Origin of the sequence: Kineococcus sp. GCM10028916 (genome assembly GCF_042674865.1) — a bacterium.
GTDB lineage: Bacteria > Actinomycetota > Actinomycetes > Actinomycetales > Kineococcaceae > Kineococcus.
This window is the reverse complement of the sequence record NZ_JBHTFM010000003.1, coordinates 619808-676046: the sequence shown is the minus strand read 5'-3', so window position 1 is coordinate 676046 and position 56239 is coordinate 619808. Positions and strand designations below refer to the sequence as shown.

Sequence of the window (56239 nt, the reverse complement as noted above, 5' to 3'; positions counted from 1 at the left end):
AGTACGGCCGGAGGTCGACGAGGGGTTTCACCTCGTCGTCGGGGGCCGGGCCCGCGGCCCGGACCAGCCCGAGCCGTTCGGCCCCGGCGGTCCCGGTCCGCGGCAGCGCCGCGTCCAGGGCGGCCCGGGTCACGGCCCGCCCGAGGGTCGTGACCCGCAGCAGGACGGCCGCGGGATCGCTCGACCCCTCCGTCGCCCGCAGCGCGGGCAGGGACTGCTCCCGGTCCAGCGCCGCCGAGGCGACGTCGCCGACGAGCGCACCGACCCCGTCCACGGTGTAGTTCGCGGCCTGCAGGTCCGCCCGCAGGCCGGCGACGAGGACGCGGGGGTCGGTGCTGGGAGTGCTCACGTCGGGCGAGTCTGCCGCACCCGCCTCACGGCAGGCGTTCGACGTTCTCCTGGGTGCGCAGGTCCAGGTCCGCCGCGGAGCCCGTGGGAGCGGCCATGTCGACCTGCCGGAGCTTGCTGACGGCGACCGCGACGACGATGATCACCGTCGCCACGATCGCGATCCCGTAGCGCAGCCACGCGTTCGCGTCGGCCCCGATGGACAACGTCACGACGGCTGGGGCGATGAGCAGGGCGACGAGGTTCATCACCTTGATGAGCGGGTTGATCGAGGGCCCGGCGGTGTCCTTGAACGGGTCACCGACGGTGTCGCCGATGACGGTCGCCTCGTGCGCCGCGGACCCCTTCCCGCCGTGCAACCCGTCCTCGACGAGCTTCTTGGCGTTGTCCCAGGCCCCACCGGAGTTCGCGAGGAAGACCGCCATCAGCACGCCCGCCCCGATCGCGCCGCCGAGGAAACCGGCCAGCGGGGCGACCCCGAGCCCGAAGCCGACGGCGATCGGGGCGAAGGCGGCGAGCAGGCCTGGCGTCGCGAGCTCGCGCAGTGCGTCGCGGGTGCAGAGGTCCACGACCCGGCCGTGGTCGGGCTTCTCCGTCCCGTCCATGATCCCGGGGTGCTCGGCGAACTGCCGCCGGACCTCGAGGACGACCGCCCCGGCGGAGCGGCCGACGGCGTTGATGGCCAGACCCGCGAAGAGGAACACGACGGCCGCGCCGAGCAGGACCCCGACCAGCGTCGTCGGCGTCGAGACGCTGAAGTCGCCGATGGTGCGCTGCAGGTACTGCGACGGGGTCTCGATCGCGACCGCGACCTCGTTGATCCGGGTGAGGACGGCGTCCTGGTAAGAGCCGAACAGCGCCGTCGCGGCGAGCACCGCGGTCGCGATGGCGATCCCCTTGGTGACCGCCTTGGTGGTGTTGCCGACGGCGTCGAGCTCGGTGAGGACCGCGGCCCCCTCCTCATCGACGTCCCCGCTCATCTCGGCGATGCCCTGGGCGTTGTCGCTGACCGGCCCGAAGGTGTCCATCGCGACGATGACCCCCACGGTCGTCAGCAACCCGCACCCGGCCAGCGCCACCAGGAACATCGCCAGCGCGAGGACCCCGCCGGCGAGGACGAAGGCGAAGAACACCGCCCCGGCGATGACGAGGGTCGTGTAGACGGCGGACTCCAGTCCGAGACCGATCCCGGAGAGCAGGACGGTCGCCGCGCCCGTCGTCGACGCGTTCGCGACGTCGCGCGTGGGCTTCGACTCGGTGCCGGTGTAGTGACCGGTGAGGAAGAGGATGAGGACCGCGAGCAGGATCCCCAGCAGCACCGCCGCGGAGGCGATGAGCCGGGGGTCGCCGTTGAGGCCCGCGACGCTGGGGTCGGCGCCGGCGAACCCGGAGAAGCGGGAGGGGAGGTAGGCGTAGCACGCGACCGCGGAACCGAGCAGGGCGATGCCCGCGGAGAGGTAGAAGCCGTTCTGGATGGAGGTGAGCCCGCTGACCCCGGGCCGGGCCCGGACCAGGACGACCCCCAGCGCGGCCGTGATGGCCCCGATGGCCGGGATGAGCAGCGGCAGGACGAGTCCGTCCTCCCCGACGGCGGTGCTGCCGAGGATGACCGCGGCGACGATCGTGACGGCGTAGGACTCGAAGAGGTCGGCCGCCATGCCGGCGCAGTCGCCGACGTTGTCGCCGACGTTGTCGGCGATGGTGGCCGGGTTGCGCGGGTCGTCCTCGGGGATGCCCTTCTCGATCTTCCCGACGAGGTCGGCACCGACGTCGGCGGCCTTGGTGAAGATGCCGCCGCCGACGCGCATGAACATCGCCAGCAGCGCGGCGCCGAAACCGAAACCCTCCAGGACGGTGGGGGCGTCGGGACCGAAGGCGAGGACGGCGATCGACGCGCCCAGCAGACCCAGCCCGACCGTCGTCATCCCGACGACTCCACCGGTGCGGAACGCGATCCGCATGCCGGTCTCCCGGCCCCCGACGCCCTGGCGGGCCGCGGCCGCGACGCGCAGGTTGGCGCGCACCGCGAGCGACATCCCGAGGTAGCCGATGGCCGCCGAGAACACCGCGCCCAGCACGAAGGCGCCACTGCGGGCGATGCGCAGGTCCCAGCCGCCGGCGGGCAGCGCCAGCAGCAGGAGCAGCACGGCCACGGCGAACCAGACCAGCGTGCGGAACTGCCGCCGCAGGTAGGCCGCGGCGCCGTTCTGCACGGCACCGGCGATCTCCTGCATGCGTTCGGTGCCCTCGCCGGCCTCCAGCACCTGTCGTCGGAAGACCCAGGCGGCGACCAGCGACAGGACAGCGACGACCGCGACGGCGATCGCGATGCTCTGCGCGGAACTCGACAGGTTCACGGGCACGGTGGGGGGCATCCGTCCTCCTCGACGTGTGATGACCTTGACACGCAGCGTAGGGCCGCACCGCCGAGAGTGCTACACCGTGCGATCGCCGATGATCACGGCGTCGTCGGGAGGCGTGCGGTCCGGGCGTGAGGTCACCGCGCGCACGAGGGCACGGCGGAAGGGGCGACGCGCGTCAGTGCGCGTAGTGCCCGGGGCCCTCGACGGCCTGACGGGTCCAGCTGAGGGCGACGCCGTCCGCGGACGCCGTCTGCTCGGTGGTGTCGGCCATGCCGGCCATCAGCGCCAGCGAGAGGGAGTCCGTCTCGGAGAGGTCGGATCCCGTGTCGGGCAGCGGGTCGCCGTGCGCGTCGCACTGCACGACCGTCACGTCGAGGCGGTCCTGGTCGTCGCACAACCGCATGTCGACGAGACCGACGGGCGGGGCGGAGGTCCGGGTGCCACCGGCGACGGCGCGCGCGCACGCCTCGCCGATGGCGATCCGGATCTCGTCGAGCTGGTTCTCGCCGAACCCGGCCCGCCGGGCCACGGAGACCGCCACGAGCCGAGCGGTGCGAACGTGCTCGGCGAGCGGGGAGAACCGCAGGGTGACGGTGGGCACGGGTTCGACGATTCCTGTTGCTCGAGGGGATCCGGGGCTTGCTCGGTCAGGACGAGGCGTTGGCCTCGTCCGTCGCCGACGAGGCGGCGATCGCGTCGGCCACGGTGTCGTGGATCGGGAAGACCTTGGTCAGCCCCGTGATCCGGAACACCTTGAGGATCTTCTCGCGCTGGCACACGAGGTGCAGCGAGCCGTCGTGCGAACGGACCCGCTTGAGGCCTCCGACGAGGACACCGAGCCCGGTGGAGTCGAGGAACTCGACACCCTCCATGTCCACCACCAGGTGGTGGTGGCCGGCCCCGACGAGCTCGTTCAACCGCTCGCGCAAGGTCGGTGCCGTGTACACGTCGATCTCGCCGGACACCTCGACGACAGTCCGGCCGCTCTCCTCGCGACTGGTCACCGACAGGTCCACTGGGACCCCTCCTCGCTGCTGGTTGTTGCTCGCTGGTCGCGGAGCAGACGTGCGTGCTCTGGGCTGCCTTCCGAGGGCCGTCCTGCTCTGCCCTCCCTTGCATTCAACCATCGCGCTCCGTGAGCAGCTTGTCCAACTTCGGCCACGTCGTCCCCCCGGGGGTGCCTCGCCCTGGAACCGGGCCGATCGGGGGGACACTGGCGGCGTGGAATCCCGCTGGCAGCACCTGCTCGACGCCGGTGTCCGCAGCGACCGCGTCCGCCACGTCGAGAACCTCCCCGGGCGCGCCGGGGAGCGGCTGCCGTGGCCCGGGTGGGCCGACCCGGAGGTCGTGGCGGCCCTCGAACGCGGAACCGGGGGGTTGCCCTGGCGCCACCAGGTCGAGGCGGCCGACGCCGTCTGGGCCGGGCGCTCGACCGTGATCTCGGCGGGGACGGCGTCGGGGAAGTCGCTCGCCTTCCAGCTGCCGGTGCTGACCTCGCTGCGCGCCACCGCGGCCGCCGCCCCCAACGGCAAGGGCGCCACCGCGCTCTACCTCTCGCCCACCAAGGCGTTGGCCGCCGACCAGGACGCGAGGTTGCGCGCCCTCGGCCTGGACGCGCCGATCACCAGCACCTACGACGGCGACACCCCGCCGGAGGTGCGCCGCTGGATCCGCGAGCACGCGGGGGTGGTCCTGACCAACGTCGACATGCTGCACCGTTCGGTGCTGCCCGGGCACGAGCACTGGGCGAGCTTCCTGCGCAGGTTGCGCTTCGTCGTCGTCGACGAGCTGCACACCTACCGCGGGGTCTTCGGCGGGCACGCGGCCGCGGTGCTGCGTCGGCTGCGTCGGATCGCGGCGCGCTACGGCAGCGAACCGGTCTTCGTGCTGGCCTCGGCCACGGTCTCCGAACCGGCCACGACGGCCCGTCGGCTCACCGGGGTCGACGTCCACGTCGTGGCCGAGGACACCTCCGCCCGGCCGCCGGTCTCGGTCGCGCTGTGGGAGCCACCCCTGCGCGCCGCACCCGCGGGCCCCGACGGGTCGAAGCCCGCCGAGCCGTCGCGCCGGACCGCGACGGCCGAGACCTCCGACCTGCTGGGCGACCTCGTCGCCGACGGGGTCCGGACGCTGGCCTTCGTCCGCAGCCGGGCCGGGGCGGAGTCCGTCGCGGCGGGGGCCCGGCGTCGCCTCGCCGAGGTCGACCCGTCGCTGGGCGAGCGGGTTCTCGCCTACCGCGGCGGCTACCTCCCCGAGGACCGCCGGGTGCTGGAGGAGGGTCTGCGTTCCGGACGGGTCGTCGGCATGGCGACCACCAACGCCCTCGAACTCGGCGTCGACGTCGCCGGCCTCGACGCCGTCCTCGTCGCCGGGTGGCCGGGCACGCGGGCCTCGTTCTGGCAGCAGATCGGGCGTGCGGGACGTCGGGGGAACCCCGCGCTCGGGGTCCTCGTCTGCCGGGACGACCCCCTGGACACCTACCTCGCGCACCACCCGGAGGCGTTGTTCGGCGTCGGCGTCGAGGCGACGGTGCTCGACCCCGACAACGCCTACGTCCTGGCCCCCCACCTGGCCGCGGCGGCCCAGGAACTGCCGTTGACCGAGGCCGACCTGGAACTCTTCTCCCCCGTCGCCCGCGACGTCGTCGACCTGCTGGTGCGACGAGGTCTGTTGCGGCGCAGGGTGAACGGCTGGTACTGGACCCGGCGCGACCGCGCCTGCGACCTCACCGACCTGCGCGGGGCGGGTGGCAGCGTGCGCATCGTCGAGGAACGCACCGGTCGGGTCCTCGGCACGATCGAGGCGAGTTCGGCCGATTCCCAGGTCCACGACGGCGCCGTCCACGTGCACCAGGGACGGACCTACGTCGTCGACCACCTCGACCTCGAGGACGGCCTCGCGACCGTGCACCCGGAACCCGAACCCGGGTACACCACCCACGCCCGGTCGAGTTCCGACGTCCGGGTCCTCGCCGTCGACGGGACCCACCGCGCCGGGCCGGTCACGATCTCCTCCGGGGTGGTCGAGGTGTCCAGCCAGGTCACGGGTTTCCTGCGCCGGCTCGTCGGCTCCGGGACCGTCATCGGCGAACGTCCGCTGGAACTCCCGGAGCGCCGGCTGCGGACCCGGGCCGTCTGGTGGACCCTCGACGAGGACGTCGCCGAGGGGGTCCTCGGAGACGTCCTGCGCCTGCCCGGTGCGCTGCACGCCGCCGAGCACGCCTCGATCGGGATGCTGCCGCTGCTGGCGACCTGCGACCGCTGGGACCTCGGTGGACTCTCCACCGCGCTGCACGCCGACACCGGCCTGCCCACCGTCTTCGTGCACGACGCCGTCCCCGGCGGGGCGGGTTTCGCCGACCGCGGCCACGCCCGCGTCGAGGAATGGCTGACCGCCACCCGCGACGCCGTGGCCTCCTGCCGCTGCGCGCAGGGGTGCCCCGGCTGCGTGCAGTCGCCCAAGTGCGGCAACGGCAACGAACCCCTCGACAAGGCGGGCGCCGTCGCCGTGCTCGACGTGCTCGTCGCCGCGCTCGTGGCTCACCACGACGCCCTCGGGTCCGTCCCCGGGGCGGTCTCGGTCGCCTGACCCGCGCGGGCCCGGGCCCGGGCCGGACCGAGGACGCCGGCGAGACCCGACGGCCGGACGCTCGCACCCACGAGCACCGAACCGTCGCCCGCCACGACGCACCCCGCCGGGGCCGCGCCCTGCGCGAGCAGCACCTGCCGGGCCCGGGCGCACGGGTCACCCGCGGCCCGACCCACGACCACGTCGGCGCCCGCGAGCGCCGCGAGGTCGGCGGCGGCCTCGGCCCGGTGCCGGGCCAGCACCGCGCCGCAGAGCGCGAGCACCAGCAGGAGCAGCGAGATCAGCGCCGAGCAGATCCCCAGCACGAGGACGCTCCCGCTCCCCTCGTCGCGTCTCACCCCTCCACCGCCGCGGTCGCGCTCGCCCGGGCCGGCACCGAACCGCCGAGCGGCCCGACCAGACGCGCGGCGGAGCTCACCTCGACGACGACGTGACCGGGGGAACGGGTGACCGAGACGCCGGCGCCGTCCGGGGCGAGGGCCGCGGCGGCGGCGCGGACGACGTCCGGGTCCTCCCCGCGGGCGGCCACCCGGGCCCCGGCGCGGGCCGCGTCGACGCACTGCACCTGGGTGAGCACGACACGGACCGCACCGAGGGCCAGGGCCAGCAGGACGAGCACCGCCGGCAGCGCCAGCGCGAACTCGGAGGTGACCGAACCGGTGTCCCGTCCTGCTCCCCTCATCCCAGGCTCAAACCCTGCCGGACGATGCCCAGCAGCATCCCGCGCACCTCGTCGCTGCGCAGGATCGCGATGAGCAGCGCGGCGAAACCGCACGCCGCCAGCGTCGCCATCGCGTACTCCGCCGTCGCCATGCCCGCATCGCCTGGAATCTCCTCCACCGGTTCCTCGACGTCCTGGTTCAACTCGACCTCCTCTGGTTCCGCGCCGGATCCCCCGGCCCGCAACCACTCTCGACCCGGAGGACGGAGGTTTCCGCTGTGCGCCAGGCACCTGTGGACAGAGCCGCCACCGTCCGGCCCTGTGGAGACCGCGGCGTCACGAACCCGTCCCGAGGACCTGCCCGGCGAGGGTCAGCACGACGGGGACCACCCCGAGGAGGAGGAACGCCGGCAGGGTGCACAACCCCAGCGGCAGCACGAGGAACGCGGACAACCTGGCCGCGGCGGCCTCGGCGTTCCACCGTCGGGTGGCCCGGGCCGAGGACGCCGCCGACGCGAGCAGCGAGGCCGCGGGCGCACCCGTACGGGTGGAGAGCAGCAACGCCTCGGCCAGTTCGTCCCACCGGGCGGTCTGCGCGGTCAGGGAGTTCCAGGCCTCCTCGGGCGCAGAACCCCAGGACAACTGCACCGCGACCCGGCGCAGGGCCGGGTCCTCGGGCACCCCGGCGACCGAGAGCGCGTCGAGCGTCGCCTCCAGCGCCCGCCCCGGGGGCAGGCCGGCCCGCACGGCGGCGGCGACGAGGTCGAGGACGAGGGGGACGTCGGCCGGTTCGACGCTCCCCCGACGCACCCCGGGCGCCCGGGCCAGGCGGCCACGGAGGGCCCGCAGCCGGCCCCGGGGAAGCCGGGGTCGGGGGTGGCCCCCGCCCGTGGCGACCAGGACCGCGGCCCCGAGGACGAGCCCCACCAGCAGACCGCTCACCGGGCCGCTCGTTCGGCGGACGCCACCAGCCGGGCGCTCCAGGACCAGCCGAGCACGAGCAGGACCCCGCCGACGGCGCCGGCCAGCCGCCCCGGTCCGGAGCCGAGGGCCTCCCACGGGGGTGCGCCGAGGGCGGCACCGAGCGCGAGGCCGAGCAGGGGCAGGGCCGAGACCGTCCGTGCGCTCACCCGGGCCCCCGCCAGCGCCGTGCGGACCGCGGCCCGGGCGGCGGCGTCGGCCCGCAACCCCTCGGCGGCGGCCTCGAGCGCGTCGGCGGCCGGGGCACCGGTCGCCGTGACGAGTCGCCAGACGGCGCGCACCGCGACCGGGGAGGCCTCCGCCGGCCCCTCGACACCTCCCCCCGCGTGCTCCCAGACCAGGGCGGGGGCGATCCCGGCCCGCAGCAGGGCGGCGGCCCGCTCGGCCTGCCGGGCTCCGAGGAGGGCCTCGTCACCCGCCTCGGGGCGGTCCGCCCGCCGTGGTCGCGGGCTGCGGACGTCGGGGGAGCGCGGGGCCCGCCGTCCGGGTGCCACCAGGACCGCGGCCCCGAGCAGCCCGCCGACGAGGAGCCCGCTCACCCCCGCACCTCTCCGGGGAGGTCGAGCAGCCCGGCGAGGCGCTCCCAGCCCGGACCCGGCTCCTCCCGCCCGGCCACCAGCGCCGGGACCACGACCGCCCGTCCGCCCTCGGCGGCGACCACGCCGACCTCCACGAGCCCGCGGGCCCCCGCTCGGCGGGCCACGTGCAGCACGACGTCGATCCCCGCCAGCACCTGGGCGTCGACCGCCCCGGGGGTCAGCCCGGCCGTCGAGGCCAGCGCGTGCAGGCGCGCGGGGACGTCGGCGGCGGTGTTGGCGTGCACGGTCCCGGCCCCACCGGCGTGCCCGGTGTTCAGGGCGGCGAGCAGGTCGCGGACCTCCGCGCCGCGGCACTCCCCCACCACCAGGCGGTCCGGGCGCATCCGCAGGGCCTGCCGCACGAGGACGTCGAGGCCGACGGCGCCACGGCCCTCGACGTTGCCGTGCCGGGCCTCGAGACGGACGACGTGGGGGTGGTCGGGGCGCAGTTCGCCGGAGTCCTCGACGAGCACGATCCGTTCGTCGCTGCCGACGAGACCCAGCAGGGCCTGCAGCAGCGTCGTCTTGCCGCTGCCCGTCCCGCCGCTGACGAGGAACGACGTCCGGCGCGCGACGACGGCGCGCAGGACCGGCGCCCACCCGGCCGGGACCGCTGCGCGGGCGAGGAGTTCGGGGAGGCCGAAACGTCGCACGGCCGGTACCCGCAGGCTGAGGTGCGTCCCGTCGGGGGAGAGCGGCGGCAGCACCGCGTGCAGCCGGGTCCCGTCGGGCAACCGGGCGTCGACGAAGGGGCTCGCCTCGTCGAGGCGTCGTCCGGCGCCGGCGGCGAGCCGGACGGCCAGGGTGCGGACCTCCCCCTCACCGTCCAGGGTGACGTCGGCGCGGCGCAGACCGTCCCCGTCGTCGATCCAGGCCGCCCCACCGCCGTTGACCAGCACGTCGGTGACCCCGTCGAGCTCCAGCAGCGGCTGCAACCGCCCGGCACCGCGCACCGCGGCCCCGACCCCGTCCAGCAACCGCAGCAGGTCGGGCGCCGCGAGCACGACCCCCTCGGCCCGCGCGGCGGCGGCGACCGTCGGCGGATCGGGGGTCGACCCGTTGCGCGCCATGCGGTCCCGGACCCGTTGGACGAGGTGGAAGAACTCCTCCTCGGGCAGTCTCACGAGCTCTGGACCCAGTCGCGGGCGCAGGCCAGGGCGAAGCTGCGCAGTCCGCTGCGGCGGCCGCCGGGAACGCCCTCCCCCCGCTCCAGGCCGACGTCGAGGTCGCGGTCGGGGCGGACCACCCCGGCCAGCGGTGCCCCGGCGGCGTCGGCCACGTCCTCGGCGTCCGTCCCCGTCCCGACGTCGCGCACCACCAACCGCACCGGGGCGGTCGTCGCGGCCCGCAGCTCGTCGACGACGACGCAGGCCGCCGCCGCGGCCCGGGTCGTCCCCGGGACGACGACGAGCACTTCCGCGCACGCCCCCAGCACCGGTCCCAGCCCGTCCAACCCCGCTCGGGGCAGGTCGAGGACGGTCGCCGCGAACGCCCGGCGGGAGGCCTCGACGACGGCCCACAGCTGGTCCGGGGCGGGTCCCCGGCCTCCGCGGCGGTCGGTCGCCAGGACCTGCAGCCCGGCCCCGAGGCGAACGCTGGCGCGCAGCACGTCGGGGCTGATGCGCCCGTCGACGCCGGCCAGGTCGCCCCAGCGCAGCCCGGGCAGCGCGTCCGCGCCGAGCAGCAGGTCCAGGCCGCCGGAGCGGGGGTCGGCGTCGACGAGGAGGCAGCCGCCCAGGGTGTCCGCGAGCGCCCGGGCCAGTCCGGCGGCGAGGACGCTGGCCCCCGCACCGCCGACACCGCCGACGACCGCGAGCAGGGTGCCGGACCCGCCGGGTCCGGTGGCCGCGTCGGTGAGGAGTTCCAGCAGCCGGTTCTCGGCCTCGGGGAGCAGGACGGCGTGGTCGGCGTCCACCCCGGCCGCGCTCTGCCACCAGGCGGGCCCGACGGGGGCGCTGCCCACGACGACCACGGCGAGGCCGGGCCGTCGCAACGCGTCGAGTTCCGCGGGGTCGGTGCCCGCGTCGGCGAGCACGAGGGCCGGTTCCTCCGACGGTGCACAGGTGCGCCGGAGGACGCACCCAGCCGCGGCCGCCAACCTGACGACGGCGGCGGCGAGCTCGTCGTCGTCGGTGAGGAGCAGGACGGGACCGGTTCGGGAGGCGGTCGGTCGCGGGACGGGTCCGGGGGTTCGGGGACGGCTGCGGGGGCCGGGGACGGGCACGGGTCGCTCCTCACGGTGGTCGGGGGACCACCGTGCGGGTGCCGGGCAGCGACCCGGCGCCGCGGGAGGGTGGGCTGTGGACGGAGGGGCCCTGCCGGGGCCTGTGGAGACCGCGGTGACGTCACGCGGTACGGGTGGCTACGCCGGGAGATGAGGAGACGGCCCCCGCTGGGGGGGAGCGGGGGCCGTCCACGGTCCGGCTCGGGGGGGATGAGCCGGGCCGCACGTAGCCCACAGGGCGTACTGCAGCATCCTCACCCCATCCGGGGGCCCTTGGCAATTCCTTCGGAGGGTTTGGAGGGAGATTTCGTGGCGAACCCGGTCCGGGGAGTCCCGGGTCCTCACCGGACCTGCACAGGAAGGCTCTCCCGCGACCCGTCACAGGCCCCCGGCGGCGTCGAGGCGGCGCAGGAAGTCGGCCGCGATCGGTGCCGCCACGACCCCTCCGCTGGACCCGTCGGTGACGAACACCGCGAAGGCCAGCTGTCCCTGGAAACCGATGGTCCAGGCGTGCGTCGCGGGTGGTCGGGCCGTTCCGTACTCCGCGGTCCCCGTCTTGGCGTGCACCGGTTCGCCGGGGACCCCCGCCAGGACGGTCGCCGTCCCGGCGGTCACGACGTCGCGCATGAGGTCGGCGACGCTGCCCAGCAGGGCCGGGTCGGCCGCGGTGGCGGGCGCGGACGGGGCGGCGGGGGCCGGGTCGAGGACGACGGTGGGAACGCGCAGCTGCCCGGCCGCCACGGAGGCCGCGGCCACCGCCATCGCCAGCGGACTGACCAGCGTCCGGCCCTGCCCGAAGCTCGCGGCGGCCAGGTCCACGGCGGAGTTCGCGGTCGGCACGGAACCGGCGAACGCGTCGACCCCGGCCGACCACGGCGCCCCCACCCCGAGTTCGGCGGCCGCCGTGGGCAGCGAATCGTCGGCCAGCCGGGGGCTCAGGCTCGCGAAGGCGGTGTTGCAGGACTTGGCGAAGTCGGTGCGGAAGGGGACGTCCCCGAACGCCTCGTCCTCGAAGTTGGAGAACGTGCGGCCCTCGACCGTGTACGTCGGGGTGCAGGGCACGTTCTCCTCGACGTCCAACCCGTCGCCGAGCAGGGCCAGCGTCGTCACCACCTTGAACGTCGACCCCGGGGGGAACCGGCCGGTCAGCGCGCGGTCGCCGCCGTCGACGGGGAAGTTCGAGGCGGCGACGACGTCACCGGTCGCGACGTCGACGGCGACGAGGGCGGCGTCGGCCGGGCTGGCCGCCAACGCGGCGTCGGAGGCCAGCTGGACGGTGGCCACCAGGCTCGTCCGCACCGGCTGCCCGGGCAGGGGTTCCACCCGCACGAGCTGGCTGGAGCGGGCGTCGGTTCCGCCCTCGGCGCGCACGGTGATGCCGGCCCGCCCCGCGAGGCGTTCGTCGTAGGTGGCCTGCAACCCCGACAACCCGGCGAGGTCGCCGGCCGCGTAGCGACCCCCGGCGGCGGCGATGGTGTCCGCGGTCGCCTGCCCGACGCTCCCCAGCAACGCCCGCGCGAACCCGCGCGACGGTGCCAGCGGCAGCGTCGACTCCGCGAACACCGTGCCGGGCAACGGCTGCAGGACGGACTTCTGGGCGTCGTAGTCGCTGCGGCGCAACGTGATCACGTCGACGAACGCATCAGGGGCGGCCTGCTGGATGCGGGTCGTCAGAGCGGCCGCGTCGACCCCGAGGGCCGCGGCCAGGGCCGCCGCCGTGGCCGCCGGGTCGCTCGTCCGCGAGGGTTGCACCCCGACCCGGACGACCGGGGTCTCGGTCACCAGGGGCGAACCGTCGCGGGCCAGGACGTCGGCGCGCGGGGGCAGTTCCCGGTCCACCGCGAACGTGGCCCCGGACGCGAGTTCCGGGTGCACCAGCGCGGGTTCCCAGATCCCGCGCCACCTCGCCGCGTCCCCCTCGCCACTGCGGGCCAGGCGCAGGGTGGTCGAGTAGGCCAGCACGCTGCCCGCGGCCGCGCCGTGGCCGGCCGCGAGGTCGAACGAGACGGCCAGCGTCGCCGTCGCGCTGCCCTGCTCCGCACGGCCGGTGTCGACCCCGGTCACCGTCACCGTCGGTGGGGGGCTCGCGAGGGTGCCGGTGAGTCGGGCGTACTCGGCGCCCAGGTCGGCGGGCGGCGTCGCCCCGGCCGCGGCGACGAGGTCGAGGTCACCGAAGCGTCCCTGCGTCCACCCCGTCGCGACGGCCCGGGCGGCGTCCTCCGCCCCGGCCGCAGGGTCGGTTCGGGACCGAGACCACCACCAGGCACCGGCACCACCGGCGAGGAGGACGGCCCCGGCGGCCGAACCGGCCACCACCGTTCGGCGCCGCGGGCGTCCGCCCAGGTCAGCGGGTGGGCCGTCCCCGGGGGGTGGGGTGGACCGGCGGGGCTCCTCGGCGTTGTCGCTCATCGACACCGATGCTCGCACGCTACCCAGGCGGTGCTCCTGCTAACCTTCAGTGCGTTGGAGGTGTCGCCTAGTCCGGTCTATGGCGCCCGCCTGCTAAGCGGGTTGGGGGCTACAACCCCCTCGCGGGTTCAAATCCCGCCACCTCCGCCGGAGCGAAGGCCCCGGTCGCCACGAGCGACCGGGGCCTTCGTCGTCCCAGCCGGCGCAGCGGGGGCGCCCCGCGGCGGCGCTCGGAAGCGCTGCACCGCAGTCGATTGGTGACGAGGGCGGAAGCCCGCTACAGTAGTCCAGGACAGCGCGCCACGGCGGGCTGCCGGCGCCCGTAGCTCAACGGATAGAGCATCTGACTACGGATCAGAAGGTTAGGGGTTCGAATCCCTTCGGGCGCACACCTCAGCTCCACCCAGGGCCCCCTCCGCGGGGCCCTTCTCCATGTCCGGGCTCTTCCGCCCTCCTCCCGGTCACGGGTCCGCCCTCCGTCCGGGACCGGCCGGGCCACCCGCAGGACGCAGCCACTGCTCCCCCTCCCCGCCCGGCGCGACGTTCCCCGACTCCCCCGGGGCCGCGTTCCCGCGACCTTTCCCGGACCTCCGGGTTCCCGGTGACACCCCCGCTTCCTCCCGGATCCGGGATCCGGAGTTCGCCCGCGGCATTGTCGGCCGGGTTCCGGCGGCAGTTACCAGGCGCGTTCACACCGGGTTCGGACGGGTGGATACCGGAGGCGTCACAACACCCCGGAGAACCCCGGGAACCTCCTCTCCCGGGCCGGGAGGTTCGATCCCGCGCCCATCACGAGGAGCTCACGGACAACACCGCGGAGGTGAACCCCGACAACTCCCCCGTGAACCCGGGGAACTCCGTGAGAATTCGTCCTTCGATGCGCGAACTACCGCAGAACTGTGGTTTCATTGCTTCAGCATTGATCAACTACTTCCCCCAGGAGCTCAGCATGGCAAGTCACGACGTTGCACTGAAGGTGGCCACCGAACTGCCCGTCGGTGCCGTCGACCTCGAGATCCCCGTCAAGCGGAACGGTCGCAAGATCGGCACCTTCACGGTGAACGCGAACGGTGTCTCGTGGAACCCGGCGACGGCCAAGGCCGCCACCAACGTGGCGTGGGAAGACCTTCCCGCCGCGCTGGCCGGCACCCCGGCTGCTGCTCCGGCCGCTGCTGCTGCTCCGGCCAAGAAGGCCGCCCCGGCGAAGAAGGCCACCGCCAAGAAGGCCGCTCCGGCGAAGAAGGCCGCCCCGGCTCCGGTCGAGGAAACCCCCGCGCCCGTCGCCGAGACCCCGGCGCCCGCCGCCGCGACCCCGGCCAAGAAGTCCGCCAAGAAGGCGGCGAAGAAGTCCGCTCCCTCCACGGCTGCCGTCGACGCCCGCGCCGTGCGCGAGTGGGCTGCCACGCAGGGGATCGCCGTCGCCCCGCGCGGCCCGATCTCCTCGACGATCATCGACCAGTTCCGCGCCGCTCAGTGAGCTGACGCACCTGCACGAACGACAGGGGGCGGGGTCTTCGGACCCCGCCCCCTGTCGTGTGTCCGGGGTCGGCTGGACGGGCCCGCGGGAACGAGCCGGGGAACGGTCAGCGGAACCTGGCCGGCCACGCCCGGCGCGCCATCCGCCACACCTTCGACCCCACGGGTCGCGGCGCGTCCGCCGCGCCGACCTCACCGAACAACTGCTCGCAGATGCGCACGTACACCTGGTCGGGCATCGGCAGGCGGTCGACGTCGCTCAGGGCCTGGTCCTGGCCGGCGGATTCCATGACGAGCTCGCCGTAGCCCAGGAGCCGGCCCAGGATCGTCCGGTTGTAGCTCATGTCCGTCACCTTCGACAGCGGCATCATCGCCACCTGGCGCTTGATGACCCCGTAGGTCAGCAACAGCCGTTTGTCGGTCGCGATGAACCAGTCCCCGCGCCACTGCAGGTACTTCCAGTAGGCCCGGCCCAGCACCACGACCCAGGCCAGGAACAGCAGGTTCGGCAGGTGAGGGACGTCATCGACCCGCGGGACCAGCCACAGGACGGCCAGCAGGGCGAGGACGCAGGTGAGCACGGGTTCCGCCAGCACCACCAGGTGCCGTCGCAGGCACACCAGACGCTTCTCGGTGCCGAGGACGTAGCGGCGCACCGAACGGGGTGGCCTTTCCCACAGCGGGTCCGGTCCGGGCTCCTCGTCGAGCGGCGGGAGCGGGTCCTGCTCCACCACGGAATCCAGGGAATCCGCCGGCGAATCGTCGTCCTCCACCTCGAGGACCTCCCAGGTGCCGTCCTGACCGGTTTTCCGCAGTCGGGTGCCGGAAAGCATCACCAGTTCCCGGGCCTCGTCGCGAGGCTCCGGGTTCTGGCCTCGTCCCGAGCGGTTCAGCTGAGCAACCCGTCGAAGAAGTTCAGGATGCTGGTCACGACGGTCTTCAGCGCTTCGCCGACGGAACGGACGAAGTCCGCCGCCTGGTCCGGCGCCTTGTAGACCGCATAGAGGGCGAACACCACCACTACCCACCACAGAACTCGACGCCACTTCACCGGGTCGGCTCCTTCCCGCGTTCCCCCGAACGCCTGTTTTCGATCACGGATCGTGTACACGAATGTGCTGAACGGGGGACATCCTGCCGGAAAGCCGGGCGCAGCACGAAGCCCCGCGCCGCGACGTCCACGACACGGGGCTCCGGGGGTTCTCAGACGACGCCGTAGAGGCGGTCGCCGGCGTCCCCCAGCCCGGGGACGATGTAGCCGTTCGCGTCGAGGCGCTCGTCGACGGCGGCCGTGACGATGCTCACCTGGGCGTGGTCGTCGAACGCGGTCCGCACCACCTCGATCCCCTCCGGGGCGGCGAGCAGGCACAACGCGGTCACGTCCCGGGCACCGCGTTCCAGCAGGAAGTTGATGGCCGCCACGAGCGTTCCGCCGGTCGCGAGCATCGGGTCGAGCACGAACACCTGCCGGCCCGAGAGGTCGTCGGGCAGCCGGTTCGCGTACGTCGTGGCCTGCAGGGTGGTCTCGTCGCGGATCATCCCCAGGAACCCGACCTCGGCGGTGGGGAGCAACCGGACCATCCCGTCGAGCATGCCGAGCCCGGCCCGCAGGATCGGGACGACGATCGGCTTCGGGGAGCGGAGCCGGACACCGGTCGTCGTGGTGACCGGGGTGGTGATGGGGTGCGGTTCGACGGCGACGTCCCGCGTCGCCTCGTAGGCCAGCAGGGTGACCAGTTCGTCGGCGAGGCGACGGAACGTCGGGGAATCGGTCCGCTCGTCACGCAGAGCGGTGAGTTTGTGGGCCACCAGCGGGTGGTCGATGACGGACAGGCGCATGACGTCGAAAGTAAGGGGTCGGAGCCACGACGTGGGACCGCTGGTCGCTGCGGCCCCTCTCCTGCCACGATGGTGGCGTGGCGTACTTCACCGCAGTGCTCTCTCCCGAAGGCTCCGGCGACGACCGAGACTGGCGCTCCGTCGACATCGACCTGGAAGCCGGATCCCCCGACGAGCTCGGCGACGTCCTGCGCGGCGCCGTCGACGACGACGACGCGTCCGTGCTCGCCGTCCTCGAACGCGAGGACGAGTGGTTCGCGCTCGTCCGCACCGACGGAGGTGTCGACACGAAGGTGTTCGTCTCCGACGCCGTCGCGGCCGCCGACAGCTCCTTCGCCCCGCTCTTCGCCGAACTCCCACCGGCCACCCGGGCCGTCCTCGGCGACGACGGGGCAGCCGACGACGACGGTGACGCCGACGGGGACGACGACGGCGAGGAGGAGGACGACGAACCCACCGCCACCCGGTCCGAACCCGTGGTGGCGGAGGACGTCTGGGCCGGCGACCCCGAACTGCTGGCCGACCTCGGCCTCCCCGCGGAGGTCCTCGTCCGCATCGCCGCCTCCGGGGCCGACCCCTCGGGAGCCACCGTGGAGATCGGTGAGCTCCTCGGTTTCGCCGACGTCCTGGAATCGCTGCGCTGAACGGGCTCGCCGTCCCCCCCGAGTGGACGCGCTGGATGGGCCTGGCCCTCGAGCAGGCCCGGGCCTGCCTGGAGACCGGTGACGTCCCGGTCGGGGCGGTCGTCGTCGACGCGGCGGGGACCGTCCTCGGCGTGGGGCGCAACGAGCGGGAAGCCGTCGGTGACCCCACCGCCCACGCGGAGGTCCTCGCGCTGCGCGCGGCGGCCCGCACCCGCGGGGAGTGGCGGCTGTCCGGCTGCACCCTCGTCGTCACGCTGGAACCGTGCGTGATGTGCGCGGGGGCGACCGTGCTGGCCCGGGTCGACCGGCTGGTCCTCGGGGCCTGGGACGCCCGGTTCGGCGCCGCCGGGTCCCTGCGCGACGTCGTGCGCGACCGCCGGCTCAACCACGTCGTGGAGGTCGCGGGCGGTGTCCGCGGGACGGAGTGCGCGGCTCTGCTCGACGGGTTCTTCGCCGCCCGGCGGAGCTGAGCGGGGCACCGCCGGAGCCGTGTAAGGTTGGTGACGCAGGATCAAGGTGATGTGTCCGAGCGGCCTAAGGAGCACGCCTCGAAAGCGTGTGAAGGGGTAACTCTTCCGTGGGTTCAAATCCCACCGTCACCGCAGCACGTCGAAGGGCCCGGAACCACTGGTTCCGGGCCCTTCGTCGTCTCCCCGCTCAGCAGGCGGCGGCCGGGTCCACCGGGAGCGCTGGAGCGACCACCACGTCCTCGGCCAGGAGGTTCTGGTACCCGTCCCCCAGGGCCACCGTGATGACGGTCGCGGCCGGGTCCGGCACGAGCTTCGCCTCGGGGAAGCGGGCCCCCACCGTGACGGCCTGCGCCAGCGACGTCGCCGGGTAGGTCACCGCGGCCGTCACCGGGCCGGTCGCCGTCGGCGCGTTGCCGACGTTCACCACGACGAAACCGCGGGTGCGCAGCTCCCCCGCCACCGTGCCCGCCAGACCGCGGCGCGACGTGCCGTTCAGGACGTCGACGCTCACCTCGGCGGGGGGCAGCAGGGCCGGGGCCGAGGCCGGCACGCAGGTCGGGCTCGGGGCGGCGCTCGTGGGCGTCGCCGACGAGCCGGGCTGCCAGTGGTCGGTGTAGATCAGCGCGGCGACGCCACCGGCGCCCAGCACCACCAGGACCACCACCGCGAAGACGGCGCGCTGGCGGACCCGCCGGGCCCGTCGCCGTCCACTGAGGCGCCGGTAGGACTCCTCGTCGAGGTCGTCCTCGACCTCGGGGAGCACCCCCTCGTCCTGCGTCGCCCGGTCCTGCTCGTCCTCGTAGCGTCGTGCCACCGTTCCCCCTCGATCGCCCCGCACTCCCCCGAGCCGGGTGGTTCCTAGTCCGGCAGCGTCAGGACCCGTGCGTGCAGCACCTGCCGCTGGTGCAGGGCCGCTCGCACCGCCCGGTGCAACCCGTCCTCCAGGTACAGCCGCCCCCGCCAGGACACCACGTGGGCGAACAGGTCGCCGAAGAACGTCGAATCCTCCGCCAGCAGCGCGTCGAGGTCGAGCGTGCGCTTCGTCGTCGTCAGCTCCTCCAACCGCACCTGGCGCGGCGGGACCTTCGACCACTGGCTCGTCGTCTCGTAGCCGTGGTCGGGGTACGGGCGGCCGTCGCCCACGGCGTGGAAGATCACGGTGGTGGAGTCTAGGGGTGAAGGAGCGTCCACCTCGGGGAACCGCTCGGGATCGGTGCGCCCCGCCGGCGGGTGCTGCGCCGGGAGGACGCCGGGCCGGGAACGACGAAGGCCCGCCCCCGGATGTCCGGGAACGGGCCTCGTGCGGCGGAGGATAGGGGATTTGAACCCCTGAGGGCGTTAACCCAACACGCTTTCCAAGCGTGCGCCATAGGCCACTAGGCGAATCCTCCAGTGCCACCAGCGTAGCCGACGGTGACCCGTGCTTCCGACCGGGGCGGGCGGCGGAGGGCGGTTGGACCCCGTCGCGATCGTCTCGTACAGTGATCTGCAGACCCCTCGTGCGGCGTCATCCCGCTGAACCCCCCCAGGGCCGGAAGGCAGCAAGGGTAGGTGGGCCCTGGCGGGTGTGCGGGGGGTCCCTCATCTCCTCCGCCGGACCGGTCCCCCGTGTCCGGGCCGCGGGTTAGCCTCGTCCCCGTGACGACCGCGCTGTACCGCCGCTACCGGCCCGAGACGTTCGAGCAGGTCATCGGCCAGGAGCACGTCACCGCTCCGCTGATGCAGGCGTTGAGCAAGGGCCGGATCACGCACGCGTACCTCTTCTCGGGGCCGCGGGGGTGCGGCAAGACGACGAGCGCGCGGATCCTGGCGCGCTGCCTGAACTGCGCGCAGGGCCCCACGGCGACCCCCTGCGGCACCTGCGACTCCTGCCAGGACCTCGCCAACGGCGGGCCGGGCAGCATCGACGTCGTCGAGATCGACGCGGCCAGCCACAACGGGGTGGACGACGCCCGCGACCTGCGCGAACGGGTCTCCTTCGCCCCCGCCCGGGACCGGTTCAAGGTCTACATCCTCGACGAGGCCCACATGGTCACGGCGGCGGGCTTCAACGCGCTGCTGAAGACCGTCGAGGAACCCCCGCCGCACGTGAAGTTCATCTTCGCGACGACGGAACCGGACAAGGTCCTCACGACCATCCGCTCGCGCACCCACCACTACCCCTTCCGCCTCGTCCCCCCGGGCCGGTTGACGCCCTACCTGGGGGAACTCGCCGAGCGCGAGGGCGTCCAGATCGGCAAGGGCGTGCTGCCGCTCGTCGTCCGCGCGGGCGGCGGATCCGTGCGCGACACCCTGTCGGTGCTCGACCAGCTCATCGCCGGGGCCGGGGACGACGGCGTCACCTACGACATCGCGGTGAGCCTGCTGGGCTACACCCACGCCTCGTTGCTCGACGACGTCGTCGAGGCCATCGCCGCCGGCGACGGCGCGACGGTGTTCCGCGCCGTCGAGAAGGTCGTCGACACCGGCCAGGAACCCCGTCGCTTCGCCGACGACCTGCTGCAACGGCTGCGGGACCTGGTGATCGTCGCGGCCGTGGGTGATTCCGCGGCCGACGCGCTCGCCGTGCCCGAGGACGCCCTGGAGCGGTTGAAGGCGCAGGCCTCCCACCTCGGACGGGCCGAACTCTCCCGCGCGGCCGACGTCGTCGCCGCCGGGCTGGAACAGATGACGGGGGCGACCTCGCCCCGCCTGCAGCTGGAACTCCTGTGCGCGCGGCTGCTGCTGCCGGGGGTCGACGCCGACGGCGGGATCGGTGCGCGGATGGACCGGATGGAACGCCGCTTCAGCGCCGGGGTCCCGGTGGCGACCGCGCCGGCCCCCCGGGGCGAACCCGATCCCGTGCGCGCCCCCGAACCGGTCCGCGCGGAACCCGTGCGCGCGCCCGAGCCCGCCCGCTCCGAACCCGCCCGTCCCGAACCCGCCCGCCCCGAACCCGTCGCCGCCCCGGTGGAACCGGCGCGCGAACGCCCTGCCGCTCAGGAGCGGCCGCCCGCGGACGCGTGGCCCGCCGCCCGGACCCCCGGCGAGGCGCCGGCCCGCGCCGAGGCCCCGACCCCGGAACCCGCCGGTGCGCAGGCCCCCGTCGCCGACGCCGCCCCGAGCGGTGGCAGCGAGGTCGAGACGGTCCGGCGGTTGTGGACCGACGTCCTCGACAAGCTGAAGTCGATGAAGCGGGTCACCTGGGCGCTGGTCTCGGAGAGCGCCCGGGTCGAGGACCACCGCAACGGCGTCCTCGTCCTGCAGTTCAAGACGCCCGGCCTGGCCCAGACCTTCAGCAGCGGCAACCACGCCGGGTTCGTGGCCGAGGCCCTCATCCAGGTGACGGGGATCGAGGCCCGGGTGCAGGCCGCCGGGGCCACCGGTGGCGGTGGCGAGTCCGGTGGCGGTCGCGGTCAGGCCCGCCCGGCCCGCGGCGGCTGGTCGACGCCGAACCGTCAGCAGCAGGCCCCCGCCCAGCCCGCCCAGCGTCCGGCCCCGCAGCAGGCCCCCGCCCAGCCGGCTGCGCCGCAGCCCGTCGCCCGGGCGACCCCGGACCCGGTCAGCCCCCCGCCCGGGACCGCGGCTCCCGCGCCGAGCGGCGGCGGCAACGCCTACTACGACGACGTCCCCCCGCCCGAGGAACCCCTCGAGGACCCGGGCGAGGAGCAGCTCTCCCGTCCCAGCCGCCGCGCGATGGTCGCCGCCGCGGCGGCCGCCCCGCCGTCCGAGCCGACACCGCCCGCCCCGGTGGAGGAGGACACCCCCAGCCGCGACGACGAGGACGCCGAGGAGGACTCCCAGCTCGTCGGCACGGCGGTGGTCGAGCAGATCCTCGGCGGGAAGATCATCTCCACCGACGAGAAGTAGTCCTCCCGGGCGCGGGAGGTGTGGTGACCGGCGGTGTCGTCGCGGGCACGTAGTCTCGACGGGTGTACGAAGGAGTCGTCCAGGACCTGATCGACGAGCTCGGTCGCCTCCCCGGCGTGGGACCGAAGAGCGCGCAGCGCATCGCCTTCCACCTGCTCGCCGCCGACGCCGGTGACGTGAAGCGGCTGGCCGACGTCCTGACGGAGGTCAAGAGCAAGGTCCGGTTCTGCGAGGTCTGCGGGAACGTCGCGCAGGAACAGCTGTGCCGGGTCTGCCGCGACCCCCGTCGCGACCCGACGGTCATCTGCGTCGTCGAGGAGTCCAAGGACGTCGTCGCGATCGAGCGGACCCGGGAGTTCCGTGGTCGCTACCACGTGCTCGGCGGCGCGATCAGCCCCATGGAGGGCATCGGGCCTGACGACCTGCGCATGCGGGAGCTGCTGTCCCGCTTGTCCGACGGCACGGTCACCGAGACGATCATCGCGACCGACCCCAACCTGGAGGGGGAGGCGACCGCGACGTACCTGGCGCGGTTGCTGAAGCCGATGGGTCTGAGGGTCACGAGACTCGCCTCCGGCCTGCCGGTGGGCGGGGACCTGGAGTACGCAGACGAAGTGACCCTTGGACGAGCGTTCGCTGGACGGAGGTCCCTCGATGGCTGAGCAGCACCCCGCACCCGAGACCGTGAGCGACGAGCTCGCGGAACTCGCCGCCACCACGGCCGCGGACGCCCGCGCCTACCTCTCGACCGTCACCGAGGTCGCGACCGGGCGGATGGACTCGACCGCGCTCTCGGTCCTGCTCCTCGCCGTGAGCCAGGCGCTCGTGTCCGGCGCCCGCCTCGGCGCGGTCGCCGACGTCGTCCCGTCGCGGCGCTACGAACCCGACGCCGGCCCGGACCCGGACGTCGACCCCGTCCGCGCCGGGCTCGCGAACGTCCTCGAGGGCCTCGACGACTACGCCGACGTCGTGGACCCGCTGACCGACGCCAAGCTCGTCCGCGGGGCCCTGTCCGACGACCTCGCCAGCGTCGCTGCCGACCTCGAGCACGGCCTGCGCCACCACGAACGCGGTGACCTCACCGAGGCGCTGTGGTGGTGGCAGTTCTCCTACCTCTCCTCCTGGGGACTGCGGGCCACCGCGGCGCTGCGCGTCCTGCAGTCGCTGCTGGCCCACCTGCGCCTTGACGTGGACTCCGAGACGGTCTCCGACGCGGAGTTCGACGCACTCCACCCCTGAGGGCGTCCCCGGGTGGACACCGTGCACAGCTGCGGGACGGCGGGCTGGGCACGGCCTGGAGCACGGCACGACGTTCCGTAGAATCGTCCGTCGTGGCTCTCGTGGTGCAGAAGTACGGCGGTTCCTCGGTCGCTGACGCCGAGGGGATCAAGCGTGTCGCGAAGCGGATCGCCGCGACGAAGCGCGCCGGCCACGAGGTCGTCGTCGTGGTCTCGGCGATGGGTGACACCACCGACAACCTCATCGACCTCGCCGAGCAGGTCAGCCCCCGCCCGCCCGCGCGCGAGCTGGACATGCTGCTGACCTCGGGCGAGCGGATCTCGATGGCGGTCCTGGCCATGGCGATCTCCAACCTCGGGCTGGAGGCGCGCTCCTTCACCGGTTCCCAGGCCGGGGTCATCACCGACTCCTCGCACGGGCGGGCCCGGATCATCGACGTCACGCCCGGTCGCATCCGCGCCGCGCTCGACGAGGGTTCCATCGCGATCGTCGCCGGGTTCCAGGGCGTCAGCCAGGACACCAAGGACATCACCACCCTCGGTCGCGGCGGGTCCGACACCACCGCCGTCGCGCTCGCGGCGGCGTTGAAGGCCGACGTCTGCGAGATCTACACCGACGTCGACGGCGTCTACACCGCCGACCCGCGCATCGTCCCGACGGCCCGGAAGATCAACCGGATCGCGACGGAGGAGATGCTGGAGATGGCCGCCAACGGCGCCAAGATCCTCATGCTCCGCTGCGTGGAGTACGCGCGGAACTACGACCTCCCCATCCACGTGCGCAGCTCCTTCAGCCCGCACGAGGGGACCTGGGTCACCGACTCCCCCGTCCCCGCCGCCTTCAGCACCCACCGAACCGGGGAGGAACCCGTGGAACAGCCGATCATCTCCGGTGTCGCGCACGACCGCAGCGAAGCCAAGATCACCGTCGTGGGGGTCCCCGACAACCCGGGCACCGCCGCGGCGATCTTCAAGGCCGTCGCGCAGGCCGAGATCAACATCGACATGATCGTGCAGAACGTCGCCGCCGGGGCGTCGGGCCGCACGGACATCTCGTTCACGCTGCCCAAGGCCGAGGGCTCGACGGCGATCGCCGCGTTGGACAAGGCGCAGGCCGCGATCGGTTTCGAGCGGGTCGAGTACGACGACCAGATCGGGAAGGTCTCGCTGATCGGCGTCGGGATGCGGTCGCACCCGGGGGTCTCCGCGACGTTCTTCGAGGCGCTGGGCAGTGAGGCCATCAACATGGAGATGATCTCGACGTCGGAGATCCGCATCTCGGTGGTCACCCGCCTCGACCAGCTCGACGACGCCGTGCGCGCGATCCACACCGCGTTCGGCCTCGACGGGGAAGCAGAAGCCGTGGTCTACGGAGGTACCGGACGATGACATCCAACGAGAGCCGCAAACCCACCCTCGCCGTCGTCGGGGCCACCGGCGCCGTCGGCACCGTGATGCTCGGGATCCTCTCCGAGCGCCCCGACGTGTGGGGCGAGATCCGTCTCGTCGCCTCCGCCCGCTCGGCCGGCAAGGTCCTGCGGGTCCGCGGCGAGGACGTCGTCGTCCGTGAACTCACCCCCGAGGTCTTCGACGGGGTCGACGTCGCCATGTTCGACGTCCCCGACGAGGTCTCCGCGGTGTGGGCGCCGATCGCCGCCGAGCGCGGAGCCGTCGCCGTCGACAACTCCGGCGCGTTCCGGATGGACGACGAGGTCCCCCTCGTGGTCCCCGAGGTCAACGGCGCGGCCGCGCGGAACCGCCCCAAGGGCATCATCGCGAACCCGAACTGCACGACGCTCACGATGATGGACGCCCTCGGCGCCCTGCACGAGGAGTGGCAGCTCACCGAACTCGTCGTCGCCAGCTACCAGGCGGCCTCGGGCGCCGGACAGCCCGGCGTGGACCGCCTCTACGACGAGCTCGAGGTCGTCGCGGGCGGCCGCACCCTCGGCTCCACGGCCGGCGACACCGCCGCGGCGATCTCCGCCAAGCTCGGTGACGACTCCCCGTTCCCGGCCCACCTCGCCCTCAACGTGATCCCCGTCGCGGGCTCGCTCAAGGACGGCGGCTGGACGAGCGAGGAGCTCAAGGTCCGCAACGAGTCCCGGAAGATCCTCGGGATCCCCGACCTGAAGGTCTCCGCGACCTGCGTCCGGGTGCCGGTGCAGACCACGCACTCCCTCGCCGTGCACGCGACGTTCGCGAAGCCGGTGTCGGTGGCCGAGGCGACCGCGAAGCTCGGAGCCGCCCCGAGCGTCGAGGTGCAGGACGACCTCGCGAACGGGGTCTTCCCGACCCCGGCCAACACCGTGGGCGGCGACCCGACCGTCGTCGGCCGCATCCGCCAGGCGCTGGACTTCCCGAACACCCTCGACCTCTTCGTCTGCGGCGACAACCTCCGCAAGGGCGCCGCGCTGAACACCGCGCAGATCGCCGAGCTCATCGCGCGGGAACTCACCGCCTGACCCCGCACGACGAAGGGCCCGTCCGGATCACCGGACGGGCCCTTCGCGTTCGCGATCTTGCGGGGGGTCCCAGCAAGATCACGGATCGGGTAGGGGTCTGCCGTTGAGCACCCCGTCGGTGGCGGGATCGCGGTGATCCAGCAGACTCGGGACGTGGCCGAACGATCAGCGCGCCTGCGCCTGCCTGCCGGGCGCCCGGTGTCGCCGTTGCGCGCCATCGCGCTGCGCCTGGGGCTGGCCCTGCTGCTCGTCGTGGTCTGCTGGGTGGTCGTCTACCTCGAACGTGGCGGTTACCGCGACGGCGTCGACGGGTCGCTCTCGTCCCTGGACGCGCTGTACTACACGACCGTCACGCTCTCCACGACCGGCTACGGCGACATCGTCCCGGTGAGCGACAGCGCCCGGCTGGTCAACGCGCTGTTCGTCACCCCGGTCCGCATCCTGTTCGTCGTCATCCTCGTCGGCACCACGATCCAGGCGCTCACCGAGCGCTCCCGCAAGGAGATCCGCCTCGCGCGGTGGAGGGCCCGCATGCGCGACCACGTCATCGTCCTGGGCTACGGCACGAAGGGCCGCAACGCCGTCCGCGAGCTGCGGTTGAAGGGAGTGCCGGCCGACCGCGTCCTCGTCGTCGACCGCAGCCCCACCGCCACGGCCGACGCCGCCCGCGACGGCTACCTCAGCGTCACGGGCGACGTGACCCGCTCGGAGACGCTGGTGACGGCGCTCGCCGACCGCGCCCGCACCGTCGTCGTCGCCGTCGACCGCGACGACACCGCCATCCTGGCGACGCTCGCGCTGCGCCGGCGCAACCCGCACGCCACGGTCGTGGCGACGGCCCGCGAGGTCGAGCACGCCGACCTGCTGCGGCAGTCGGGCGCGAACTCCGTCGTGGTGACCTCGGAGACGACGGGGCGCCTGCTCGGGCTCGCGGCGGACAGCCCCGCCGCCGTCGAGGTCGTCGAGGACCTCGTCTCCTTCGGCACCGGCCTGGACCTGCACCAGCGTCCCGTGACCCCGGCCGAGGTGGGTCTGGCCCCGGACGCCCTCGGCGTGCCCGTCCTCGCCGTGCTGCGCGCGGGCCGGACCCTGCTCTTCCACGAGGTCGCCGCCCTGCAGGACGGCGACCTCGTGCTCTACGTCAGCGGGAAGTCCCGCACCTGATCACCGGGTCGGGTCACTGGGTCGGCGCGGTGCCGCGCACCCGCGCAACCGCCCGCATCAGGTGGTAGATCCCGATCGCGGCGACCGTGCCCAGCGCGATGCCCTGGAAGGAGAGCCCGCCGCTGGTGGTGATCGTGTAGTTCGCGATCCCGACGATCAGCGCGACGGCGGCGGTCGTGAGGTTCACCGGGTCGGAGAAGTCGACCTTGTTCTGCACCCAGATCCGGGCGCCGAGGACGCCGATCATCCCGTACAGCAGCGTCGCCGCCCCGCCGAGGACACCGGGCGGGATGGACCCGACGAGGGCGCCGAACTTCGGCGAGAACGACAGCACCAGCGCCGCCGCGGCGGCCACCCAGTAGGCCGCGGTCGAGTAGACCTTGGACGCGGCCATCACGCCGATGTTCTCCGCGTAGGTCGTCGTCCCGGACCCGCCGCCGAGACCGGCCAGGGTGGTGGCGAGACCGTCGGCGAGCAACGCCCGCCCGGCGAGGGGGTCCAGGTCCCGACCGGTCATCGCCGCGACGGACTTCAGGTGCCCGACGTTCTCGGCGACCAGGACGAACACCACCGGCAGGAACAGCGCGAGGTCGGAGGCGTCGACGCGCGGGGCGGTGAACGTCGGCAGGCCGACCCAGCCGGCCGCGTGCACCGCGTCCCAGGAGACCAGCCCGCGGGCCGCGGCGACGAGGTAGCCGACGACGACACCGACGAGGATCGCCAGGCGCCCCAGCAGCCCCCGGAACAGCACGCTGGTGAGCGCGATCACCAAGAGCGTGACGATCGCGGTGAACGGGTCGGCCCGGAAACCCGAGGTCTCCGTGGTCCCCCACGCCGCGGGCGCCAGGTTCAGCCCGATGAGCGCGACGATGGTGCCCGTCACGACGGGCGGCATCACGACGTCGATCCAGCCGGACCCCGCGACGTGGACGACGACCCCGACGACGGCCAGCAGCAGCCCGGTGACGAGGATCCCGCCGGTCGCCGACCCCTGGGAGCTGCCGAGGATCGGCGCGATGAACGCGAACGAGGACCCGAGGTAGCTGGGGAGGCGGTTGCGGGTGATCAGCAGGAAGAGGGCCGTGCCGATCGCGGAGAAGAACAGCGTGGTGGCGACGGGGAAACCCGTCAGCGCCGGCACCAGGACCGTCGAGCCGAACATCGCGACGACGTGCTGCAGCCCGATCCCGATGGTCCGCGGCCACGCGAGCCGCTCCTCGGGAGCGACGACCGCCCCGGGCCGGACGCTGCGCCCGTCGCCGTGCAACTGCCAACCGGGTCGCCCCGAACCGTTCGCCATGCCGAGTCCTCCGAATCCGTCCCGGCGCGCGCCGGACGGGCGGAAGACTAGGGGAATGCGAGCACCGCGCTGGACCGCCGTCGCCGTCGTGCTCGCCGCGACGGTGGTCCAGCTGCTCGTGGCAACGTTCGCGCGGGACCTGCCCCAGTTCGCGGGCAAGGGGTTCACGGCCCGGCTGGTGTTCTACCCGCTGATGATGCTGGTCGTCCCGCTGCTGTGGCGGGTGCTGGACCGGTCGGGACGGCGAGCGCCCTGGGCGGGGTTCACCCTGGTGATGCTGCCGTTCCTGGTCGACGTCAGCGGGAACACGCTGGACCTCTACGACTCGCTCGTCTGGTGGGACGACGCCCTGCACTTCCTCAACTGGTTCCTGCTCACCCTGGGTCTGGGGCTGGTCCTCGACGTCGTGGCGCTGCGACCGCGGTGGGCGCGGGCGGTCGCCGTCGTCGGCGGTGGGGCGCTGCTGGCGCTGCTGTGGGAGATCGGCGAGTGGTGGACGTTCATCCGCCACGGCACCGAGCTGGCCACGGCCTACGAGGACACCCTCGGGGACATGACGCTGGGCACGACCGGTTCGACGGTCGCACTGCTGGTGCTGGTGGGGCTCAGCCCCGGTCGGTCGGGTCCTTCGGGTCGTTCCCGGCGCGGAACTCGTCCCGCAGCCGTTCGCGGTTGACCCCGCCGTCCAGGTTCGAGCCCGACCCGCGGATGCGTCGGTAGGCGAGGAACGCGACGACGGCGAGGACGATGACGACCAGGAGGTACTTCACCCCCGGAGCCTAGGCGCTCCCCCGCGGAACGAACCCTCCCCGCGCCCACGAGGGCCGCTCGGGGGCGGGGAGCGTTCTTCCACGGGAGACCGGGGTCAGTGCAGCAGCGTCGTCCAGTTCCACGGGACGCGGCCGTGCGGGCCGGGGGCGGGCTGGTCCTCGGGGTGGTTCAGCGGCGGGGCGAGGTCCGGACCGGACTCGAAGGTCTCCTCGGTGCCGAAGTCGTAGAACCACTCCTCGCCCGGTTCGTAGGAGCGCACCACGGGGTGCCCGGAGGACGCCGCGTGGCCGCTGGCGTGCTGGCCGGGCGAGGAGTCGCAGCAGCCGACGTGCCCGCACGCGGCGCAGCGGCGCAGGTGGAACCACCAGCCCTGCGGGTCGGAGACCTCGCAGTCGGCGCAGCCGGGGCCGCTGGGGGCGGCGGTGGGGTCGATCGGTTCGGTCACTGTTCTCCTTCGGGAGCGGTGGCTTCGGAGGTGGGGGGTTCGGGGGTGAGCGGCAGCCACACCCGGAAGACGGTGTTGCCGGGTTCGCTGGTGACGCCGAGGCGCCCGTGGTGGCGGTGCACGACGATCCGCCAGGCGATGTCGAGGCCGAGACCGGTCCCCTGACCGACGTCCTTCGTGGTGACGAAGGGTTCGAAGATGCGGCCCAGGAGTTCCGGGGGGATCCCCGGTCCGTCGTCGGCGATCTCGACCACGACCCCGGGGTCACCGTCGCGGACCCGCACGGTGACCGTGCCCGGTCCCGGCGCCAGCGCGTCCAGGGCGTTGTCGAGGAGGTTGGTCCAGACCTGGCCGAGCTCGCCGGCCTGCCCGAGCAGCTTGGGCACGTCGGCGTAGTCCTTCACGACGTGGGCGTTGCCGACCGCGCGGCCGGCGCCCGCACCGAGCATCTCGATCGCCGCGTCGAGCAGTTCCCGGACGTCGACCCAGCCCTCGGCCGCGCGGTCGAGCTGGGCGTAGTTGCCCGCCGAGGCCAGCAGCGCGCTGATGCGGGCCGACGCCGAGGCGGCCTCGGCGACGAGGGAACGCACCGACAACCCCCGCGCGTACGTCTCGACGGCGGTCCTCCCGCCCAGCGACCCGAGGAACTCGGCGCTGACCCCGTGCTCGACGAGGACCGGGGCGAGGTCGTCGGGCTCGGCCACCCCCAGCTCGTCGAGGACGTCCAGCAGCCGGTCCTCCGCCTCGGCGCGCGCCAGCGGATCACGTGGCACCGCAACGGCTCCGGTCACGGGGACGGGAGGTGCGAGGACGTCCAGACCCTCCTGCAGCTGCCCGAGGGTCCGAGCCAGCGCCGCGGCGGGGTTGCCGAGTTCGTGGGTGAGTCCCGCGGTCAGCGAGCCGAGGGCCAGCAGGCGCTCGCGAGCGCCGATGAGTTCCTGGGCCTCGGTGATCCCGATCCGCAGGCCCTCCAGGAGGTGGACGGCCATCGGGAACCACTCGCGGACGACCTTGCCGAACTTCCAGGCCGGCAGGACGAAGAAGCGGGCGGGTTCGAGGACGCGGACGGAGGAGCCGTACCCCTCGGGTGCGTCGTCGCCGAGGTAGGCCTCCCACGCGCCGCAGTAGACGCCGCGCTGGCGGGTGCGGCCGACCTCGAGGTCGTCGGTGCCGCCGCCGCGGTGGGAGAGGGCGATGGCGCCGGAGAGCAGGACGTAGAAGCAGGTGGCCTTCTCGCCCTCGGCGTAGAGCGGGCCGGGCGCGACGTCGACGACCTCGCCGGCCGCCGACAGCATCCCCAGCTGCTCCTCCGACAGCTTCTCGAAGAGGAACAGGGTCCGCAGTTCCTCGGGGGCGAGCCGCACGGCGGGGTTCGCGTCGGGGTTCACGACTGGGCCAGGTAGCGGTGGACGAGCATGACGGCCATCGCTCCCTCACCCACGGCGGACGCGACCCGCTTCACGGAGTCCGCGCGAGCGTCGCCGGCGACGAAGACCCCCGGGACGGAGGTCTCGAGGTGGTACGGCGCGCGGTCCAGGGTCCAGCCGGGTGGGCGTCCGTCGACGAGGTGCAGGTCGGGGCCGGCGACGACGAACCCGTGGGCGTCGCGCTGCACGGTCCCCTCCAGCCACCCGGTGCGCGGGGAGGCGCCGATGAAGACGAAGACGTGGGTGGCGGGGAGTTCCTGTTCCTGGCCGGACTGCCTGTCCCGCACCACGATCGAGTGCAGGTGCCCGTCGCCGGCGGCGCGGACGACCTCGGTGCAGGTGCGCACGTGGACGTTGTCGAGGGCCCGGATCTGCTCGACCAGGTAGGACGACATAGACGCCTCGAGCGAGGGGCCGCGCACGAGCATCGTGACGCTGCGGGCCGAGCGGGCGAGGTTCACCGCGGACTGACCGGCGGAGTTCGCGGCGCCGACGACGAAGACGTCCTCCTCGGCACAGGCGTTCACCTCGCTCAACGCGGCCCCGTAGTAGACGCCGCGGCCGGTGAACTCGTCGAGGCCGGGTCCCTCCAGGGTCCGGTAGGACACCCCGGTCGCGAGCAGGACGGTGTGCGCCGCGACGCTGGTCCCGTCGGCGAAGCGGACGACGTGCGCGCCGCCGGAGGTCTCCAGGGCGGTGACGCTGCGCGCGGCGAGGGTCTCGGCGCCGAACTTCGCGACCTGTCGCCGTGCCCGGTCGGCGAGCTGCGCGCCGGAGAGGCCGTCGGGGAAGCCGAGGTAGTTCTCGATCCGGGAGCTCTGCCCGGCCTGCCCGCCGGTGGCGTGCTCCTCGACGAGGACCGTCCGCAACCCCTCGGAGGCGCCGTAGACCGCGGCCCCCAGCCCGGCGGGGCCGCCGCCGACGATGGCGAGGTCGTAGAAGTCCTGCTGCGGGCGGGTCGAGAGCCCGACGTGCTCGGCCAGGGCGGTGTCGTCGGGGTCGACGAGCACGACGGGGCCGTCGGAGCCCGGGGCGACCACGACGGGCAGGCGGGACGGGTCCACCACGCTCATCAGGCGCACGGCCTCGGGCTGCTCGGCCAGCAGCCACCGGTAGGGGACCTCGTTGCGCGCCAAGAAGTCCCGCACCGCGAAGGACCGCGCCGACCACCGGTCGCCGACGACGACGACCTCGTCGACGGGCCGCGCCGGGATCGCCCGCCAGCCTTCGAGGAGGGCGTCGAGGACGGGGTAGAGCTTCTCCTCCGGCGGGTTCCACGGTTTGAGCAGGTAGTGGTCGAGGTCGACGTCGTTGATGGCCCGGATCGCCGCGGAGGTGTCGGCGTAAGCGGTGAGCAGCACCCGGCGGGCGGTGGGGAAGAGGTCCATCGCCTGCTCGAGCAGTTCGACGCCGTCCATCTGCGGCATCCGGTAGTCGGCGAGGACCGCCGCGACGGGTTCCCCGCGCAGCTTCAGCTCGCGCAGGGCACCGAGCGCGTCGGCGCCGGACTCCGCGCGCACGATCCGGTACTCGCGGCCGTAGCGGCGGCGCAGGTCGCGGGCCACCGCCCGGGAGACGGCCGGGTCGTCGTCGACGGTCAGCAGGACGGGGCGCGGTGCCGCACCGGCACCGGGGGTGTCCTCGAGTTCTGCCACGCCCGGAAACTGTCATCCGCCCGGACGCGGGTCAAGTGGCCCGCCGGGAGTGCAGTCAGTCGACGGATGCCCGTGCGTCGCGCCGGGCCGTCCGTGCGGCGCTCCACGCGGAGCTGACCACCAGCAGCACCCACACCGGGGCCGTCACGCGCCAGAGGCCGGGCATGACCGAGAGCACCACGACGAGGACCTGGGCGATCACGAACGCGACGGCCGTCGACGTCCGTCCCAGGTACGCGTGCCCGAGGCCGGGCCAGAGCAGCGAGAGGCCCGCCGCGGCCAGGGCCCGGGTCCGGAGCGGGTCGCGGCGCACCTCGAGACCGCTCGTGCGGTGACTCGTGCGGTGACGCGTGCGGTGCCCCTGGGCACCTTCCATCCTCGTGACGGTCATGTCAGCCCCCCCGGCCGTTCGCTCGTCCGGGTGCCCCCCGGCACCCGAGGGGCAGTCTGCCGTCACGGGGCGTGATCCCGCTCGGGTTTCGCCCGGACGGCCCTCAGCGGAGCACGAACCGGGTGCAGTGCGTCCGGTAGGGGACGCGGACCTCGTCCCGGCCGCGCAGGTCGGGGTGGCCGTCGAGGACGTCCGCCACGGCGGCCAGGAGGTCACGGCGTTCGTCCTCGGGCAGCACGATGACGTAGCTGCGGGAGGCGACGAGGTCCAGGATCCCGGCCCGGTCGGTGACGTGCTCGAACCGGGTCCCGAAGCGGTGGGCGGGGCCGAACGGCGGGCCGACCTCGGTCGTGTCGGTGCGCATCTCCTGCTCCTGCCCGCGCTGGGCCAGGTCCCAGACCTGGCGGACCCAGTCGACGGTGTCGTCGCGCACGTTCCAGACCAGGCCGAGGCTCCCGCCGGGACGCAGGACCCGGGCCACCTCGGGCACGGCCCGCCCCGGGTCGACCCAGTGCCACGCCTGGGCCACCACCACCGCGTCGACGGACCCCGACGCCAGCCCCGTCGCCTCCGCCGAGCCCTCGTGCGCCTCGACCTCCGGCAGGGCCTCCCGCAGCTGCGCGAGCATCCGGGTCGAGGGTTCGACGGCGACGACCTCGTGCCCCGCCGCGACCAGGGCCTGGCTGAACTTGCCCGTCCCCGCGCCGAGGTCGAGCACCCGGGCCGCGTCCCCCACGAGGAAGTCGACCGCGTCGCGCGGGTAGCCGGGCCGGGCCCGGGCGTAGGAGTCGGCGGCCGCGCCGAAGGACCGGGCGTGCTGGGTGGCGTCCACGGTCGTCATCCTGCGCCCCGGGGAGAACGTGAGCGACGAGGGGTCATGCGACGGGCGAGAATGGTCCGGTGAGTGCAACCCTCGTCGCCAAGGACCTCAGCGCCGCCCACGGCACCCGCGCGCTGTTCTCCGGTCTGGACCTCGTCGTCGCGCCCGGGGACGTCGTCGGGCTGGTGGGGGCCAACGGCGCGGGGAAGTCGACGCTGCTGCGGCTGATGGCGGCCCAGGACACCCCCGAGACGGGCACGATCTCGTTGTCGCCGCCGAGCGCGACCGTCGGCTACCTGCCGCAGGAACCCGAACGCCGCCCGGGTGAGTCGGTCGCGCAGTTCCTCGGCCGGCGCACCGGCGTCGCCGAGGCCCAGCAGCAGATGGACGACGCCGCGAACGACCTGGCCGAGGGGAAGCCCGGCGCCGACGACCGCTACGCCGACTCCCTGGACCGCTGGCTGAACCTGGGCGGTGCGGACCTCGACGAACGCACCGACGAGGTCCTCGCCGACCTCGGCCTGACCGTCTCCGCGGACGCGGCGATGACGTCGCTCTCCGGCGGGCAGGCCGCCCGCGCCGGGCTGGCCGCGCTGCTGCTCTCGCGCTACGACGTGTTCCTGCTCGACGAACCCACCAACGACCTCGACCTGGACGGTCTGGCCCGGCTGGAGAAGTTCGTCACCGAACTGCGCTCCCCCGCCGTCGTCGTCAGCCACGACCGGGAGTTCCTGGCCCGCACCGTCGACCGGGTCGTGGAACTCGACCTGGCCCAGCAGGTCGTGCGGGTCGTCGGGGGCGGGTACGAGGCGTTCCTCGCCGAACGCGAGGTGCAGCGCCGCCACGCCCGCGAGGCCTACGACGACTTCGCCGACACCAAGGCCGGCCTCGAGGCGCGCGCCCGGATGCAGCGCGGCTGGATGGCGCAGGGCGTGAAGAACGCCGTCCGCAAGGGCGACCCGGACAAGAACATCCGGGCCAAGATGCGCGAGGGCAGCGAGAAGCAGGCCGCGAAGGCCAAGCAGACCGACAAGATGATCGAACGCCTCGACGTGGTCGAGGAACCCCGCAAGGAGTGGAAGCTCCAGATGGAGATCGCGGCCGCTCCCCGCTCCGGGACGGTCGTCGCGACGACCCGGGAGGCCGTCGTGCAGCGCGGGGGTTTCACCCTCGGGCCGGTGACGCTGCAGATCGACGTCGGCGACCGGGTCGCCGTCACGGGCCCCAACGGCGCGGGCAAGTCGACCCTGCTGAACCTGCTGCTGGGTCGTCTGGCGCCCGACTCCGGTTCCGCCGCACTGGGTTCCGGGGTGGCGGTCGGCGAGGTCGACCAGGCCCGCGGGTTGTTCCTCGGCGAGCAGCCGCTGGCCCGCGCGTTCTCCGACGCCGTCCCCGACTGGCCCGACGCGGAGGTCCGCACCCTGCTGGCCAAGTTCGGCCTCGGTCAGCACCACGTCGCCCGGACGGCGTCGAGCCTCTCGCCGGGCGAGCGCACCCGCGCGGCCCTGGCCCTGCTGCAGGCCCGCGGGGTGAACCTCCTCGTGCTCGACGAACCGACGAACCACCTCGACCTGCCGGCCATCGAGCAGCTGGAACAGGCACTGGAGAGCTACGCCGGGACCCTGCTGCTCGTCAGCCACGACCGCCGTCTGCTCGAGGCCGTCCACGTGACCCGTCGCTTCGCCGTCGAGGACGGGCGGGTCCGCGAACTCTGACGTCAGGCGATCGCGGAACCGCTGAAGTCGTCGCAGCAGACGAAGACCCGCGGCGCGCCACCGGGATCGGGGATCGTCCCGTCCTCCTCCTCGCGCACCCCGCGGGCCACGACCTCGCCCGTGGTCGGGTCGATGACCCGGTAGGGCCGCGGCACCTCCGCACCCCGGACCACCCGCACGTCACCGCCGTCGTGGGCGTAGACGAGGAGGAACCGGCCGGGGACGATCAGCCCGCGGGGCACGGTGCTGTGTTCCCAGCTGGGCCGGGCACCGGTGAAGGGCAGCCCCTGCAGGACCCGGGCGAGGACCCCGGGGTAGGTCGACCCCTCGAAGTCCAGGGCCTCCCGCCAGCCCGCGCCGGGCGCGCTGAAGAACGTGGACTGCCCGGTCTCGTCGGGACGCAGCTGCCACTGCCACAGGCTGCCCGCCCCGTAGACGACGCCCATGGTCGCGCCGGCGCAGAGGTTGCCCCACGCCTCGTGGCCCTGCCACCAGCCGGCGTTGAACCCGGAACGGCCGGTGTTCTCGTAGCTGGGTTCGCCGTTCGCGACGGCCTTCTCCGGCTGGTTGCGGGCCATGTCCGCGACCCGTTCAGGGACGTGGTCGCCGCGGTGACCGGTCTGGCACCACTGGAAGTCCAGCCAGTCCGCGTCCTGGTGGGCCCGGTTGTGCGCGAACGGGCGGTAGTGGATCCCCGTCGGGTGGCGGTGGTCGTCCCACGCCTGGACCTCCCGGCCCCCGGCCAGGGTCTGCGGTTCCTCCCCGCTCCCGTCGGCGCCGACCAGCCAGACGACCGGACCCGCGCCGTAGCGGGCCACGAGGTAGCGGCAGTAGCGCGCGTACTCCGCCGGCGGCACCGTCCCACCGGCCGCCCGCAACCCCTTCCAGCCGAACCCCTGGAACACCGGCTGCAGGACGGGGACGAGGTCGTGGGCGCGCAGGACGTCGAGGAGGCGGTCGAGGTCCTGGAAGTAGTCCGGCCGCAGCGCCCGCAAGGTGGCCTGCGGCAGGTCGTCGAAGGCGACGCCGAACCCCTCGTCCGCGCCGCGGTCCTCGGGTCCGCGGGCGTCGCTGTCCGGTTGCAGGCTCATGAGCAGGACGGCGTTGAACCCCTTCGCGGCGCGGTCGCGGGCGTAGACCTCGACCTGCTCGGGGGTGGCGCGCCAGGGCAGGGCCCAGGCGGTGTCGCCGACGAGCAGCGCGGAGGTGCCGTCGGCGTGGACGAGGTGACGTCCCTCCTCCGACATCCGCCAGAACCCGTGCCGCTCGAACCGTCCGCGGGGCGCGTCGGCGCCGATCGCGACGGTGCCGCTGACCCCGTGCAGGCCCGGGTCCGACGCGTTCGCGGAGCTGGTCCAGCTCCACTCCCCGACGGGGCCCGGGGAGGAGAAGCGCACCCGCCAGGTGCGTCCGCCGTCCCAGAACGCGGGACGGCGCAGCACGAGGCCGTCGGGGTGGCTGAACACGACGTGGACGTCGAGCCCGCCGTAGGGGTCGGGGTGGTCCTGCCGGGCGGTCAGGGTGAGCTCGACCGGACGCCAGGGTGCGGTCGGGAGTGTCGCCGTCGTCACGGGGTCAGTCTGTCTCCCGCCCGCCCGCGCGGCTCTGAGGGGTTCCTGAGGTCTTCCGGCCACGCCCGGGAGGGTCTGGGACGCAACGATTCCGGGACGGCGTCCCGCCGGGCTGGAACAGACCCGCGGCGGCGGGCGATGATCGAGGTGTCGACAGGCGACGGAGCACTGGTCGAACGCCCCTGTCCACCCCCGCACCAGAGGATCCCCACCCGTGCCCATCGCCATCCTGGCCCTCGCCGTCGGCGCCTTCGGGATCGGAACGACCGAGTTCGTCGCCATGGGGCTGCTGCCCCAGATGGCCGCGACGTTCGGCGTCTCCATCGCCGGCGCCGGCTGGCTCATCACCGCCTACGCCCTCGGCGTCGTCGTGGGTGCGCCCACGCTGACGGCGCTCACCCACTCCTGGCCCCGCAAACGCGTCCTCATGGGCCTGATGGGGATGTTCGTCCTCGGTCACGCCGCCACCGCGCTCGCGCCGACGTTCCACCTGCTGGTCGGGGCGCGCTTCCTGTCCGGCCTCTCGCACGGGGCCTTCTTCGGCGCCAGCGCCGTCGTGGCCCGCAAGCTCGCCCCGCCCGGACGCCAGGGTCAGGCCCTGGCCCTGGTCTTCACCGGGCTGACCGTCGCGAACGTCGTCGGGGTGCCGCTGGGCACCTACGTCGGCCAGCAGCTCGGCTGGCGGTTGACCTTCGCCCTCGTCGGGATCATCGGTCTGGTGACCATCGCCTCGATCCTGGCCCTCGTCCCCGAGGTCGAGACCCGCACCGGGTCGCTGCGCTCGGAGTTCGCCGCGTTCCGCCGCCGCCAGGTGTGGTGGACCCTGGCCATCACCACGGTCGGGTTCGCGAGCATGTTCACCGTCCTGAGCTACGTCTCGCCGCTGCTGACCGAGGTCGCCGGGTTCTCGGAGGGTTCGGTCAGCTGGGTGCTGATCCTCTTCGGGCTCGGGGCGACGTTCGGCAACGTCCTCGGCGGCCGGCTCGCCGACTGGCGGCCCTACCGGACCCTGGCCGTCGGCTTCGTCGCGCAGGTCGTGGTGTTCGGCGCGGTCTACCTGCTGGCGGAGAGCAGGGTGGCCGTCGCGGTGGGCGTGTTCCTCTTCGCCTTCACCGGGTTCACGATGTCCGCGCCGATCCAGACGCGCGGCATCACCGCCGCCGGCGGTGGCGCCTCGATGGCCTCGGCGGCGATGCAGGCCGCGTTCAACGTGGGCAACGCGATGGGCGCCTTCCTCGGTGGGCTCGCCATCGACGGCGGTTTCGGCTACGCCTCGACCGCCCTGGTGGCCCTCGTCCTGGCGCTGCTCGGCCTGGCGATCCTGGGTGAGGCGACCCGCGTGGACAAGAACGGTCGCGCCCCGCTCGACCCGGAGGTCGCCGCGATCCCCTCGCAGCGTCGTCGCGGGGTCCGTGACACCGTGGATTCGTGACCAGCTCGACCACCCTGCAGATCGAAGAACGCACCCTCGGCGACCCCGACCTCGACACCCTCGTCGTGGCGGCGGTCGCCGAGCTGAACCGCCGCTACCGGGTCCCCGGCGAACCCGACGACGACTACACCCTGGCGCAGGACGCCGTCTGCCTCGTCGCGTTCGTGGACGGCGTCCCCGCCGGCTGCATCGCCCGCGAGGCGGTGACCGAGGCCGGCTGGGACGCCACCGCGGAGATGAAGCGGGTCTTCGTGCACGACGACTTCCGCGGCCGGGGCGTGGCCACGGCCCTGGTCGCGGCCTACGAGGCCGCCGCCCGCCGCGACGGGTTCACCCGGGTGCGGTTGGAGACGGGCACCAAGCAGCCCGAGGCGATGGCCCTCTACGAACGCCTCGGCTACGAACGGTCCACGACGAACTTCGGCCCGTGGGCGGACAGCCCCCTGAGCGTCTGCTACACGAAAAACCTCTGAGCGCACCGAACTCCAGAGTTCGGTGCTCCGAACTTCTGCCATGATGCTGCGATGACGACGGACGCCCGCGCCGACGCGCCCGCCCGCACCGCCCGACGCCGGCCCCTGCTGCGACTGCTGGGGCCGGCGTTCGTCGCGGCCATCGCCTACGTCGACCCCGGCAACGTCGCCGCGAACCTCACGGCCGGCGCCGGGTACGGGTACCTGCTCCTCTGGGTGCTCGTCGTCGCCAACGCGATGGCCGTCCTCGTGCAGTACCTGTCGGCCAAACTGGCCGTCGTCACCGACCGGACCCTGCCGGAGGTGCTGCGGGACCGGCTGGGTCACAGGTCCCGGCTGGCCTTCTGGGCCCAGGCCGAGCTCGTCGCGGTGGCCACCGACCTCGCCGAGGTCATCGGCGGGGCCGTCGCCCTGCACCTGCTGTTCCAGATCCCGCTGCTGCTGGGCGGGGTCATCGTCGGCGTCGTCTCCGTCGCCATGCTGGCCCTGCACCACCGCAACGGGGTGCGGCGGTTCGAGACCGTGATCATGGGTCTGCTGCTGATCATCGCCATCGGTTTCGTCTCCGGGGTCTTCTACTCGCCCCCGGACGCGGGCGAGGCCGTGAAGGGGCTCGTCCCGCGCTTCGACGGGGCCGAGACGGTGCTGCTCGCGGCCAGCATGCTGGGCGCGACGGTCATGCCGCACGCGGTCTACCTGCACTCCGCGATGGCCCGCGACCACCACGGCACCGTCGCCCCGGAGCAGCGCCGGCGGGTGCTCGGCGCGACCCGGATCGACGTCGTCGCGGCCCTCGCCGTGGCCGGTCTGGTGAACATCTCGATGCTGCTGCTGGCGGCGTCCGCGCTGCGCGGGGTCCCCGGCACCGAGACCCTCGAGGGCGCGCACGCCGCCGTGGCCACCCACCTCGGGACCGGCGCGGCCCTGTTCTTCGCGATCGGCCTGCTGGCCTCCGGTCTGGCCTCGACGTCCGTCGGGGCCTACGCCGGCGCGGTGATCATGCAGGGGTTGCTGCGGATCGAGGTCCCGCTGCTGGTCCGCCGGGTGGTGACGTTGATCCCGGCGCTGGTGTGCCTGGGGATCGGGGTCGACCCGACCCGCGCCCTCGTCGTCTCCCAGGTCGTCCTGAGCTTCGGGATCCCGTTCGCGCTGATCCCCCTGGTCCGGCTCACGAGTTCCCGCGAGCTCATGGGCGAGCACGCCAACCGCCGCGCCACCCAGGTCGCCGCGACGGTCGCCGTCGTCGCCGTCGTGGTGCTCAACGTCGCCCTGCTCTGGCTGACGTTCACGGGGTGACCTCTTCCCACTAGGCGGCGGACCGCGCGTCCGCGGGACGGCGTCGCAGCGACGGGGTGAGGATCGGCGGCGTCCGGTAGGCCATGTCGAGCGGGCTGACGTCGGTCCCGGGCGGGACGATCTCGTCGATCCGGTCCAGCACGGCGTCGTCGAGGTGGAGGTCGGCCCCGGCGAGGAGGTCGTCGAGCTGCTCCATCGTGCGCGGGCCGATGATCGCCGACGTCACGCCCGGGTGGGCGATCGCGAAGGCCATCGCGAGGTGGGTGAGCTTCACGCCGAGCTCGGCGGCCAGGACGAGGAGCTCCTCGACGACGTCGAGGCGGCGTTCGTCGCTGAGGTACCGGAAGCCGTAGGCGGCCCGGCGACCGTCGGTCTCCTGCCCCTTGCGGTAGCGGCCGGTGAGCATCCCACCGGCGAGCGGTGAGTAGACCAGCGTCCCCATGCCGTAGCGCTGCGCCACCGGCAGGACCTCGTTCTCGATCCCGCGGTTCATGATCGAGTAGGTCGGCTGCTCGGTGCGGAAGCGCTGCAGCGCGCGCCGTTCGGCGACGACCTGGGCCTCGACGATCTCGCTCGCCGGGAAGCTCGAGGTCCCGATGGCGCGGACCTTGCCGGCCCGGACGAGGTCGGTCAGCGCCGACAGCGTCTCCTCGACGTCGGTCTCGGGGTCGGGCCGGTGGACCTGGTAGAGGTCGACGTGGTCGGTGCCGAGGCGGCGCAGCGAGTTCTCGAGCGCGGTGGTGATCCAGCGACGGGAGTTCCCCCGCATGTTCGGGTCCTCCCCCATCGGGAGGTGGAACTTGGTCGCGAGGACGACGTCGTCGCGGCGCCCCGCGAGGGCCTTGCCGAGGATCTCCTCCGACTCCCCCTGGGAGTAGAAGTCGGCGGTGTCGACGACGTTCACCCCGGCGTCGAGGGCCTTGTGGATGATCCGGATCGAGTCCTCGTGGTCGGGGTTGCCGATCGCGCCGAACATCATGGTGCCGAGGGCGTAGGGGCTGACCTTGATTCCGGTTCGACCCAGGTTGCGGTACTGCACGGGGACCCTCCAACGGGTAGCATCGACGTAAGCGGAACGTGCTTCCGCAACTGTACGGAACGACGTTCCGTTTACGCAAGGGGGTCCGGTGGCGGAGGAACGACGGGTGCGGGCGGACGCCCGCCGCAACGTGGAGTCGCTGCTGGCCGCGGCCCGCGAGGTCTTCGCGACCGCCGGCGTCGACGCCCCCGTCCGCGAGATCGCCGCGAAGGCCGGCGTCGGGGTCGGCACGGTCTACCGGCACTTCCCGCTGCGCTCGGACCTGGTGACGGCGGTGTTCACCCACGAGGTCGACGCCTGCGCCGACGAGGCCCCCCGCCTCGCCGCCGAACTCCCGCCCGTGGACGCGCTGCTCGCCTGGCTGCTCCGGTTCACCCGGTTCATCGCCACCAAGCGCGGCCTCGCCGCGGCCCTGCACTCCGGCGACCCGGCCTTCGAGCCCCTGCCCGCCTACTTCCGGGCGCGCTACCTCCCGGCCCTGGAGTCGCTCCTCGACGCCGCGGCCGGTGAGATCCGGCGCGACGTCGACGCCCACGACCTGCTGACCGCCGTCGCGAACCTGTCGATCCCCGCCGAGGGCGACCCCGAGCACACCGAGCGCATGGTCGCCCTCCTCGTCGACGGCCTCCGCTTCGGCGCCCCCACCCCCTCCTGATCAGGGGAGGTGGCGGCGGACGAAGTCGAGTTCGACCCGCATCTGCCGGACCCGCTCGTCGTCGAGCAGCGAGCCGTGGCCCGCGTCGTAGCGGTACACCTCGTGGGTCGCGCCGCGGGCGTCCAGCCGCTCCAGGTAGTTGTCGATCTGCCGGATCGGGCAGCGGGGGTCGTTGCGACCGGCCAGCACCAGCACCGGCGCGGTGACGGCGTCGACGTAGGTGAGGGGTGAGCTGTCGGCGTACTTCTCCGGGACCTCGCTCGGGGACCCGCCGAACAACGACCGGTCGAAGGCCTTCAGCCCCTCCATCTCGTCCTCGTAGGCCGCGACGTAGTCGGCGACGGGAACCCCGGCCAGCCCGAGCGCCCACCGCTGCGGCTGGGTACCCAGCCCGAGCAGGGTGAGGAAACCGCCCCAGGACGCCCCCGCCAGCACCAACCGCCGCGGGTCCGCGATCCCCTCGGCGACGAGGTGGTCGGCGACGGCCGCGATGTCGGCGAGTTCGACGTGCCCGACCCGTGTCTCCAGGGCGTCGCGCCAGACCGAGCCGTAGCCCGTCGACCCGCGGTAGTTCACCTGGACGACGGCGAAACCCTCGTCGACCCACGTCGCGCAGTACGGGCGGAACGCGTCGGTGTCGTGCGCGGTCGGACCGCCGTGGACCTCGACGACGAGCGGCAATGGCACCGGCACCGGCCCGTCCGCCCCGGCGGGGAGGCGGAGCAGGGCGTGGATCCGCCCGCCCTCTCCCTCGACCCACACGTCGCGGACCTCGACGGACTCCGGCGCCGGTTCCCCGGGCGCCCGCAGCAGGACGTCCCCGGCCAGGTTCCGCACGACGCTCGGCTGGGCGGCGGACGACCACGTGAGCCACACGTCGCCGTCGGGGCGCGCGGTGGCGCCCCCGACGCTGCCCTGGTCCGGACCGATCCGCTGCACCACACCGGTTCCCAGGTCCATCCGGTAGGCGAGGGTGCGAGCCTCGTGGTCGACGAGGACGACGAGGCCGGTCGCGTCCCGCGTCCACTCCGCACCGGCGACCTCCCCCGGCACACCGAGGACGATCGGCACCTCACGGCCGGTGAGCAGGTCGAGGACGAGCAGTTCGGCGCGACCGGACCGCTCGTGCTCGACGAGCAGTCGAGCGTCCCCGCGGACGGGGGAGAAACCCAGCGGCGAAACGCCCTTGCCGGCGCCGTCGGACAGTTCAGCGACCGTGGACCCGTCGGTCATCGCCAGCACCCGCAGGTCCGGGTGCCGGGAGTCGCCGTGCTCGGAGTGCGCGATGGCCAGGAACTGCTCGTCCGGGGAGAGGTCACCGGCCCAGGCGTCCTCGCGGTGCTCGTAGATCCGCTGCGCCTGCCCGTCGCGGACGACCTCGATGCGGGTGCCGTAGTCGTCGTCCTGCGAGCCCACGACGACGACCCCGCTGCGCCCCATCGACAGACCCGCCGGGTAGGCGGCCGGCAACCCCAGCGGGTCCTCGACGGAGGTTCCCGGGGCGGAGCCGAAGGGTTGCCGCCGCCACACGCCGTACTCGTCGCCGGCGGTGTCGTCGAACCACCAGACGAACTCCCCCGCGTGGTCGATCGTCGCGCTCGACGTGCCCTCCGGGCGGTCGGTGAGGCGGCGCAGCTCCCCCGACGCGGCCTCGAAGGAGTGCACCTCGAGGACCCCCGCGACGGTCGCCTCGACGACGCACCGGTCCGGTGCGTCCTCCGCCCACTCGGGTAGGCCGACCCGGCCGGCACGGAAACGCTTCTCCCAGCGGGGCACGTCAGCTTCGGTCACCCGACCGATCGTGCCACCGACCCCTCGCGGGGGAACAACCGGCGCAGCACGTCGGCCAGCGTGACGACCCCTTCGACGTGTTCGGCCCCTCCGGCGTGACTGGTCACGACGGCCAGGTGCTGGCGGGTCTCGCGCATCCGCGTCAGCGCCACGTGCACGCTGGTGTCGGCGTCCAGGGTGAACGCCGGCCGGACGAACGGCGTGACGGGGGTCCCGTCGGGTTCGGTGAGGGTGTCGCGGACGTGCACGACCCCCGTGATGCGCTCGGGCGAGCCGATGAGGATCCGCAGGTGTCCGGTGCGGCGGGTGACCTCGCGGACCTCGTCCACGCTCGCCGAGGCGGGGACGCAGACCGGCGCCGAACCGAGCAGTTCCCGCACCGTCAGCCGCTCCAGTTCCAGCGCCCCGGACAACTGCTCGGAGAACCCCGCGTCGAGCGCGCCGACGTTCGTGGAGTGCTCGAGCAGGTGCCGCAGCGCGTCGGGGCTGTGCCCGGCGGCCACCTCAGAGGCGGGTTCCGCTCCGGCCCGCCGGACCAGGGCGTTGGCCATCGAGTTCAACAGCAGCAGGACCGGGCGGAACACCCAGATGAACCCGCGCATCGGCAGGGCCAGGAGCAGCGCGGACCGTTCCGGGTGGGCGATCGCCCACGACTTCGGGGCCATCTCGCCGACGACGAGGTGCACGAAGGTCACGACGAACAGGGCCAGGACGAACCCCAGCACGTCGGCCGCGACGGCCGGCAGCCCGACCGCCTCGAACGCCGGCGTCAGCCAGTGGTGCACGGCGGGTTTGCTGATCGCGCCGAGCGCCAGCGTGCAGGCGGTGATGCCGAGCTGGGAACCGGCCAGCAGCACCGTGAGTTCCGAGGCGCTCTTGAGGGCCGCGCGCCCGGCCGCCGTCCCGGCCGCGTCCTCCAGCCGGTGCCGCTTCGCGGCGAGCAGGGCGAACTCGGCGGCCACGAAGAACGCGCTGAGCCCGACGATGACGAGGGTCACCGGGACGATGACGAACGGGTTGTCGGTCACCGGTCTCCCTCCTGGGGCAGTTCCAGACGCACCCGGGCGGGGACGTGGCGTTCGACGGTCAGGACCTCGATGCTCAGCGTCCGAGGTCGGGCGTCGAGGTCGCCCGGGTCGAGCGGCAGTTCGACCAGGAGTCGCGTCGCGGGGTCCGGCAGACCGCCGTGGGTGGCGATGACCAGCCCGGCGATCGTCTCGTAGTCCCCGCGGGGCAGGTCGACGCCGAGCGCGCGTTCGACCTCGTCGACGTGCACCTCCCCGGACATCTCCCAGATCCCGTCGCCCTCGACGGGGACGTACTCGGGACGGGCGTCGTCGTGCTCGTCGGTGATCTCGCCGACGAGTTCCTCGGCGAGGTCCTCGACCGTCACGACACCGGCGAAACCGCCGTACTCGTCGACGACGCAGGCGAGCTGGTTGCGGGTCGCGCCGAACTGGCGCAGGACGTCGGGTAGCGTCGTCATCGTCGAGGCCACCAGCGCGGGCCGCATGATCCGGGTCACCGGGGCGGTGTCGGGTTCCTCGGTGGCGAGGAGGTCGGCGAGGTGCACGACCCCCATGACGTCCCCGGAACCCTGGGCCAGCACCGGGTAGCGGGAGTGGCCGACGGCCATCAACGCGCGGACGAGGCCGAGGTCGTCGGACTCGGTGACCGTGTCGACCCGCGACCTCGGGATCATCGCGTGCTCGACGTCGCGCTGCGGGAAGTCGAGGATCCGGTCCAGCATCACCGCGAGTTCCGGGGAGAGGTCACCGCTGTCGCGCGACTCCTCGACGATGTGCTCGAGGTCGCGGGGCGTCGCGGCGTGCTCGACGTCGTGGACGGGTTCGATCTTCAGCGCCCGCAGCAGGGCGTTGGAGGCCTGGTCGAAGAACCAGATCAGCCAGCCGAAGACCTTGAGGTAGCCGAGGGTGGAGCGCGCCAGCCAGGTCGCGACGGGTTCGGGTTTCGCGATGGCCAGGTTCTTCGGGAACAGCTCCCCGAACAGCATCTGCACGACGGTCGAGAACACCAGCGCGAACACCGCGCCGATCCCGACGCTCACCCCGACCGGGATCCCGACGCCGCCGAGCAGCGCGCCGAGGGACTCCCCGATGAGGGGTTCCGCGACGTAGCCGACGAGCAGGCCCGTCACGGTGATGCCCAGCTGGGCCCCGGAGAGCATGAACGAGGTCCGCCGGGTGACCTTCAGCGCCCGTTCCGCGCCGGCGTCACCGTCGGCGGCGCGGGCGTTCAGCCCCGAGCGGTCCACCGACATGTAGGCGAACTCCTGGGCCACGAAGTAGCCCGTGACCACGGTGATCGCGAGGACCACCACGACGCCCAGGAGCAGCGCGAGGACGTCCGTCACCGGACCACCCCCGCAGGTTCAGGCGGGTTCGTACTCGGGGGGTCGTCCGATCGAGCGTCGTCGCGCACGGCGGCGGCGTTCCTTCCTGGGTGTCCGGAGGCGTCTGTCCCCGGTCAACGGGTCCGGGTGCCGGGGAGTTCCCGCGGCAGCGCGAACCGCGTCGTGACCCGCTCCGCGAAGCAGACGTGGTCGGGCGGTCCGGCGAGGTCGAACCCCGCCGCCCCGCGCAGGCCGTCGTCGAGGACGAGCACCTCGGCACTGCGCAACGGCCACGGCTCGTGCTCGTTCGCGACCCACCAGGTGCGCCCGCGGTGGGCGACGTGCAGCCCGAACCGGGCGGTCACGAACGCCGCGACCTCGTCCTCCACCCGGTCGGTGCCGAGGCGGACGGCGATCCGGCTGCGCACGCCCGCGCGGGTCCGGCACGTCCAGGCCAGCTCGCGCGCACCGTCACGGACCCGTTCCGCCCGCCGCATCCGCGACCACCGGTACGGCAGCCCGAACGCCGTCTGCGCGCCGAGGACCACCGCGAGCCGGGTCGCGTCCAGGCTGGCGAACACGACCCCGCGCCGGCCCTCGTCGTCCACGGAGTAGAGCCGCACGTTCGTCTCCAGGAACGTCCCCGCGTACGGCACCGCGGGAGCCCGCCCGGGTCCGGCACCGCGCAGCGTGAACGGGATGAGCCCCACGTAGGTGACCCCGTCCAGGACGTCCGGGCGGACCCCGGGCGGCAGGTGCGGCGCGACGACCGCCGGGTCGACCGCCCAGTGCAGGAAGGCGAGGTCGTCCCAGTGCTGGTGCATCATCACCGGCCCCGAGAGGGCCGGGGCGGTGACGGGTGGGAGACGGTCCAGGGTCGGGACGGTGGCGGGCACGGTTCATCGTGCCTGGCCGGGGCGCTCCCGGCACGGCAGCCACTCCTCGTGCGGTCGCGGGTGGTTGCCGTCGCAACTTGCCTTACCCTGGATCCACCATCCAGAGCGGCTGAGAGACCTGGCTCCGCGACGCCGCAGCAACCTCCCCGTCCGCGGGGTGTGGTGCTCACGCCAGGACCGATGGAGGAACCCGTGTCCGTGACGTCCCCGCCGAGCACCGAACCCACCCGCGTGGACGCCGCCGACGTCCGGCTGCGCGGGGTCGGTCGGACCTTCGGCGAGCGCGACGTGCTCGCCCCGCTGGACGTCACCCTCGAGGCCGGGCGCACGGTGGCCCTGCTCGGCGCCTCCGGCAGCGGGAAGTCGACGCTGCTGCGCCTGGTCGCCGGGCTCGACACCCCCACCACCGGCTCGATCGAGGTCGGCGGGGAGCAGGTCCGCGGGGTCCACCCCCGCACCGCCGTCGTCTTCCAGGAACCGCGACTGCTGCCGTGGCGCGACCTCGCCGGGAACGTCGCCTTCGGCCTGCCGCGCGGCACCCCGCGGGCGGAGGGCCGGACGGAGGTCCTGCGCTGGCTGGACGTCGTCGGGCTGGGCGAGTTCGCCGGCCACCGGCCGCGTCGCGTCTCCGGCGGGATGGCCCAGCGGACGGCGCTGGCCCGGGCCCTGGTCCGCCGGCCCGGGGTGCTGCTGCTCGACGAACCCTTCGCGGCCCTCGACGCCCTGACCCGGCTGAAGATGCAGGACCTGCTGGACGAGGTGCAGCGCGAGACCGGTGCCACCGTCCTGCTGGTGACCCACGACGTCGACGAGGCCCTGCACCTGGCCGACCGGGTCCTGGTCCTCGGGCCGTCCCCGGACACGGCCGGCGCGACGGTCGTCCGCGACCTCGCCGTCCCCGCCCGACGCCCCCGCGACCGCGGTGACGCCGCCACCGCGGAACTGCGGGTCGAACTGCTCGACCTGCTCGGCGTGCCCCGCACCGTCTGACGCAAACCCCCCACCACCGCGAAACCCCAGGAGAACCGTGTCCGTCGTGCCCTCGAACCTGCCCACCCGCCGTCTCGCCCTCGGCCTGGCCCTGGGCGGGGTCTCCCTCGCCGCCGTCGGCTGCGTCAAGGGCGAGTCCTCCAGCGGGGGTGCCCCCGCCCCCGCCACCGGTTCCGGGAGCGCCTCGGGCGGGGGGACCGTCCGCCTCGACTACGCGCTCTACAACCCGCTCAGCCTCGTCGTCCGCGAGCAGAAGATCCTCGAGAACGCCGGCCTCACCGTGCAGTGGGAGCAGTCCGCGGGCAGCAACAAGGCCAACGAGTTCCTGCGCAACGACAACCTCGACATCGCCTCCACCGCCGGGTCGGCCGTGCTGCAGGCCCGCACCAACGGTTCCCCGGTCCAGACGATCGACGTGTTCTCCCAGCCGGAGTGGACGGCCCTCGTCGTCGGCAAGGACTCCACGATCACCGACGTGGCCGGGTTGCGCGGCAAGCAGATCGCCGCGACCACCGGCACCGACCCGTACTTCTTCCTGCAGCAGGCCCTGGACCAGGCAGGCCTGTCCGCGAGCGACGTCACGATCACCAACCTGCAGCACGCCGACGGTCGCGCCGCCCTGGAACGCGGCGACGTCGACGCGTGGGCGGGGCTGGACCCCAACATGGCCGGCTCCGAACTGCTCGCCGGGTCGAAGCTGCTGTACCGCAACGTCGACTTCAACACCTACGGGATGCTGAACGCCCGCGAGGCCTTCATCAAGAGCTCGCCCGAGCTGGTGCAGCAGGTCGTCGACGCGTACGCGACCGCCCGCGCGTGGGCCATCGCGAACCCCGCCGACCTCGCCACGCTGTACGCGACCCAGGCGCAGCTGACCCCCGAGGTCGCCGCCCGCGTGCTGGAACGCACGACGCTCGACGTCGACTCCGTCCCCGGCGACGCCCAGCGCACCGTGCTGGCGGGGATCATCCCGCTGATGGCCTCCGCCGGTGACGTCCCCTCGGCGGACGCGGCGACGGAGGCGCTCGACGGGTTGCTGGTGCCCGACTTCGCCGAGAAGGCCACCGTCTCGTGAGCGTGCTGGACACCGAACGCCCCGCACCGGCACGGCGGTCGCGGGGTCCCCGGAACCGCGGGTGGCTGGGCTGGGTCGTTCCCCTGCTGCTGCTGCTCGCGTGGTTCCTCACCACCGGGGCGGGAGTCTTCGAACGCGTCCAGCTGCCGCCGCCGGTCGACGTGCTGAACGCGGCCCGGCAGATGTGGGCGACGGGGCAGTTGCAGCTGAACATCGCGATCAGCGTGCAGCGCGTCCTGCAGGGTTTCGCCGTCGGCGCGGTGGCGGGAGTGGTGCTCGGTGGGTTGACCGGTTCCTCCCGGGTGGTGCACGACCTCCTCGCGCCCACGCTCGGCGCGTTGCGGGCCGTGCCGTCGCTGGCCTGGGTCCCCCTGCTGGGCCTCTGGATCGGGCTCGGGGAAACGCCGAAGATCACACTCGTCGCGATCGGGGCGTTCTTCCCGGTCTACACGACGGTGCTGAACGCCCTCACCCACCTCGACCCCGCCCTGGTCGAGGTGGGCCGCGCCTACGGCCGCCGCGGGGTCGGGCTGTTCCGGGAGGTGCTGCTGCCGGCGACCGCTCCCGCCCTGCTGTCGGGGTTGCGGCTGGGGTTGGCCCAGAGCTGGCTGTTCCTGGTGGCCGCGGAACTCCTGTCCTCCTCGATCGGCCTGGGGTTCCAGCTGACCAACGGCCAGAACACCGGCCGGACCGACCAGATGCTGCTGGCCATCGTCCTGCTCGCGGTGCTGGGCAAGGCGTCCGACGTCGTGCTCGGGCTGGTCGAGGGTCAGGTGAAACGCGCCCGGGGGTGACGGGTTGTCCCCGCCGCTGGCGTCCGCGACAGTGGTCGGCGTGAGCGCGACGGGTGAGAAGGCGACGTTGCTCGACTACCTCGGCCACTACCGCGAGGTCATCGAGCGCAAGTGCGAGGACCTCGACGCGGGGCAGCTCGCGACCCGGTCCGTGCCGCCGAGTTCACTGAGCCTGCTCGGCCTCGTCCGCCACCTGGCCAAGGTGGAACGCGACTGGTTCCCCCGGACCCTGGCCGAGCGTCCCGAGACCCCGCGGCTCTACTGGACCGAGGAGGACCCGGAACTCGCCTTCACCGGTGCGGTGGCCGACGACGCGGTCGTGAGCGAGGCGTTCACCACCTGGCGGCAGGAGGTCGCCGCCGCCGACGCGTGGCTGGCGGAACTGCCCGAAGCCGACCTCCGACGCGAGGTGCCGCACCGCGACGGTCCGGTGAGCGTCCGCGACGTGCTGGTGCACCTGATCGAGGAGTACGCCCGGCACGCCGGGCACGCCGACCTGTTGCGGGAGTGCCTCGACGGACGCACCGGGGAGTAGCGTCACCGCACCTCTGCGGGTGTGGCCCACGCGCGCGTCAGCGAGGGCGTCGCGAGGACGGCGACCGGTCCCGCGAGCACCGTCACGACCCCGAGGACGGGGAACCCGGAGCCGCCCAGGAGGGCTCGCGCGGCAACGAGCACCACGAGAACGGCTGCGCCGCAGATCAGCTGGCGGCTCGTGCGACCCGTTGCGACCACTCCCGTCGACGCCACGACCAGCACGGCGAGCGCCGCGTGCAGTACCGCCGCGGCATCGAGGTCGACGGGATGGAGAACCGTCCCGATGACCAGGACGACGAGCGCCGCGACCCCGGAACGACGCAGGGCGGGCCGGGTCACCGCCGTAGGTACCCCGGTCAGGACCGCGACGAGAACCGGCAACAGACCCAGTCCGACGTCCAGGGCGATCTCGTCCCACGGCCATCCCGCGGGCAACGTCGCCAGGCTCGGGTCGGCAGGCAGCAGCAGACCCCCGGTCAGGGGGAAGCGATCGACCACGCCCGCGAGGTCGAGTCCGACGACGGCACCCACCGCCCACCACCGCCGGCCCGCCAGGGCCAACGCCGTGCCGAGGGCGACCACCGCGACGAACGGGACGAGGAACCCCACTGACTGCCCGATCGAGTCGAGGACCCGGGGCGCCTCAGCGGGCGGGAACCCCGACACCGTCTGCGGGTCGAGCCCTGCGAGGTGGGCGAGTCCGTCCCGGTAGAGCCACCACAGGGAGGCGTGCGTCGAGATCGACAGCGCCACGAGCGACGCGACCGAGACCGCCGCAGCCGCCGACACCGTCAGGACCGGTCCGCGTCGACTCACCGTTCTGAGATCGGCCTCACGGACAGCCGGGTTGAGCCTCGATCAGGCCTGGGTGGCGCGGCGTCCGACCCACCAGGTCGTCCCCCAGATCCCGGCCAGGGCGAGCAGCCCGACGCCGAGGACGCCGGCCAGCCACCACGTGTGCCGCACGATCGAGACCACGAACACAGCCACGATCGCGACGAAGAGGACCGTGGTCGCCGCGGTCGGGCGCTTCAGGCGGTGCAGGAGCAACTGCCCGGCGAACCCGACGAGGAAGATCCCCGGCGCGAGCGCACGCCCCCACTCCCGGTCTGCGACCGAGATGGCCGTCTGGACCGCGAAGACGGCGATCAGCACCCACTCCGACCAGCGTGCCTTCCGTGGTGTCGTCACCACCCCACGCTATCGATCACATCCGCAGCCGGTGGTAGGCCGCTTCATGGACGTCAGCGGCCGGCGGTGATGAAGTCGGCGAGCGCGGTGGCGACGGCGTCAGGCTGTTCGTCGGGGATGAAGTGTCCGGCGCCGGGCACGACGACGCCGGTGGTGTTCTCGGCCCACGGACGCAGGGACGCAGCCATGTCGGGGATGGAACCGTGGCTGCTGGAGATCCCGAGGACGGGCACCGTCAGGTGCTGCCGGTCGAGCGCCTCGTGGTTCCTGCGCGCGGACTCGGCGGCGTCGCGGTAGTAGGCGAGGGAGGCGCGCAGTCCCCCGTCGGCGGCGAGGGCCGCCGCGAAGTGGTCCAGGTCGCCGGCTTCGAAGGTGGTCGGGTCGAGGGCCTTGGCCTTCAGGAACCAGTCGACGTACTCCCGTTCGCGTCCGCTCAGCAGCGTCTCGGGGAGGTCGGGCACGAGGTGGAAGGCGAAGTGCCACGTCTTCCACGCCCGGGCCGGGTCGGTGGGGATCGTCTCCGGGAGGGTGATGCCGGGGATCCCGGCGTCGAGGAGGGCGAGGCCGTGCAGAGAACTGCCGTGGGTGAGGGCGAGGGAGAAGGCGACCCAGGCGCCGATGTCGTGGGCGGCCAGCCAGTAGGTGCGCGATCCGAGCGCCTGGACGGCAGCGTGGACGTGGGCGGCGACGGCGTGGGTGTCGTAGCCGGCCTCCGGCCGTTCGGAGTGACCCTGGCCCGGCAGGTCGATCGCGAGGACCCGGCACCGGTCGGCGAGCTGGGGCATGACCTTCCGCCACGCCCACCAGGTCTGCGGGAACCCTGCGAGCAGCACGAGCACCGGTCCGTCCGGTCGGCCGCCGTCAACGGCGTGGAGGCGGACGCCGTCGGCGTCGACCCAGCGGTGGGTGAACCCGTCCAGGCCGTGCGCGGCCAGGTCGTGGAGGGCCAGGTCAGGCACGGGGCTGGTCTCAGTCGTAGTCACGTGATCCTCCATCGGTGGGCGCCGGATGCTCTGTGTCGCAGCGCGAGTGCCGTCCGTTCATCGCCGCGCTCGGACGCTAACACATCTTGGACTGCTCAGTTCAAGATAGGATGACGTCATCACCCGAGGAGCGCACAGACAGGAGAGCCAGGTGGCAGGCAAGAAGCAGTTCGACGTGGATACGGCCCTGGACGCCGCGATGGTCCAGTTCTGGCGCGCCGGTTACGCCGACACCTCGCTCGACGACCTCTCCCGGGTCACCGGCCTGAACCGCAGCTCGATCTACTCCTCGTTCGGCGGCAAGGACGAACTCTTCCTGCGCTGCCTGGACCGCTACGCCACGCGCTACGGCGAGAAGTACGACGCCGCGCTGTCGTGCGCCGCATCAGACGTCGTGGCCGCCCTCCGGGCGTTCTTCGACGTCACCCACGAACGCATCGCCGACCCGGATCTCCCCGACGGATGCCTGATCGCCCAGACGGCGATGGTGACGCCCGTGCTGAGCCCCGCCGTCGCTGCGCACACCCGGGAGGCCCTGGGCTTTCAACGCCGGCGTCTGCACACGGCCTTGAAGGCCGGCCGGATGAGCGACGAGAACGCCGAAGGCTTCGCCCTCCACGCGGCAGCCGTCAACCAGTCCCTCGCCGTCATGAGCAGGGCCGGCGTGAGTCCTGCGCAGCTCCGGACCATCGCGAGGGTGACCGTCGATGGGCTAGCGAAGGTTCTGGGTGAGCCGGAGCGTTCCTCGTAGATTTCCTATGACTGCCTACGGCGGTAGTCGCACACAACGCCAGAGGCCCGGCCCCACTGACGCGGTTCCGGGCCTGATCTGTGACCTTGCTGGTTGGGGCGATAGACTTCGACCTGCGGTCTCTTCGTCCCAAAGCTTCACAGCCAGGCGAGCTGCATCTTTCCTCTCCTACTGCGCCTCCCGTCGGGCCCGTAGGTGTCCCTGGTCGTCCGAGTCTGTTGTCACGCAGTTAGACACTCGCTCTGTGCGTTGACGACAGCAGCTCAGGAAGGTGCAAAGCAAGGTGTCCGTGCTTGACCGGGGACTCGTGAGGTACCACGAGTGAACCCTGAGGGCGTTTCTACACCGCCGCTACAGGCACGCAGGGGCATGGCATGCAAACAAAAGCGCCGGGTCTCAGGGCGCTGTCAGTAGGACGTCAAGGACTCGTGCACGGCCTACAACCTAGACGCCTTCGCTGATCAGCATTTTCGCACCCGCTCGGAGGTGAGGTCGAGCGAGGTCACGTGCCAGGAAGTCGACGGCGTAGAGGTCGGGGCATCGTTCGGGGTCCGGACGTTCCATGGCGATGCTCATCAAGTTGTCATTCGTCCGCCACTGGTAAATCAGGGCCTTGTCCTGGCCCTCGGAGAAGGCACAGTAGGCGTAGTAGACCGGACCACTGGGGGGACTGGACCGGCGCCCGCGCTCGCCTGCGGTCAGCTAGAAGACGGTCATCGTCGCGGCTGGGTCATGGAGGCGCTCCAGCACCGCCAAGGCTTAGACACTGCAGCCTGGTCAGTGAGCTCCTCTGCATGCGCAGCAGCCATACGGGCATCCAGTGGCAAGCCCCGCAGCGGAGCGAGGGGTGCGGCAGCCGTACCTGGACGACCACCAGTCCCGGTGTTGGATCCGCCTTGTTGACACTTGCCGCCCTCTTCGGCAGCCACGAGGTCAAGAGCCGGCGGCTGCCAGGGCCCGCAACGAACCACTTGATCCGCCACGATACCCGAAAAATCAAGGGTGCCTGTGTTGAGCGATGTCCGAAGCGCCGATCCCGGCGCTGGCGCAGGTCTAGGCCGTGGTAACAGATGGAGTCCAGCACATGCGGTTTCTGCTGGGGCCGTTGGCCATGTTCGGTTGTCTCTGCTGAGAAGAGGTAGCTACGCCCACCCGCCGCACGGTCGACTCCGACGCACGTCCGCTTGGGTAGTTAACTTTATGACCGAATTAACTGATGGCCACATGATCACCGGGCCACGTGGTGGGCCGCTGCCCACTGGAGGACTCGCCTGCAGTTCGAGGTCGGACTCTCCGCGTAGAAGTCTAGGGACATGCAGCGTCTCGCCGCTTCGGCTCTGACTAGAGGCACCCAAAAGAGCCTAGCGAAGAAACCGAAGCAAAAACCCGTAAGCGAAACAGGGAAGACTAGAGCATAGAGATAGTAGTCGACACCTTGCATATGGTCATTGAATGAGCAAGTGCCTCGTCCTGATGGTGAGGAAGTTACTTGGCGGGGGGGGGGGGGGCAGAGCGCTTGCCTGTCGAGGAATTACCAGTCGCTGACAGCAGTTGCGCGAACTTTGCAGTGGTCGAACGCAAGCTAGGCTATCGTCATGACGGCATACTCAGTAGCGAAAGGTTAGGAATCTTACTTAATGCCGAAGCTTATACGCCTCATCAAGGGTAGGTTCACCACAATGGGCAGAACGATTCTCTTAGCACTCACATTTACGCTGTTTGTACTAGCTACGGCATGGTCACTCTATTCTCTTCCGCATTGGCTTCTGGCTCGAGGTGGTGCTGAGTGGTCCGCCCTCACGCCGGCACTTAAGTATCAGTATGAAGCTTCATTGAGGACAGCTCTGCTTCAAGGAATCGGAGGCTTGCTTATAGCCGTTGGTGCGTTCGTTGGTATTGGTCAATTGAAAGCTGCGCGGCAGCAAGCGGAGAACGCGCGTCGCTCTCAGCTTGTCGATGCGTTTACACGAGCAATCTCGCAGCTCGGCGAAGCGTCACCGGTAGCGAAAGTTTCCGGAATTTACTCTTTAGCGCGTATCGCTGAAGTTCAGGTTGACGAGCGCAGCCGAATCGTCGATGTGCTATGCCGATTTATTAGACACCAAGGCATCGTGCCCGATGCTGCAGATTCAATTGAAGCCGCGATTCGGGCGCTCCCTGCGATAGCTAGAGAGCAGGACGTAATCGACTTACACGGGGCCTACCTTGTCGATAGAAACTTTTCAGGGGTACGTCTTGCTGCCGTCAATTTCTATGGTGCTGACCTGCGTCGAGCAAACTTATCTTCGGTCACCCTGCAGGGTGTAGACCTACGAGCGGCGGACCTCTCGGGAACAATCTTGCGCGGGGCAGATCTGACTGGGGCACTGGTAAGTGTTCACCTCACTGATGTGGCGATTATTGATAACAAGACACGGCTACCATGAGCGGTATAAGCAACCCTCACTCCACCAGAACTCAGTTTCGCCTGCCTAACCCTCAAATTTGGCCAATAGTTGGGTAGTCATTGAATTGAAGTCTGCGTCTAGGTCTCCTGAAATGTTCCAGGATGTACCGTCTGATCCACCTTCTACCTGTACCAAAATGGCGTTCTTGATGGAACGCGCATCGGGGCTGTCGATACATTCTTGCAGCAGTTGAGCTGCTTCAAGCATGCGGCCCTGCATCAACCTCGCGACGGCTAGATCATAAGTTGAGAGGAGAAACTGCTGTAGCACCTCGTCATTTGCGGAGCTTTCACCTTGAAGGCTGCTCTTCTCTTCGAGAGATAATGTTCGAGCATCCCCCGCGTACGTGGATGCTGACTCCCAATCTCCGAGTAACAAGCTAAGGTGAGCACAAACGGTCGCGTGAGGTGAGTAAGCATGCAACCTTTGCGCAAAACTGGACTGTTCTAGCGCTTTCTCATAATTTCTCAGGCCATGCAGATCGTAGGCATACGACAGGTGCGCCGACGCAAATTCTTCCAGCTGGCGTGGTGAAGCCGATTGATCTATTCGAGATAACATGACCTCGACAGTAGGAAGCGGTTGAGTAAAGAGCTCCGCCGCAAGTTCGCCCCCAATGGCGCGGGTCTTATTTGCCATGGCCACGATGTTGCTGTCCTCAAAGAGTAAGTTTGTACCGCCCGGCGGCATGGTCACCCATTGAGAGACGGTGGTGCCAACTGCGGTGATGCGCACTTCAGCGACCGTTAGTTCTCCGCTGTCAAGTGAACGCAGGAGGCTTGGGTAGAGTGTGCTCGTTATGTCGGGAAGCGTACTTTTTGCCGAAGGCTCCAACCCGATGGCTGCCACCACTTCCTCGATCTTTTGACGCACTGTGCTACTACCACTGTCTCTGGCACGAAAGATCTCAACGCCGGAGATCCGACGCAAGGCGGGTGAGACCTCAAATTTTAGGGCTTCAGAAAATTCCCAAGGTGTAACGAATAGCGCCACTTCTCGCGAAGCGGCAAAGTAACGGACATAAATTTCATCGAATTGGTCGCCACGGAATTTGAGGTTACCTTCCTCTTCACTTAAGAGGCCAAGCTCCTTGAATCGCGTGGCCCCGGACTCGAGGTCGCTAAGGCTAAGGGGTGCAGGGCTA

Annotated in this window: 56 protein-coding genes, 4 tRNA genes, 1 other RNA gene and 1 riboswitch (2 of these 62 cut by a window edge); of the genes, 26 read left to right on the top strand and 35 right to left on the bottom strand. The window is 72.4% G+C overall.

The window, feature by feature from the left end; translation table 11 throughout:
• The 4 genes from ACFQ46_RS05800 to ACFQ46_RS05785 form a co-directional block, all read right to left on the bottom strand.
• Nucleotides 1–349, bottom strand: partial view of a methyltransferase gene (locus ACFQ46_RS05800; RefSeq protein ID WP_380258058.1) — the 5' end (the start) only. Its footprint begins 1181 nt before the window's first position; only the first 349 of its 1530 coding nucleotides appear in the window; the start codon lies at nt 347–349; its stop codon lies off the left edge, out of view.
• Between the two features lie 25 nt (nt 350–374).
• Nucleotides 375–2723, bottom strand: coding sequence for a sodium-translocating pyrophosphatase (locus tag ACFQ46_RS05795; protein ID WP_380258056.1), 2349 nt, complete (start codon nt 2721–2723; stop codon nt 375–377).
• Nucleotides 2724–2886: 163 nt separating this feature from the next.
• A complete protein-coding gene (locus ACFQ46_RS05790) occupies nt 2887–3312 on the bottom strand; it encodes an ATP-binding protein (protein ID WP_380258053.1) in 426 nt (141 codons plus the stop codon).
• A gap of 46 nt (nt 3313–3358) precedes the next feature.
• A complete protein-coding gene (locus ACFQ46_RS05785) occupies nt 3359–3727 on the bottom strand; it encodes an STAS domain-containing protein (RefSeq protein WP_328294444.1) in 369 nt (122 codons plus the stop codon).
• 205 nt (nt 3728–3932) lie between these two features.
• On the opposite strand from ACFQ46_RS05785, the gene ACFQ46_RS05780 reads away from it, so the two are divergent.
• Nucleotides 3933–6299: a DEAD/DEAH box helicase gene (locus ACFQ46_RS05780; RefSeq protein ID WP_380258051.1), complete on the top strand. Its 2367-nt coding sequence runs from the start codon at nt 3933–3935 to the stop codon at nt 6297–6299.
• On the opposite strand, the gene ACFQ46_RS05775 is transcribed toward ACFQ46_RS05780, so the two are convergent.
• The 8 genes from ACFQ46_RS05775 to ACFQ46_RS05740 form a co-directional block, all read right to left on the bottom strand.
• Nucleotides 6251–6637 (bottom strand): Rv3654c family TadE-like protein, encoded by a 387-nt coding sequence (locus ACFQ46_RS05775; RefSeq protein WP_380258048.1) that lies wholly within the window; start codon nt 6635–6637, stop codon nt 6251–6253. The two genes, ACFQ46_RS05780 and ACFQ46_RS05775, sit on opposite strands and share 49 nt — an antisense overlap.
• Entirely contained in the window at nt 6634–6981 is a 348-nt protein-coding gene (locus ACFQ46_RS05770) for a TadE family type IV pilus minor pilin (RefSeq protein WP_328294441.1), read from the bottom strand. Before ACFQ46_RS05770 ends, ACFQ46_RS05775 begins: the two co-directional genes overlap by 4 nt.
• The gene (locus ACFQ46_RS05765) at nt 6978–7163 is read right to left on the bottom strand and encodes a DUF4244 domain-containing protein (protein WP_380258045.1); all 186 of its coding nucleotides are present in this window, start codon (nt 7161–7163) and stop codon (nt 6978–6980) included. The genes ACFQ46_RS05770 and ACFQ46_RS05765 overlap by 4 nt, the downstream gene beginning before the upstream one ends.
• 133 nt (nt 7164–7296) lie before the next feature.
• Nucleotides 7297–7902, bottom strand: a complete 606-nt coding sequence (locus ACFQ46_RS05760) for a type II secretion system F family protein (RefSeq protein ID WP_380258043.1) — start codon at nt 7900–7902, stop codon at nt 7297–7299.
• Nucleotides 7899–8480 carry a type II secretion protein F gene (locus ACFQ46_RS05755; RefSeq protein ID WP_380258041.1) on the bottom strand — a complete coding sequence of 194 codons (582 nt, stop codon included), beginning with the start codon at nt 8478–8480 and terminating at the stop codon, nt 7899–7901. Before ACFQ46_RS05755 ends, ACFQ46_RS05760 begins: the two co-directional genes overlap by 4 nt.
• Complete coding sequence (locus ACFQ46_RS05750) at nt 8477–9643, bottom strand: TadA family conjugal transfer-associated ATPase (RefSeq protein ID WP_380258038.1); 1167 nt, start codon at nt 9641–9643, stop codon at nt 8477–8479. The genes ACFQ46_RS05755 and ACFQ46_RS05750 overlap by 4 nt, the downstream gene beginning before the upstream one ends.
• The gene (ssd, locus tag ACFQ46_RS05745; RefSeq protein WP_380258036.1) at nt 9640–10743 is read right to left on the bottom strand and encodes a septum site-determining protein Ssd; all 1104 of its coding nucleotides are present in this window, start codon (nt 10741–10743) and stop codon (nt 9640–9642) included. Before ssd ends, ACFQ46_RS05750 begins: the two co-directional genes overlap by 4 nt.
• Before the next feature lie 378 nt (nt 10744–11121).
• Nucleotides 11122–13152 carry a penicillin-binding transpeptidase domain-containing protein gene (locus ACFQ46_RS05740; protein WP_380258034.1) on the bottom strand — a complete coding sequence of 677 codons (2031 nt, stop codon included), beginning with the start codon at nt 13150–13152 and terminating at the stop codon, nt 11122–11124.
• A 56-nt stretch (nt 13153–13208) separates the two neighbouring features.
• Here ACFQ46_RS05740 and ACFQ46_RS05735 point away from each other — a divergent pair.
• The 3 genes from ACFQ46_RS05735 (at nt 13209) to ACFQ46_RS05725 (ending at nt 14629) form a co-directional block, all read left to right on the top strand.
• A tRNA-Ser gene (locus ACFQ46_RS05735) sits at nt 13209–13299 on the top strand.
• Between the two features lie 169 nt (nt 13300–13468).
• Nucleotides 13469–13541: transfer RNA gene (locus tag ACFQ46_RS05730), tRNA-Arg, on the top strand.
• A gap of 560 nt (nt 13542–14101) precedes the next feature.
• The gene (locus tag ACFQ46_RS05725) at nt 14102–14629 is read left to right on the top strand and encodes a histone-like nucleoid-structuring protein Lsr2 (RefSeq protein ID WP_380258032.1); all 528 of its coding nucleotides are present in this window, start codon (nt 14102–14104) and stop codon (nt 14627–14629) included.
• A gap of 106 nt (nt 14630–14735) precedes the next feature.
• Here the strand turns inward: ACFQ46_RS05725 and ACFQ46_RS05720 are convergent, their stop codons facing one another.
• The 3 genes from ACFQ46_RS05720 to upp form a co-directional block, all read right to left on the bottom strand.
• Nucleotides 14736–15461, bottom strand: coding sequence for a PH domain-containing protein (locus ACFQ46_RS05720; protein ID WP_380258030.1), 726 nt, complete (start codon nt 15459–15461; stop codon nt 14736–14738).
• Between the two features lie 56 nt (nt 15462–15517).
• Nucleotides 15518–15646: a hypothetical protein gene (locus ACFQ46_RS05715; RefSeq protein ID WP_380258027.1), complete on the bottom strand. Its 129-nt coding sequence runs from the start codon at nt 15644–15646 to the stop codon at nt 15518–15520.
• A gap of 185 nt (nt 15647–15831) precedes the next feature.
• Nucleotides 15832–16467: a uracil phosphoribosyltransferase gene (upp, locus tag ACFQ46_RS05710; RefSeq protein WP_328294431.1), complete on the bottom strand. Its 636-nt coding sequence runs from the start codon at nt 16465–16467 to the stop codon at nt 15832–15834.
• A gap of 77 nt (nt 16468–16544) precedes the next feature.
• Here upp and ACFQ46_RS05705 point away from each other — a divergent pair, with 77 nt between their 5' ends.
• From ACFQ46_RS05705 to ACFQ46_RS05695, 3 genes are all read left to right on the top strand, one after another.
• Entirely contained in the window at nt 16545–17111 is a 567-nt protein-coding gene (locus tag ACFQ46_RS05705; protein ID WP_380258025.1) for a hypothetical protein, read from the top strand.
• Complete coding sequence (locus ACFQ46_RS05700; protein WP_380258445.1) at nt 17108–17581, top strand: nucleoside deaminase; 474 nt, start codon at nt 17108–17110, stop codon at nt 17579–17581. Before ACFQ46_RS05705 ends, ACFQ46_RS05700 begins: the two co-directional genes overlap by 4 nt.
• 45 nt (nt 17582–17626) lie before the next feature.
• Nucleotides 17627–17713, top strand: a tRNA-Ser gene (locus ACFQ46_RS05695).
• 55 nt (nt 17714–17768) lie between these two features.
• Here ACFQ46_RS05695 and ACFQ46_RS05690 read toward each other — a convergent pair.
• From ACFQ46_RS05690 to ACFQ46_RS05680, 3 genes are all read right to left on the bottom strand, one after another.
• Nucleotides 17769–18395, bottom strand: coding sequence for a LytR C-terminal domain-containing protein (locus ACFQ46_RS05690; RefSeq protein WP_380258023.1), 627 nt, complete (start codon nt 18393–18395; stop codon nt 17769–17771).
• A gap of 44 nt (nt 18396–18439) precedes the next feature.
• Nucleotides 18440–18739, bottom strand: a complete 300-nt coding sequence (locus tag ACFQ46_RS05685; RefSeq protein ID WP_328294428.1) for a type II toxin-antitoxin system VapB family antitoxin — start codon at nt 18737–18739, stop codon at nt 18440–18442.
• 148 nt (nt 18740–18887) lie between these two features.
• A tRNA-Ser gene (locus tag ACFQ46_RS05680) sits at nt 18888–18972 on the bottom strand.
• A 97-nt stretch (nt 18973–19069) separates the two neighbouring features.
• Between ACFQ46_RS05680 and ffs the strand changes: the two genes are divergently transcribed.
• From ffs to ACFQ46_RS05645, 7 genes are all read left to right on the top strand, one after another.
• An RNA gene (ffs, locus tag ACFQ46_RS05675) (signal recognition particle sRNA small type) lies at nt 19070–19166 on the top strand.
• Between the two features lie 53 nt (nt 19167–19219).
• A complete protein-coding gene (locus ACFQ46_RS05670) occupies nt 19220–21430 on the top strand; it encodes a DNA polymerase III subunit gamma and tau (protein ID WP_380258020.1) in 2211 nt (736 codons plus the stop codon).
• A 62-nt stretch (nt 21431–21492) separates the two neighbouring features.
• Complete coding sequence (gene recR, locus ACFQ46_RS05665; RefSeq protein WP_328294426.1) at nt 21493–22092, top strand: recombination mediator RecR; 600 nt, start codon at nt 21493–21495, stop codon at nt 22090–22092.
• Nucleotides 22085–22669: a DUF5063 domain-containing protein gene (locus ACFQ46_RS05660; protein WP_380258017.1), complete on the top strand. Its 585-nt coding sequence runs from the start codon at nt 22085–22087 to the stop codon at nt 22667–22669. Before recR ends, ACFQ46_RS05660 begins: the two co-directional genes overlap by 8 nt.
• A 92-nt stretch (nt 22670–22761) precedes the next feature.
• Nucleotides 22762–24057, top strand: a complete 1296-nt coding sequence (locus ACFQ46_RS05655; protein ID WP_380258014.1) for an aspartate kinase — start codon at nt 22762–22764, stop codon at nt 24055–24057.
• Complete coding sequence (locus ACFQ46_RS05650; RefSeq protein WP_380258011.1) at nt 24054–25133, top strand: aspartate-semialdehyde dehydrogenase; 1080 nt, start codon at nt 24054–24056, stop codon at nt 25131–25133. The genes ACFQ46_RS05655 and ACFQ46_RS05650 overlap by 4 nt, the downstream gene beginning before the upstream one ends.
• 153 nt (nt 25134–25286) lie before the next feature.
• Nucleotides 25287–26297 carry a potassium channel family protein gene (locus ACFQ46_RS05645; RefSeq protein WP_380258009.1) on the top strand — a complete coding sequence of 337 codons (1011 nt, stop codon included), beginning with the start codon at nt 25287–25289 and terminating at the stop codon, nt 26295–26297.
• Nucleotides 26298–26310: 13 nt separating this feature from the next.
• Here the strand turns inward: ACFQ46_RS05645 and ACFQ46_RS05640 are convergent, their stop codons facing one another.
• The gene (locus ACFQ46_RS05640) at nt 26311–27597 is read right to left on the bottom strand and encodes a uracil-xanthine permease family protein (RefSeq protein ID WP_380258007.1); all 1287 of its coding nucleotides are present in this window, start codon (nt 27595–27597) and stop codon (nt 26311–26313) included.
• 55 nt (nt 27598–27652) lie between these two features.
• Here ACFQ46_RS05640 and ACFQ46_RS05635 point away from each other — a divergent pair, with 55 nt between their 5' ends.
• Nucleotides 27653–28273, top strand: coding sequence for a hypothetical protein (locus ACFQ46_RS05635; RefSeq protein ID WP_380258005.1), 621 nt, complete (start codon nt 27653–27655; stop codon nt 28271–28273).
• Here the strand turns inward: ACFQ46_RS05635 and ACFQ46_RS05630 are convergent.
• The 6 genes from ACFQ46_RS05630 to ACFQ46_RS05605 all read right to left on the bottom strand — a co-directional run bounded on the left by ACFQ46_RS05630 (nt 28203) and on the right by ACFQ46_RS05605 (nt 33127).
• Nucleotides 28203–28367, bottom strand: a complete 165-nt coding sequence (locus tag ACFQ46_RS05630; protein WP_380258003.1) for a hypothetical protein — start codon at nt 28365–28367, stop codon at nt 28203–28205. The genes ACFQ46_RS05635 and ACFQ46_RS05630 overlap by 71 nt on opposite strands.
• Before the next feature lie 95 nt (nt 28368–28462).
• Nucleotides 28463–28813, bottom strand: a complete 351-nt coding sequence (locus ACFQ46_RS05625; RefSeq protein ID WP_380258001.1) for a UBP-type zinc finger domain-containing protein — start codon at nt 28811–28813, stop codon at nt 28463–28465.
• Nucleotides 28810–30201 carry a sensor histidine kinase gene (locus ACFQ46_RS05620; RefSeq protein WP_380257999.1) on the bottom strand — a complete coding sequence of 464 codons (1392 nt, stop codon included), beginning with the start codon at nt 30199–30201 and terminating at the stop codon, nt 28810–28812. Before ACFQ46_RS05620 ends, ACFQ46_RS05625 begins: the two co-directional genes overlap by 4 nt.
• Nucleotides 30198–31895: an FAD-dependent oxidoreductase gene (locus ACFQ46_RS05615; protein ID WP_380257997.1), complete on the bottom strand. Its 1698-nt coding sequence runs from the start codon at nt 31893–31895 to the stop codon at nt 30198–30200. The genes ACFQ46_RS05620 and ACFQ46_RS05615 overlap by 4 nt, the downstream gene beginning before the upstream one ends.
• A gap of 55 nt (nt 31896–31950) precedes the next feature.
• On the bottom strand, nt 31951–32271 hold the full coding sequence (locus ACFQ46_RS05610) for a hypothetical protein (RefSeq protein ID WP_380257995.1): 321 nt from the start codon (nt 32269–32271) through the stop codon (nt 31951–31953).
• A gap of 118 nt (nt 32272–32389) precedes the next feature.
• Nucleotides 32390–33127, bottom strand: coding sequence for a class I SAM-dependent methyltransferase (locus ACFQ46_RS05605; protein WP_380257993.1), 738 nt, complete (start codon nt 33125–33127; stop codon nt 32390–32392).
• 59 nt (nt 33128–33186) lie between these two features.
• Between ACFQ46_RS05605 and ACFQ46_RS05600 the strand changes: the two genes are divergently transcribed.
• Entirely contained in the window at nt 33187–34821 is a 1635-nt protein-coding gene (locus ACFQ46_RS05600; protein ID WP_380257991.1) for an ABC-F family ATP-binding cassette domain-containing protein, read from the top strand.
• Between the two features lie 2 nt (nt 34822–34823).
• Here ACFQ46_RS05600 and ACFQ46_RS05595 read toward each other — a convergent pair whose 3' ends face one another.
• The gene (locus tag ACFQ46_RS05595) at nt 34824–36392 is read right to left on the bottom strand and encodes a DUF4038 domain-containing protein (protein ID WP_380257989.1); all 1569 of its coding nucleotides are present in this window, start codon (nt 36390–36392) and stop codon (nt 34824–34826) included.
• Nucleotides 36393–36606: 214 nt separating this feature from the next.
• Here ACFQ46_RS05595 and ACFQ46_RS05590 point away from each other — a divergent pair, with 214 nt between their 5' ends.
• From ACFQ46_RS05590 to ACFQ46_RS05580, 3 genes are read left to right on the top strand one after another with little or no spacing between them, the layout of a single operon-like run.
• Nucleotides 36607–37824 carry an MFS transporter gene (locus ACFQ46_RS05590; RefSeq protein WP_380257987.1) on the top strand — a complete coding sequence of 406 codons (1218 nt, stop codon included), beginning with the start codon at nt 36607–36609 and terminating at the stop codon, nt 37822–37824.
• On the top strand, nt 37821–38297 hold the full coding sequence (locus tag ACFQ46_RS05585) for a GNAT family N-acetyltransferase (protein WP_380257985.1): 477 nt from the start codon (nt 37821–37823) through the stop codon (nt 38295–38297). The genes ACFQ46_RS05590 and ACFQ46_RS05585 overlap by 4 nt, the downstream gene beginning before the upstream one ends.
• A gap of 51 nt (nt 38298–38348) precedes the next feature.
• Nucleotides 38349–39593, top strand: coding sequence for an Nramp family divalent metal transporter (locus ACFQ46_RS05580; protein WP_380257983.1), 1245 nt, complete (start codon nt 38349–38351; stop codon nt 39591–39593).
• Between the two features lie 10 nt (nt 39594–39603).
• Here the strand turns inward: ACFQ46_RS05580 and ACFQ46_RS05575 are convergent, their stop codons facing one another.
• Nucleotides 39604–40632: an aldo/keto reductase gene (locus ACFQ46_RS05575; RefSeq protein WP_380257981.1), complete on the bottom strand. Its 1029-nt coding sequence runs from the start codon at nt 40630–40632 to the stop codon at nt 39604–39606.
• A gap of 88 nt (nt 40633–40720) precedes the next feature.
• Here ACFQ46_RS05575 and ACFQ46_RS05570 point away from each other — a divergent pair, with 88 nt between their 5' ends.
• Nucleotides 40721–41287 (top strand): TetR/AcrR family transcriptional regulator, encoded by a 567-nt coding sequence (locus ACFQ46_RS05570; protein ID WP_380257979.1) that lies wholly within the window; start codon nt 40721–40723, stop codon nt 41285–41287.
• On the opposite strand, the gene ACFQ46_RS05565 is transcribed toward ACFQ46_RS05570, so the two are convergent.
• From ACFQ46_RS05565 to ACFQ46_RS05550, 4 genes are all read right to left on the bottom strand, one after another.
• A complete protein-coding gene (locus ACFQ46_RS05565) occupies nt 41288–43078 on the bottom strand; it encodes a prolyl oligopeptidase family serine peptidase (protein ID WP_380257977.1) in 1791 nt (596 codons plus the stop codon).
• Nucleotides 43075–44106 carry a hemolysin family protein gene (locus ACFQ46_RS05560; RefSeq protein ID WP_380257975.1) on the bottom strand — a complete coding sequence of 344 codons (1032 nt, stop codon included), beginning with the start codon at nt 44104–44106 and terminating at the stop codon, nt 43075–43077. Before ACFQ46_RS05560 ends, ACFQ46_RS05565 begins: the two co-directional genes overlap by 4 nt.
• Nucleotides 44103–45452 carry a hemolysin family protein gene (locus ACFQ46_RS05555; RefSeq protein WP_380257973.1) on the bottom strand — a complete coding sequence of 450 codons (1350 nt, stop codon included), beginning with the start codon at nt 45450–45452 and terminating at the stop codon, nt 44103–44105. The genes ACFQ46_RS05560 and ACFQ46_RS05555 overlap by 4 nt, the downstream gene beginning before the upstream one ends.
• Nucleotides 45453–45565: 113 nt before the next feature.
• A complete protein-coding gene (locus tag ACFQ46_RS05550; protein WP_380257971.1) occupies nt 45566–46327 on the bottom strand; it encodes a YqjF family protein in 762 nt (253 codons plus the stop codon).
• A 93-nt stretch (nt 46328–46420) separates the two neighbouring features.
• Nucleotides 46421–46514: riboswitch (SAM riboswitch) on the top strand.
• Here ACFQ46_RS05550 and ACFQ46_RS05545 point away from each other — a divergent pair.
• The 4 genes from ACFQ46_RS05545 to ACFQ46_RS05530 all read left to right on the top strand — a co-directional run bounded on the left by ACFQ46_RS05545 (nt 46508) and on the right by ACFQ46_RS05530 (nt 49721).
• Entirely contained in the window at nt 46508–47317 is an 810-nt protein-coding gene (locus ACFQ46_RS05545) for an ABC transporter ATP-binding protein (protein ID WP_380257969.1), read from the top strand. Its footprint overlaps the riboswitch before it by 7 nt.
• Before the next feature lie 46 nt (nt 47318–47363).
• On the top strand, nt 47364–48392 hold the full coding sequence (locus tag ACFQ46_RS05540) for an aliphatic sulfonate ABC transporter substrate-binding protein (protein WP_380258443.1): 1029 nt from the start codon (nt 47364–47366) through the stop codon (nt 48390–48392).
• Nucleotides 48389–49186 (top strand): ABC transporter permease, encoded by a 798-nt coding sequence (locus tag ACFQ46_RS05535; RefSeq protein ID WP_380257967.1) that lies wholly within the window; start codon nt 48389–48391, stop codon nt 49184–49186. Before ACFQ46_RS05540 ends, ACFQ46_RS05535 begins: the two co-directional genes overlap by 4 nt.
• Nucleotides 49187–49226: 40 nt before the next feature.
• On the top strand, nt 49227–49721 hold the full coding sequence (locus tag ACFQ46_RS05530) for a DinB family protein (protein WP_380257965.1): 495 nt from the start codon (nt 49227–49229) through the stop codon (nt 49719–49721).
• Nucleotides 49722–49723: 2 nt separating this feature from the next.
• Here the strand turns inward: ACFQ46_RS05530 and ACFQ46_RS05525 are convergent, their stop codons facing one another.
• From ACFQ46_RS05525 to ACFQ46_RS05515, 3 genes are read right to left on the bottom strand one after another with little or no spacing between them, the layout of a single operon-like run.
• Nucleotides 49724–50539 (bottom strand): hypothetical protein, encoded by an 816-nt coding sequence (locus tag ACFQ46_RS05525; protein ID WP_380257963.1) that lies wholly within the window; start codon nt 50537–50539, stop codon nt 49724–49726.
• Nucleotides 50540–50581: 42 nt separating this feature from the next.
• Nucleotides 50582–50914 (bottom strand): hypothetical protein, encoded by a 333-nt coding sequence (locus tag ACFQ46_RS05520; protein ID WP_380257961.1) that lies wholly within the window; start codon nt 50912–50914, stop codon nt 50582–50584.
• Between the two features lie 53 nt (nt 50915–50967).
• On the bottom strand, nt 50968–51909 hold the full coding sequence (locus ACFQ46_RS05515; protein ID WP_380257959.1) for an alpha/beta fold hydrolase: 942 nt from the start codon (nt 51907–51909) through the stop codon (nt 50968–50970).
• Between the two features lie 139 nt (nt 51910–52048).
• Here ACFQ46_RS05515 and ACFQ46_RS05510 point away from each other — a divergent pair, with 139 nt between their 5' ends.
• Entirely contained in the window at nt 52049–52648 is a 600-nt protein-coding gene (locus ACFQ46_RS05510) for a TetR/AcrR family transcriptional regulator (RefSeq protein WP_380257957.1), read from the top strand.
• Between the two features lie 1679 nt (nt 52649–54327).
• Complete coding sequence (locus ACFQ46_RS05505; RefSeq protein ID WP_380257955.1) at nt 54328–55074, top strand: pentapeptide repeat-containing protein; 747 nt, start codon at nt 54328–54330, stop codon at nt 55072–55074.
• A 45-nt stretch (nt 55075–55119) separates the two neighbouring features.
• Here ACFQ46_RS05505 and ACFQ46_RS05500 read toward each other — a convergent pair whose 3' ends face one another.
• Nucleotides 55120–56239: the 3' portion of an ATP-binding protein gene (locus tag ACFQ46_RS05500; RefSeq protein ID WP_380257953.1), read on the bottom strand. It continues 1106 nt past the right edge of the window; only the last 1120 of its 2226 coding nucleotides appear in the window; its start codon lies beyond the right edge, outside the window — the gene reads right to left on this strand; the stop codon is at nt 55120–55122.

What these genes read in the sequence shown, in the direction of transcription:
- ACFQ46_RS05505 (WP_380257955.1), top strand. Translation starts at nt 54,328, where the DNA reads ATGGGCAGAACGATTCTCTTAGCACTCACATTTACGCTGTTTGTACTA.
- upp (WP_328294431.1), bottom strand. Translation starts at nt 16,467, where the DNA reads ATGCGCCTGTCCGTCATCGACCACCCGCTGGTGGCCCACAAACTCACC.
- ACFQ46_RS05740 (WP_380258034.1), bottom strand. Translation starts at nt 13,152, where the DNA reads ATGAGCGACAACGCCGAGGAGCCCCGCCGGTCCACCCCACCCCCCGGG.
- ACFQ46_RS05720 (WP_380258030.1), bottom strand. Translation starts at nt 15,461, where the DNA reads ATGCTTTCCGGCACCCGACTGCGGAAAACCGGTCAGGACGGCACCTGG.
- ACFQ46_RS05610 (WP_380257995.1), bottom strand. Translation starts at nt 32,271, where the DNA reads ATGGAAGGTGCCCAGGGGCACCGCACGCGTCACCGCACGAGTCACCGC.
- ACFQ46_RS05545 (WP_380257969.1), top strand. Translation starts at nt 46,508, where the DNA reads ATGGAGGAACCCGTGTCCGTGACGTCCCCGCCGAGCACCGAACCCACC.
- ACFQ46_RS05580 (WP_380257983.1), top strand. Translation starts at nt 38,349, where the DNA reads ATGACGACGGACGCCCGCGCCGACGCGCCCGCCCGCACCGCCCGACGC.
- ACFQ46_RS05635 (WP_380258005.1), top strand. Translation starts at nt 27,653, where the DNA reads ATGCGAGCACCGCGCTGGACCGCCGTCGCCGTCGTGCTCGCCGCGACG.
- ACFQ46_RS05640 (WP_380258007.1), bottom strand. Translation starts at nt 27,597, where the DNA reads ATGGCGAACGGTTCGGGGCGACCCGGTTGGCAGTTGCACGGCGACGGG.
- ACFQ46_RS05770 (WP_328294441.1), bottom strand. Translation starts at nt 6,981, where the DNA reads ATGAGGGGAGCAGGACGGGACACCGGTTCGGTCACCTCCGAGTTCGCG.
- ACFQ46_RS05725 (WP_380258032.1), top strand. Translation starts at nt 14,102, where the DNA reads ATGGCAAGTCACGACGTTGCACTGAAGGTGGCCACCGAACTGCCCGTC.
- ACFQ46_RS05660 (WP_380258017.1), top strand. Translation starts at nt 22,085, where the DNA reads ATGGCTGAGCAGCACCCCGCACCCGAGACCGTGAGCGACGAGCTCGCG.
- ACFQ46_RS05605 (WP_380257993.1), bottom strand. Translation starts at nt 33,127, where the DNA reads ATGACGACCGTGGACGCCACCCAGCACGCCCGGTCCTTCGGCGCGGCC.
- ACFQ46_RS05515 (WP_380257959.1), bottom strand. Translation starts at nt 51,909, where the DNA reads ATGGAGGATCACGTGACTACGACTGAGACCAGCCCCGTGCCTGACCTG.
- ACFQ46_RS05650 (WP_380258011.1), top strand. Translation starts at nt 24,054, where the DNA reads ATGACATCCAACGAGAGCCGCAAACCCACCCTCGCCGTCGTCGGGGCC.
- ACFQ46_RS05795 (WP_380258056.1), bottom strand. Translation starts at nt 2,723, where the DNA reads ATGCCCCCCACCGTGCCCGTGAACCTGTCGAGTTCCGCGCAGAGCATC.